The 57,671-nt window shown below is 48.7% G+C and carries 48 protein-coding genes, 1 tRNA gene and 1 pseudogene (1 of these 50 cut by a window edge); 15 read left to right on the top strand and 35 right to left on the bottom strand.

What is annotated here, in order from left to right; all coding sequences use genetic code 11:
* Window positions 1-39: 39 nt before the first annotated feature.
* Window positions 40-1,197: a cysteine desulfurase family protein gene (locus WJT86_RS07790; RefSeq protein ID WP_346336977.1), complete on the bottom strand. Its 1,158-nt coding sequence runs from the start codon at window positions 1,195-1,197 to the stop codon at window positions 40-42.
* Window positions 1,198-1,470: 273 nt separating this feature from the next.
* Between WJT86_RS07790 and WJT86_RS07795 the strand changes: the two genes are divergently transcribed.
* Complete coding sequence (locus WJT86_RS07795; protein WP_346336978.1) at window positions 1,471-2,145, top strand: alpha/beta hydrolase; 675 nt, start codon at window positions 1,471-1,473, stop codon at window positions 2,143-2,145.
* Between the two features lie 51 nt (window positions 2,146-2,196).
* Here the strand turns inward: WJT86_RS07795 and WJT86_RS07800 are convergent, their stop codons facing one another.
* Complete coding sequence (locus WJT86_RS07800) at window positions 2,197-3,309, bottom strand: anhydro-N-acetylmuramic acid kinase (RefSeq protein ID WP_346336979.1); 1,113 nt, start codon at window positions 3,307-3,309, stop codon at window positions 2,197-2,199.
* Window positions 3,310-3,501: 192 nt separating this feature from the next.
* On the opposite strand from WJT86_RS07800, the gene tyrS reads away from it, so the two are divergent.
* Window positions 3,502-4,764: a tyrosine--tRNA ligase gene (gene tyrS / locus WJT86_RS07805; RefSeq protein WP_346336980.1), complete on the top strand. Its 1,263-nt coding sequence runs from the start codon at window positions 3,502-3,504 to the stop codon at window positions 4,762-4,764.
* A 40-nt stretch (window positions 4,765-4,804) separates the two neighbouring features.
* Here tyrS and WJT86_RS07810 read toward each other — a convergent pair whose 3' ends face one another.
* Entirely contained in the window at window positions 4,805-8,254 is a 3,450-nt protein-coding gene (locus WJT86_RS07810; protein WP_346336981.1) for a YhdP family protein, read from the bottom strand.
* A 153-nt stretch (window positions 8,255-8,407) separates the two neighbouring features.
* On the opposite strand from WJT86_RS07810, the gene bcp reads away from it, so the two are divergent.
* Window positions 8,408-8,872 carry a thioredoxin-dependent thiol peroxidase gene (bcp, locus tag WJT86_RS07815; protein WP_346336982.1) on the top strand — a complete coding sequence of 155 codons (465 nt, stop codon included), beginning with the start codon at window positions 8,408-8,410 and terminating at the stop codon, window positions 8,870-8,872.
* Between the two features lie 50 nt (window positions 8,873-8,922).
* On the opposite strand, the gene prfB is transcribed toward bcp, so the two are convergent.
* The 3 genes from prfB to WJT86_RS07830 all read right to left on the bottom strand — a co-directional run bounded on the left by prfB (window position 8,923) and on the right by WJT86_RS07830 (window position 13,942).
* Window positions 8,923-10,051 (bottom strand): peptide chain release factor 2 gene (gene prfB / locus WJT86_RS07820; protein WP_346336983.1). Its coding sequence is split into 2 segments (ribosomal slippage): window positions 8,923-9,981 and window positions 9,983-10,051, totalling 1,128 coding nucleotides; the frame shifts between segments, so codons are not numbered across the junction.
* 135 nt (window positions 10,052-10,186) lie between these two features.
* Window positions 10,187-12,634 (bottom strand): penicillin-binding protein 1A, encoded by a 2,448-nt coding sequence (locus WJT86_RS07825; RefSeq protein WP_346336984.1) that lies wholly within the window; start codon window positions 12,632-12,634, stop codon window positions 10,187-10,189.
* 183 nt (window positions 12,635-12,817) lie between these two features.
* On the bottom strand, window positions 12,818-13,942 hold the full coding sequence (locus tag WJT86_RS07830) for an N-acetylmuramoyl-L-alanine amidase (RefSeq protein WP_346336985.1): 1,125 nt from the start codon (window positions 13,940-13,942) through the stop codon (window positions 12,818-12,820).
* Window positions 13,943-14,696: 754 nt separating this feature from the next.
* Here WJT86_RS07830 and WJT86_RS07835 point away from each other — a divergent pair.
* Window positions 14,697-17,261, top strand: coding sequence for an Rne/Rng family ribonuclease (locus WJT86_RS07835; protein ID WP_346336986.1), 2,565 nt, complete (start codon window positions 14,697-14,699; stop codon window positions 17,259-17,261).
* A 68-nt stretch (window positions 17,262-17,329) separates the two neighbouring features.
* On the opposite strand, the gene WJT86_RS07840 is transcribed toward WJT86_RS07835, so the two are convergent.
* Window positions 17,330-18,511, bottom strand: a complete 1,182-nt coding sequence (locus WJT86_RS07840) for a pyridoxal phosphate-dependent aminotransferase (RefSeq protein ID WP_346336987.1) — start codon at window positions 18,509-18,511, stop codon at window positions 17,330-17,332.
* Window positions 18,512-18,798: 287 nt separating this feature from the next.
* On the opposite strand from WJT86_RS07840, the gene WJT86_RS07845 reads away from it, so the two are divergent.
* From WJT86_RS07845 to accC, 4 genes are all read left to right on the top strand, one after another.
* Entirely contained in the window at window positions 18,799-19,575 is a 777-nt protein-coding gene (locus WJT86_RS07845) for a DsbA family protein (protein WP_346336988.1), read from the top strand.
* Window positions 19,576-19,692: 117 nt separating this feature from the next.
* A complete protein-coding gene (gene aroQ, locus WJT86_RS07850; RefSeq protein WP_346336989.1) occupies window positions 19,693-20,148 on the top strand; it encodes a type II 3-dehydroquinate dehydratase in 456 nt (151 codons plus the stop codon).
* Between the two features lie 24 nt (window positions 20,149-20,172).
* Complete coding sequence (accB, locus tag WJT86_RS07855; RefSeq protein ID WP_346336990.1) at window positions 20,173-20,652, top strand: acetyl-CoA carboxylase biotin carboxyl carrier protein; 480 nt, start codon at window positions 20,173-20,175, stop codon at window positions 20,650-20,652.
* A gap of 16 nt (window positions 20,653-20,668) precedes the next feature.
* On the top strand, window positions 20,669-22,024 hold the full coding sequence (gene accC, locus WJT86_RS07860) for an acetyl-CoA carboxylase biotin carboxylase subunit (RefSeq protein ID WP_346336991.1): 1,356 nt from the start codon (window positions 20,669-20,671) through the stop codon (window positions 22,022-22,024).
* A 33-nt stretch (window positions 22,025-22,057) separates the two neighbouring features.
* On the opposite strand, the gene WJT86_RS07865 is transcribed toward accC, so the two are convergent.
* From WJT86_RS07865 to WJT86_RS07880, 4 genes are read right to left on the bottom strand one after another with little or no spacing between them, the layout of a single operon-like run.
* Window positions 22,058-22,999, bottom strand: coding sequence for a siderophore ABC transporter substrate-binding protein (locus WJT86_RS07865; protein WP_346336992.1), 942 nt, complete (start codon window positions 22,997-22,999; stop codon window positions 22,058-22,060).
* Window positions 23,000-23,012: 13 nt separating this feature from the next.
* Window positions 23,013-23,771, bottom strand: a complete 759-nt coding sequence (locus WJT86_RS07870) for an iron ABC transporter ATP-binding protein (RefSeq protein WP_346336993.1) — start codon at window positions 23,769-23,771, stop codon at window positions 23,013-23,015.
* Window positions 23,768-24,721: an iron chelate uptake ABC transporter family permease subunit gene (locus tag WJT86_RS07875; RefSeq protein WP_346336994.1), complete on the bottom strand. Its 954-nt coding sequence runs from the start codon at window positions 24,719-24,721 to the stop codon at window positions 23,768-23,770. Before WJT86_RS07875 ends, WJT86_RS07870 begins: the two co-directional genes overlap by 4 nt.
* Window positions 24,711-25,688 carry an ABC transporter permease gene (locus WJT86_RS07880; RefSeq protein WP_346336995.1) on the bottom strand — a complete coding sequence of 326 codons (978 nt, stop codon included), beginning with the start codon at window positions 25,686-25,688 and terminating at the stop codon, window positions 24,711-24,713. The genes WJT86_RS07875 and WJT86_RS07880 overlap by 11 nt, the downstream gene beginning before the upstream one ends.
* A gap of 197 nt (window positions 25,689-25,885) precedes the next feature.
* Here WJT86_RS07880 and aat point away from each other — a divergent pair, with 197 nt between their 5' ends.
* Entirely contained in the window at window positions 25,886-26,470 is a 585-nt protein-coding gene (aat, locus tag WJT86_RS07885; protein WP_407066924.1) for a leucyl/phenylalanyl-tRNA--protein transferase, read from the top strand.
* Window positions 26,471-26,492: 22 nt separating this feature from the next.
* On the opposite strand, the pseudogene WJT86_RS07890 reads toward aat, so the two are convergent.
* Window positions 26,493-26,840: pseudogene (locus tag WJT86_RS07890) on the bottom strand (DUF2155 domain-containing protein); the annotation flags it as partial.
* 285 nt (window positions 26,841-27,125) lie between these two features.
* Window positions 27,126-27,536 (bottom strand): NADH:ubiquinone oxidoreductase subunit NDUFA12, encoded by a 411-nt coding sequence (locus WJT86_RS07895; protein WP_346336997.1) that lies wholly within the window; start codon window positions 27,534-27,536, stop codon window positions 27,126-27,128.
* A 622-nt stretch (window positions 27,537-28,158) separates the two neighbouring features.
* Here WJT86_RS07895 and WJT86_RS07900 point away from each other — a divergent pair.
* From WJT86_RS07900 to xth, 3 genes are all read left to right on the top strand, one after another.
* Window positions 28,159-31,872: a vitamin B12-dependent ribonucleotide reductase gene (locus WJT86_RS07900; protein ID WP_346336998.1), complete on the top strand. Its 3,714-nt coding sequence runs from the start codon at window positions 28,159-28,161 to the stop codon at window positions 31,870-31,872.
* Between the two features lie 200 nt (window positions 31,873-32,072).
* On the top strand, window positions 32,073-33,179 hold the full coding sequence (locus WJT86_RS07905) for an alkene reductase (RefSeq protein WP_346336999.1): 1,107 nt from the start codon (window positions 32,073-32,075) through the stop codon (window positions 33,177-33,179).
* 66 nt (window positions 33,180-33,245) lie between these two features.
* On the top strand, window positions 33,246-34,028 hold the full coding sequence (gene xth, locus WJT86_RS07910) for an exodeoxyribonuclease III (protein WP_346337000.1): 783 nt from the start codon (window positions 33,246-33,248) through the stop codon (window positions 34,026-34,028).
* Window positions 34,029-34,072: 44 nt separating this feature from the next.
* Here xth and WJT86_RS07915 read toward each other — a convergent pair whose 3' ends face one another.
* The 3 genes from WJT86_RS07915 to lipB form a co-directional block, all read right to left on the bottom strand.
* Window positions 34,073-34,963, bottom strand: coding sequence for a tetratricopeptide repeat protein (locus WJT86_RS07915; RefSeq protein WP_346337001.1), 891 nt, complete (start codon window positions 34,961-34,963; stop codon window positions 34,073-34,075).
* A gap of 271 nt (window positions 34,964-35,234) precedes the next feature.
* Window positions 35,235-35,543: a hypothetical protein gene (locus WJT86_RS07920; RefSeq protein WP_346337002.1), complete on the bottom strand. Its 309-nt coding sequence runs from the start codon at window positions 35,541-35,543 to the stop codon at window positions 35,235-35,237.
* 58 nt (window positions 35,544-35,601) lie between these two features.
* Window positions 35,602-36,309: a lipoyl(octanoyl) transferase LipB gene (gene lipB, locus WJT86_RS07925; RefSeq protein ID WP_346337003.1), complete on the bottom strand. Its 708-nt coding sequence runs from the start codon at window positions 36,307-36,309 to the stop codon at window positions 35,602-35,604.
* A 319-nt stretch (window positions 36,310-36,628) separates the two neighbouring features.
* Here lipB and WJT86_RS07930 point away from each other — a divergent pair.
* The 3 genes from WJT86_RS07930 (at window position 36,629) to WJT86_RS07940 (ending at window position 38,676) form a co-directional block, all read left to right on the top strand.
* A tRNA-Leu gene (locus WJT86_RS07930) sits at window positions 36,629-36,713 on the top strand.
* Between the two features lie 366 nt (window positions 36,714-37,079).
* Entirely contained in the window at window positions 37,080-37,853 is a 774-nt protein-coding gene (locus WJT86_RS07935) for a glycoside hydrolase family 25 protein (protein WP_346337004.1), read from the top strand.
* Window positions 37,854-37,878: 25 nt separating this feature from the next.
* Complete coding sequence (locus WJT86_RS07940; protein WP_346337005.1) at window positions 37,879-38,676, top strand: YdcF family protein; 798 nt, start codon at window positions 37,879-37,881, stop codon at window positions 38,674-38,676.
* 31 nt (window positions 38,677-38,707) lie between these two features.
* Here the strand turns inward: WJT86_RS07940 and WJT86_RS07945 are convergent, their stop codons facing one another.
* From WJT86_RS07945 to rpsK, 19 genes are all read right to left on the bottom strand, one after another.
* Window positions 38,708-39,412 (bottom strand): ABC transporter ATP-binding protein, encoded by a 705-nt coding sequence (locus tag WJT86_RS07945; RefSeq protein WP_346337006.1) that lies wholly within the window; start codon window positions 39,410-39,412, stop codon window positions 38,708-38,710.
* Between the two features lie 3 nt (window positions 39,413-39,415).
* The gene (gene livG / locus WJT86_RS07950) at window positions 39,416-40,186 is read right to left on the bottom strand and encodes a high-affinity branched-chain amino acid ABC transporter ATP-binding protein LivG (protein ID WP_346337007.1); all 771 of its coding nucleotides are present in this window, start codon (window positions 40,184-40,186) and stop codon (window positions 39,416-39,418) included.
* Window positions 40,183-41,451: a high-affinity branched-chain amino acid ABC transporter permease LivM gene (gene livM / locus WJT86_RS07955; RefSeq protein WP_346337008.1), complete on the bottom strand. Its 1,269-nt coding sequence runs from the start codon at window positions 41,449-41,451 to the stop codon at window positions 40,183-40,185. The genes livG and livM overlap by 4 nt, the downstream gene beginning before the upstream one ends.
* Window positions 41,451-42,377 (bottom strand): high-affinity branched-chain amino acid ABC transporter permease LivH, encoded by a 927-nt coding sequence (livH, locus tag WJT86_RS07960; RefSeq protein ID WP_346337009.1) that lies wholly within the window; start codon window positions 42,375-42,377, stop codon window positions 41,451-41,453. The genes livM and livH overlap by 1 nt, the downstream gene beginning before the upstream one ends.
* 179 nt (window positions 42,378-42,556) lie before the next feature.
* Window positions 42,557-43,684: a high-affinity branched-chain amino acid ABC transporter substrate-binding protein gene (locus WJT86_RS07965; protein WP_346337010.1), complete on the bottom strand. Its 1,128-nt coding sequence runs from the start codon at window positions 43,682-43,684 to the stop codon at window positions 42,557-42,559.
* Window positions 43,685-43,864: 180 nt separating this feature from the next.
* Window positions 43,865-44,575, bottom strand: a complete 711-nt coding sequence (locus WJT86_RS07970; protein ID WP_346337011.1) for a DUF599 domain-containing protein — start codon at window positions 44,573-44,575, stop codon at window positions 43,865-43,867.
* A gap of 114 nt (window positions 44,576-44,689) precedes the next feature.
* Window positions 44,690-46,696, bottom strand: coding sequence for an acetyl/propionyl/methylcrotonyl-CoA carboxylase subunit alpha (locus WJT86_RS07975; protein ID WP_346337012.1), 2,007 nt, complete (start codon window positions 46,694-46,696; stop codon window positions 44,690-44,692).
* Between the two features lie 156 nt (window positions 46,697-46,852).
* Entirely contained in the window at window positions 46,853-47,275 is a 423-nt protein-coding gene (locus WJT86_RS07980; protein WP_346337013.1) for a hypothetical protein, read from the bottom strand.
* Between the two features lie 191 nt (window positions 47,276-47,466).
* Window positions 47,467-48,999, bottom strand: a complete 1,533-nt coding sequence (locus WJT86_RS07985; protein WP_346337014.1) for an acyl-CoA carboxylase subunit beta — start codon at window positions 48,997-48,999, stop codon at window positions 47,467-47,469.
* A gap of 164 nt (window positions 49,000-49,163) precedes the next feature.
* Entirely contained in the window at window positions 49,164-49,946 is a 783-nt protein-coding gene (locus WJT86_RS07990; RefSeq protein ID WP_346337015.1) for an ATP12 family chaperone protein, read from the bottom strand.
* Window positions 49,947-49,954: 8 nt separating this feature from the next.
* Complete coding sequence (locus WJT86_RS07995; RefSeq protein ID WP_346337016.1) at window positions 49,955-50,629, bottom strand: HAD-IA family hydrolase; 675 nt, start codon at window positions 50,627-50,629, stop codon at window positions 49,955-49,957.
* Window positions 50,630-50,635: 6 nt separating this feature from the next.
* Entirely contained in the window at window positions 50,636-51,013 is a 378-nt protein-coding gene (locus tag WJT86_RS08000) for a hypothetical protein (protein WP_346337017.1), read from the bottom strand.
* Window positions 51,014-51,133: 120 nt separating this feature from the next.
* Window positions 51,134-52,381 carry an RluA family pseudouridine synthase gene (locus WJT86_RS08005; protein ID WP_346337018.1) on the bottom strand — a complete coding sequence of 416 codons (1,248 nt, stop codon included), beginning with the start codon at window positions 52,379-52,381 and terminating at the stop codon, window positions 51,134-51,136.
* Window positions 52,382-52,441: 60 nt separating this feature from the next.
* Window positions 52,442-53,755 (bottom strand): replication-associated recombination protein A, encoded by a 1,314-nt coding sequence (locus tag WJT86_RS08010; protein WP_346337019.1) that lies wholly within the window; start codon window positions 53,753-53,755, stop codon window positions 52,442-52,444.
* 78 nt (window positions 53,756-53,833) lie between these two features.
* Entirely contained in the window at window positions 53,834-55,249 is a 1,416-nt protein-coding gene (locus WJT86_RS08015) for a DegQ family serine endoprotease (protein ID WP_407066925.1), read from the bottom strand.
* A 153-nt stretch (window positions 55,250-55,402) separates the two neighbouring features.
* Complete coding sequence (locus WJT86_RS08020) at window positions 55,403-55,798, bottom strand: VOC family protein (RefSeq protein ID WP_346337020.1); 396 nt, start codon at window positions 55,796-55,798, stop codon at window positions 55,403-55,405.
* 136 nt (window positions 55,799-55,934) lie between these two features.
* Window positions 55,935-56,360, bottom strand: coding sequence for a 50S ribosomal protein L17 (gene rplQ, locus WJT86_RS08025; protein ID WP_346337021.1), 426 nt, complete (start codon window positions 56,358-56,360; stop codon window positions 55,935-55,937).
* Between the two features lie 38 nt (window positions 56,361-56,398).
* Entirely contained in the window at window positions 56,399-57,430 is a 1,032-nt protein-coding gene (locus WJT86_RS08030; RefSeq protein ID WP_346337072.1) for a DNA-directed RNA polymerase subunit alpha, read from the bottom strand.
* 74 nt (window positions 57,431-57,504) lie between these two features.
* A protein-coding gene (rpsK, locus tag WJT86_RS08035) for a 30S ribosomal protein S11 (RefSeq protein WP_346337022.1) crosses the window boundary here: on the bottom strand, window positions 57,505-57,671 show its 3' portion. 223 nt of this gene lie beyond the right edge of the window; the window shows 167 of its 390 coding nt (coding positions 224-390); its start codon lies beyond the right edge, outside the window; its stop codon occupies window positions 57,505-57,507.

Raw genomic sequence — 57,671 nt, forward strand, 5'->3', positions numbered from 1 at the left:
GATTTAAGCTATGGCGTCACTCCTCAGCATACGCTGAGCCTATCGCCCCGTATATAGGCTTTTGAGTACCTTTTCGAAGGCTTGCAAAAAAGAAATGCAATCCTCCTCCGAACTACTCCAGCCCAAACTAACACGAATAGCTCCCTCAGAAAGAGAGCGATCCATTCCCATGGCATCAAGAACATGGGATCTCTTGACCTTGCCTGATGAACAGGCAGAGCCTGAAGACACAGCAATACCCGCCAGATCAAAGGCAATAAGTAGTGTCTCTGCACGCTGATTCGGCAGAGCGATACTTAATGTATTGCAAAGTCTATCAACTGGTTGACCAATGATAACGGTATCTGGCGCCAATTCCAGAATACCTTTCTCGAGTTGAGAGCGAAGACTTAACAGTCGTGTCTGCTCATCAGATAATGTATCCAGAGCTTCCTGCGCAGCGGCGCCGAAACCGGCAATTGCCGCAATATTCTCGGTTCCGGAGCGAATTCCACGCTCTTGCCCACCACCGCGGATCAGGGCACCACCAAGATCAGTTGCGGCAGAGCGCAGTACAATAGCACCAACACCTTTAGGGCCACCGATTTTATGGGCTGATAATGTCAGGACATCAGCTTCAAGTTCTGCAAGATCAATCAGCATACGCCCGGCAGCCTGAACGGCATCAACATGCAGAATGCCGCCATGCTCATGAACTGTACGTGCAATTTCCTGTACAGGTTGAATAACACCCGTTTCATTATTTGCCATATGGATTGAGACAATGGCCCGCCCATCAATATTTTTCAGCAAATCTGATAAAGCGGATTTGACAACGATACCATTTTCATCGACAGGCAGAATCTTCACATTCTCAGCGGCAAACCTGTGTCCCTGAAGAACTGACGGGTGTTCTGTCGCACCCAGAATAAGACATGAAGCAGGGTGCTCCTTTGATGAAAGGCGCAAGGTTGGTGAGAGAGCGGCATTATTCGCCTCTGTTCCACCACTTGTGAAATAGACATTCCGTGCACGGCCTCCAACCAGATTGGCAACCTGCTCACGTGCCTTCTCCAGCACAGCACGGGCGGTACGGCCTTCTGTGTGAACCGAAGATGCATTCCCGGGCAATGACATAGCGTGAATCATCGCATCAATAGCCACTGGCCTGATGAGAGATGTCGCATTATGATCGAGATAGATACGCCGATCTGCCATTTAACTCTTAAATTCCTTAACCTTAAGCATAAAGTGCACGAAAACCTTGCATTTGCCCCCCGCAACTGTGCTAAAGCTATTTCAGCACCGTAGCAAGATCAGAAGCATTTATAGTAAATGCCACTGAAGGCACTGTTAGAATTATTCTAAAAACGCTCAATGATCAAGCAAAAGGTGAAGAAAAAATTCTGAAGAGTCCTGATACTCGCCACTTATTTCTGTTCTGAGACCAACCAGTCTTGAGCATTAAACGTTAAATGAGGTTTGTCGTACATGCCTGAGGTTATCTTTACCGGGCCAGCCGGCCGCATTGAAGGCCGCTATCAACCTGCTAAGCAAAAGGGTGCACCTATTGCAATTATCCTGCATCCGCACCCACAATTCGGCGGCACGATGAACAACCAGATTGTTTACAATCTGTTTTATGATTTCGTCAGCCGTGGTTTCTCTGTCCTTCGCTTCAACTTCCGCGGTGTTGGCAGAAGTCAGGGAACATTTGATCACGGCCAAGGCGAACTTTCAGATGCTGCAGCAGCTCTAGACTGGGCCCAGACAGTCAACCCGGATGCCCGGGCCTGCTGGATTGCCGGCGTTTCATTCGGTTCATGGATTGGTATGCAGCTTCTGATGCGTCGCCCGGAAGTTGAAGGCTTCATCTCAATTGCTGCCATGGCAAACCGCTATGACTTCTCCTTCCTTGCTCCCTGCCCGTCTTCTGGCCTGTTCGTTCATGGCTCGGAAGATCGCGTTGCACCTGTGAAAGATGTCATCAGTGTTATTGAAAAAGTCAAAACCCAAAAGGGTGTCATCATCGAACATGCTGTTGTCGAAGGTGCCAACCACTTCTTCGATGGAAAAGTGGATGAACTGATCTCAACCGTCGACACTTATCTCGATACGCGCCTCGGCCCGCTCAAAATCATGGAAAAACCAGATTTCGAAGATTGAGACGAATAATCATATTGAAAAACCGGCCAGATAGGCCGGTTTTTTATTTCATCATGCAGCTAAAGGCTTTGCAACAATCCCGCCAGTCATAGGCATCGGCACACCCGTTGTCGTGGGAAAGCTTAAAGGTAAGTTCCGCAGGCTACGGGCTGCCAGAAAGGCAAACGCCTGTGCTTCCATGAAGGTTGAAGACCAGCCGAACTCATCGGCAATCTTAACGTCTATTCCGGAAAGTTCAGCCAGCTGGCGCCGAATTTCAAGGTTCTGCGCACCACCACCACTTATAATCCAGCATGTTGGCCGGAAGTTTGCATAATCAAGAGCACGAAGAATAGAACGCACCGTGAAAGCTGTCAGGGTTGCAGCTCCATCAGCCAGCGGCAGATGCTCAACGATGTCATAGGTAAACCAGTTCCGATCAAGTGACTTTGGCGGCTTTTGCATAAAGAACGGATGAGACAAGAGTTTTTCCATCAGCTCTTCATCAATAGCGCCACAAGCTGCCAGGTTACCATCAACATCAAATGCCAGACCGGCCTTTTCATTAACCCAGTCATCGATCAGCGCATTACCCGGGCCGGTATCAAAAGAAGATACCTCACCCTGCGCATCAATCAGGGTAATATTGGCAACACCACCGATATTGACGATGGCAACCGGCTTTTCGAGATCAGATGCCTCAACCAGAGCGCGATGAAAGACCGGAACAAGGGGAGCCCCCTGACCTCCTGCGGCAACATCCTGCGCCCTGAAGTCATAGACAACCGGCATGGCAAGTGCGGTTGCAAGAGCCGCACCATTACCAATCTGAACGGTGAGCTGATTCTCAGGACGATGCAGAACAGTCTGTCCATGAAAGCCAATTGCATCAATATCAGAAGCTTTAAGGTTATGAGCAGTCATGAAAGCACGAACAGCTCTTTCATGACTTTGTGTAACAACAGCCTCAGCATCAGCCAGAACTCCCGGCCGATCATCACGGGTAGAGATTCTTTCAGCATCCTTTAAGGCAGATCTCAAAACATCACGCTCAGATCCGTCATAAGCGTAAAAGGCAGATGGGCCGAAATAAGTAATTTTCTCACCATCTGTCTGAATGAGCGCAACATCAATTCCATCCAGTGATGTTCCAGACATAAGCCCTATTGTTGTCAAGGCGCCCATTTTTACGTTTCTCCGTGCACTTTTCTGCTAAAGATGTTACACGGTTAGCAGATACTTCGATAATTTTTCATAAAGCATCTTTCGCTGATAACATGTGCAAGACGCCTATGGAACTGGTCTGAAGCTACACTCCCGGGCAGAAGTTGCCTAATTCTAATAATTATCAAACCTAGAAAGCCAGAGCAGAGAGCTATGAGTTCGCCAAAATCAGATTTTCTCCGAACCTTAACGGAACGTGGTTTCATCCATCAGACATCAGATCTGGAGGGAATAGACGCTGCCGCCAAGGAAGGGCGTCTGACGACCTATGTCGGTTATGACTGCACAGGACCATCGCTTCATATTGGCCACCTGCTCTCCATCATGATGCTGCACTGGCTTCAGAAAACAGAGGCGGGCAAACCTGTTGCCCTGATGGGTGGCGGTACAACACGTATTGGTGACCCTTCAGGCCGCGATACAACGCGCCAGATTCTGACACCGGAAAAGATCGAAGAAAACAAATCCACCATCAGAATTGCATTTGATCGGTTCATCAATTTTGGCCCCGGAAAATTCGATGCTGAAATGGCTGACAATGCTGATTGGCTACCAAAGCTCAATTATATTGATTTTCTTCGTGACATCGGTCGTCACTTCTCAGTCAACCGCATGCTCAGCTTTGACAGCGTGAAGCTGCGCCTTGACCGTGATCAGGAACTCTCCTTCCTTGAATTCAACTATATGCTTCTGCAGGCATACGACTTCGTTGAACTGAACCGCCGCTATGGCTGCATCATGCAGATGGGCGGTTCTGACCAATGGGGCAATATCATCAATGGTATTGATCTTGGCCGTCGGCTTGGTACACCACAGCTTTATGCGTTGACCTGCCCGCTTATGACAACAGCATCAGGGGCCAAGATGGGCAAGACAGCCTCTGGCGCAGTCTGGCTTAATGCAGACCTTCTATCCCCTTATGATTACTGGCAGTTCTGGCGCAATACGGAAGATGCCGACGTTTCCCGCTTCCTGAAACTCTTCACTTTCCTGCCTATGGATGAGATTGAACGCCTCTCCAAACTCGAAGGTGCAGAAATTAATGATGCCAAGAAGATTCTGGCAACAGAAGCTGCCGCTATTCTCCATGGCCGAGAAGCTGCTGAACTTGCGGCAGAAACAGCCCGTAAAACGTTCGAGCAAGGCGCTTTGGCAGAAACACTTCCAACAGTTGAAATCTCTACAGCACTCATTGAGGCTGGCCTTGGTGTTCTGACAGCTTTCGGTCCTGAATATGCCAAACTCGTTCCCTCAACCAGTGAGGCTCGTCGCCAGATCAAGAGTGGCGGCCTGCGTGTCAATGATCAGGTTGTCACCGATGAACGCGGCGTACTGCGCCAAAGTGATCTGACAAGCGAAGGCGTTATAAAACTTTCCTTCGGGAAAAAACGCCACGTCCTGTTACGGCCTGTTTAAGGCAAACACGAAAAAGCCCCGAGAAACCGGGGCTTTTTTATTATCTGTCAGGAGCAACCGGAGCGTTCTGTCCACCTGTACCAAATAGCTTTCTAAAAATTCCAGGAGCAACAGCTGAGAGTGGATTGACTGCGACAGCCGGTGATCCAATATTACCAGTCAGGCGGAAATTGACACCAAACAGGCCACCATATTGTCCGCCTCCCAAAATTGTTCCCAGAATTGGCACCTGCGCAAAAGCATTATTCAGTCCGTAAGCCGGGACGAATGTACCCGCAACATCCAGTTGATTACGGGCAAAGTCCATATAACCATCAAGAGTAAAGCCAATCTGCATTCCCCAGATAGCGCCATCCTTGAAGTCAATCCTGTTGTTGTTCTTTACAAAATCTACACGAGCTTTCGTAAAGGCCACATCATTTATGTCAATGCGGCGAGAGCCTGTTCCCTGGGTCTGGCTTGGAACGATACGCTTTAGAGCGGGTTCGTTTCGGATGGAGAAATTTCGCACCATCACAAAACCGTTCTGGCTACCATTACCCATTGCCATTTCAACTAGCAGATCACCATTATAGATACGTCGATAAACATCAAAGTAACGCAGGAATGAACCTGCATTTGCTGATTGTACCGTGATACTGGGCGAACCGTTACTGGTCGTTGTCTGGCCTGTTACCACAGCCGAGCCGATTTTCCCTGTCATCTGTAATTGTCTGAGAGAGCCGGAGCGAACACCGGCTTTGATATTAGCTCGTGTTATCGCTTCATCATTAAAGCCTGTCAGAATATTGAGCATAAGATCAAGATCGAGATTCAAGCCGTTGTTATTTCTGGAATCATTCGCCTGTCCCCGTTGAGAACTATTAGAGGAACTTCCTGTCAGCGCCTTTATAACAGGCCGTGCATCACCAAGATTACCACGGATAACGGTCTTGAAGACATTGTCAGCCTTGCTGACTTTTACCTGCATGTCATCGCCTTGCGATAACTGAAAACGGGAAAGGTCAGCGCGAATGAAATTCCCATCATCATCCAAGGTTGCTTTTCCCGAGAAACGAATCCCAGCATCCAACTGCATATCGTTGATGTCTGTTCCGTCATCTTTCTCTACGGCGAAAAGTGATAATTTACCGGCTCGCCCAGATGGCTTTACCCAGCCGGGAATCAGATTATTAATGGCGATTTTCGTTAAATCAGCCTCTACACGATAGTTATTATGCTCACCTGCGCCCAAGTCCAGAGTAACTTTTACTGGCATGATACCAGTCATTTGAGAACCAAAGTCCAGACCTTTACGGGCACGGGCTGCATCATCCAGCGAGAAGTTTAAAACGCCTGTACCTTTGCCAACAGCAGGCTGATTAACGACAATTGTAGCCGGATAACCAGCCAGCATACCGGCCCCCTTCATCGCAAGGGTTCCAGTATCATAACTTACATCAAAATCTGCCTTCTCAAGCCTGTCTTCACCCAGGGCTTTCTCGAGGGTCATATTCGTAATTTTACCTGAAACCTTAATCGGCAATTCGGCAAACTTGGGAATATCATTGATTGCCAACCCAATTTCGAGCGCCAGATTGACATTCCCCTTAATATCTTCAGGTTTTACGTCCCAAGTAAATGCTTCCTGAGTTTTTGGAAGCTTAAGGAATGCCGTTAAGGCATCTGCTCCAGATTCAACTTGTGCTTTTACAATGCCAACCGTTGATTTATTCCAGAAATTAATGAGATCAAACGAGACTGTCGGGACCTTGATGACACGGTTCCCGGGGAAATCAATGACAGCATTTGTCCCCTGAACATACGCGTTCTCGCCCGTTACCTTAACCTTCACATTTGCTTTTTTGAGATGAGGCAATCCTTCTGTTGGCAGGAAAGTTCCATCTCTCACGTCAAAATCCACGAAAAGTGAATCGTCCGGAATGGAGCCACCATTCATGGCGCCCTTAACAACATCACCCGCTAGACTGATATGTATTGTGCCCTTATCAGCAATACCACCAAGTAAGCTCTTCAGCAGATAACGTCGCGGTCCAGAGGCTGTGATTTCAGGCCATAATCGCATAACAGAGCGCATCTGTGTGTTATTCAGCGCAATATCGACAGCAATTGCTTTCGGGTCCGTTGCATTACCATAGGTACCTTTGATCTGGACATCGAGATCAGGCCCTTTGAAGTACAACCGATCAAGGGTGATCACCCCATTACCCGTTGCTTCCGCTTCCATCGTATCAACCTGAAACGGTTTATCACTTGGCGTCACACCACTGAGGACAGAATCTTTTGCCTGAAGCTTCACACGCCAGGGTTGGTTCGCCCGGATATCAGCAGCACCGGTAATATGGAAATCTGTATCTCCAGCCTTGAAATCAAATTTATTGATTGCCATCTGGCGGATTGCTTCATTCCAGCTGACTTCCACTAACGAATTATCGACATATAAAGGCGTCGCATCCTTGTCGTGTACGTCAATCCGCCCTTCACCGGTTCTGAATGTACCTTCCAGCTTATTGAGGATACCATTTACGAGTGTGACATCCGCCTTCCCTGACATATTCAGTGTCGTTGATGCAGGTAAAGAGGAAAGCCCTGAAAGGAACAGGAGATCCTGCACCGGAGCATTCTCAAGATTAAGGGATAACTGATAGCCGCGGTCGATGCGCATGGCATACCCCCAAAGCTTCCAGTTCCCTCGCACACTGTTCATACTTGCTTCAAATGTCCGGCCTTTATTAACAGTCCGCTCAAATTTTGCATCTACACGGGAGAACCTTGCCCGGACAAGTTTTCGGTTATCAATCAGTGTCAGACGCAGGTTTGTAAACTCTGCCCGCTTTAACAGGCCAAGGGGGCCATCAGTACCGGCTACAATATTAATGAATGCCTCAACCCCTTGAGAAACCATTGATTGCCCATGGGCCTCACCATAGGTCGCAGCATTTGTTTTTTGCTCAGAAGCAACAGTATTTATTTCAGTCTGTGTCGGTGTCGCATCTTTGGAAATGCCAATTTCACCCTGCTCAACAGGGATGAAAGTAATTGAGCCGTCATTATTAATGGCTCCCACAACCTGCAAATCCAGAAATTCAATAATCTTAGGAGTTAAGCGCCCGAACAAAAGTGAAAATGTATCAACGCTGATAATCGTATTCGGGGCTCGTAACTGTACCTTACCCTCTCCGTTTCGAATCTCCAGACCACGGATGCGAAGAGCAAATGATCCGTGATCCAGTTCAAGCGCAGAATCATTCAATGTGACCTGCCAGTCTGATTCGAAATAATTCGACATACTGGAGATAACCTGAGAAGACAGCCCTGGGAATGATAATGGTCCGTTTTGTAACCGTAGATACAAACCGCCCAAGGCAGCAGACGCCAGCACAACCAGAGCAACCAGAACACCCAAAAACCAAATGAAAAAACGGTTTTTGCGCTTCCCGTGCGGTGCTATCTTATCCGCACTTTCGATTTTATTTTCACTGTCAGTCATTCAGAATCGTCTGCTCTCGTTTACGGCTATCTAGCTACGGTTTTCACAAATATGTGTTACAAAAGCGGCGCGTCTATCTCTTTTACGATATCTTATAGGGATAGTATTCTTAAGTTGCCTGACAAACCGGCCTAATCGAAGAGGAAATTCGCCATGTCACTATCCGTGGGTAGCCCTGCACCAGATTTTGATTTGCCTGCCTCAACAGGAAAATCATTAAGTCTCAAAGACTTTCATGGCAAAAAGCTCGTCATATACTTTTATCCAAAGGACGATACGAGTGGCTGTACCCTTGAAGCGCAGGACTTCCAAAAACTGTTGAATGATTTTCACAGCGCAGGAATTACGGTCATTGGTGTATCTCCCGACAGCATGAAAAAACACGATAAGTTCTGCGATAAAAACAACCTGACATTCCCTCTTCTCTCTGATGAGGAAAAGGTCATGTTAAATGCCTATGGCGTCTGGGTTGAGAAAAGTATGTATGGTCGCAAATACATGGGTGTCGAGCGTACAACCGTATTAATCGACCCGAATGGCAAGATCGCGCAAATATGGCCTAAAGTTAAGGTCACAGGCCACGCAGAAGAAGTGCTCGCAGCAGCAAAGGCACTTTAATAAAAAAAGCCGGCAAACGCCGGCTTTCTTTTTATGAATAACCATTGATATCAATCGATATCCTCAACCTCTTCCCCGCCACCATAAACACGTTGGGCAAGAGAGGCCTCCATGAATTCATCAAGTTTACCATCAAGCACATCAGATGGTGCGGTAGACTGAACTCCTGTCCGCAGGTCTTTGACCAGCTGATATGGCTGCAGAACATAAGACCGAATCTGATGTCCCCACCCGATATCTGTTTTAGAGGCAGTATCTGCATTCGCCTTTTCTTCGCGAATTTGCAGCTCACGCTCATAAAGACGAGACCGGAGCATTGCCCATGCGGTGGCACGATTCTTGTGCTGGGAGCGTTCCTGCTGACAGGAAACTACGATCCCTGTTGGAATATGCGTAATACGAACGGCAGAATCTGTCGTATTAACGTGCTGCCCGCCGGCACCTGAGGCCCGGAAGGTATCAATACGGCAATCGGATTCCTTCACTTCAATATTGATATTGTCATCAATGACCGGGTAAACCCAGATTGAAGCAAAACTGGTATGACGGCGCGCATTGGAATCATAAGGTGAAATACGGACAAGACGGTGAACGCCCGCTTCCGTCTTCAGCCAGCCATAAGCATTATGCCCTTTGATCTGAATCGTGGCACTCTTGATGCCAGCTTCTTCACCATCGGAAATTTCAAGCAGGTCAACTTTGAAGCCGCGACGCTCTGCCCAACGCATATACATACGCTGCAGCATAGAAGCCCAGTCCTGACTTTCTGTACCACCTGCCCCGGAATGAACTTCCAGAAAGGTATCGTTTGAATCAGCTTCGCCAGAGAGCAATGTCTCAACCTGACGGCGAGCAGCCTCGGCCTCAAGAGCACGAATAGCCTCTTCGCCCTCTTTGATCGTATCCTGATCATCTTCCATCTCCCCTAATTCAATAAGGGTGACGGCATCATCAATTTCACGCTCGATACGTGAGATGGACTGGATTTGATCTTCCAGCGTGGTCCGCTCGCGCATAATCTTCTGCGCAGCATCTGCATCATTCCAGAAGTCAGGATTCTCAGCCTGAGCATTCAGCTCAGCAAGGCGTTTCTGGGCTACATCCCAGTCAAAGATGCCTCCTCAGCAGCCCAACAGACTGCTTTGCGGCATCTAACAAATGTTCAATCTCTGCGCGCATGACTACTTACATCAAAATAAAAAGATAAAGACTATCTACAGACCACACCGTGGCAAGTAAACAGCCAAGACAAAAATGTTTATGGGTGAGAACAAAATAGCCCTCACCCATACATTCAATCAAAGTTTCTGTTTGCTACCAGCCACCAAACAAGCCGCGACTACGGGGGGCTTCCTGTGGTGGAGGTTCAGCTGCACCGCCACCATCATCGTAGTAGCCACCATCACTGTCATTTTCCATCGTCGGGAAATAATCAGGTGGTGTTGTGCCTGGCTTGAAGGCTTCTGTAACGATACCCCGTCCACTTTCACCCTGACCGGCTCGTAAACCTGTTGCACCAACCACACGTATCAGCTTGATACCTGCAGGCACACGGAATGGTGTTGCCGGCTTATCCTTCAGGGCCATTGCCATGAAATCACGGAATACAGGTGCCGCATATTGACCGGCTGTTGCCGAATTCCCCAGAGAACGTGGACGATCATATCCAAGGAAGACGCCAACAGTCAGATCCGGAGAAAAGCCCATGAACCAGACGTCTTTAGCATCGTTAGTCGTCCCTGTTTTACCAGCAAGCGGCTTACCAACGGAGCGGACAATCTGAGCCGTACCACGATTGACCACACCTTCAAGGATGGATGTGATCTGGTAGGCAGACAATGGATCAAGAACCTGCTCACGGTTATCAATCAATGTGGGCTCATCCTGCCCATCCCACTTTGCCACATCACACTCAGGACATTTGCGCTCATCATGGGAGTAAATGGTCTTGCCCGTACGATCCTGAACACGATCAATCAGTGTTGGCTTAATACGACGGCCACCATTATTTAGAATAGAGTAAGCGGTTGTCATACGCAGAACGGTTGTTTCACCTGCACCAAGTGACATCGACAGCACGGGCAGCAGATCATCATAGATACCGAGACGACGGGCATAATCAACGACAAGGGGCATGCCAAGGAAGCTGGCCAGACGCACTGTCATCTGGTTCTTGGAATACTCGATACCGTAGCGTAAGGGTTTCGGCCCTGTACCACTTCGCTTACCATAGTTGGTTGGAGACCAGACGCCGACACCCGGCATATTAATTGTGATAGGACCGTCAAGAATAGCCGTTGATGGTGTGTAGCCATTATCAAGCGCAGTTGCATAAACGATAGGCTTGAATGAGGACCCAACCTGGCGCAAAGCCTGCGTCGCACGGTTAAACTCACTCTGGTCATAAGAGAACCCGCCAACCATTGCGAGGACACGACCGGTATAAGGATCCATAGCAACGAGCGCACCAGAAATGGCAGGAACCTGACGAAGACGATACTGACCGGCCTTCCCTGTCAACGGTTCAACATAGACAACATCACCAGCTTTCAGGGCAGCGGCAACACCTTTGCGTGTCCACTTAACGCCTTCAGCAGTAATGACACCTGTAATACGTTCAGCCTCTACTCGATTGCCTGCGATCTTTCTTGGACGCAAACCAATCTTGGCCTGATTACCAGAAACCTCAGTCACAACAGCAAGACGCCATGGATTGATATCGCCTAATGCTGGCAGCTCAGCCAGCTGAGCGCCCCATTCACCAGCGCTTAAATCAAGCTTTGTCTCAGTTCCGCGCCATCCTCTTGCCTCGTCAAACCGGACAAGACCGTCAACCAGAGCCTTTCGGGCCATGGCCTGCATCTTGGGATCAAGCGTTGTTCTGACAGAAAGGCCACCCTCATAGAGCTTGTCTTCGCCATAACGCTCAGAGATATCGCGACGAACTTCTTCGGCAAAATAACCGGCACTGATGCTGTTTGGAGAAACTCTTCTGGCAACAATTTCCAAAGGTTCTTTTTTAGCGGTTGCAGCTGTCTGCTGGTCAATATAGCCATTTTCCAACATACGTTCGATAACCCAGTTACGGCGTTCGATCGCAACCTTCTTGTGCAGAACCGGATGATAATTATTCGGAGCCTTTGGCAGAGCGGCCAGATAAGCGGCCTGCGCAACAGTCAGCTCATTAACGGATTTACCGAAGTAATTGAGAGCGGCCGCAGCAACACCATAACTTCTGTTACCCAGAAAAATCTCGTTCAGATAAAGCTCAAGAATATGATCTTTGTTGAAAGTTGATTCTATTCTGAGGGCAATCAAAGCTTCACGGATTTTACGCTCATAGGAGCGTTCATTCCCAAGAAGGAAGTTTTTGGCGACCTGCTGGGTGATTGTTGAGGCACCCTGCTCACGCGCACTGCCTGAAGCGTTTTTCACCAGAGCACGGATCACACCCTCAGGATCAACACCCATATGCTTGTAGAAGTTCTTGTCCTCTGCCGACAGGAAGCTGTGAACCAGCAGTTTCGGCATCGACTGGATTGGCAGATAAAGCCGCCGCTCCTTGGCATATTCGGCCAGGATGGAACCGTCTGAGGCATGGAAGCGCGTCATAACAGGCGGCTCATAATCCGCAAGCTGCTGGTGATCCGGTAGCCCTTCAGAATATTTGAAATAGAAGAAGACAGCAGCAGCCGCACCCAACACAAACAGGACGGCAGCAATACTGAAGAAAATACCGAAAAAACGAAGGATAAAGCGCATCCGCAATAGTTCCGCAAAAAATATCTGGCAGCAGCTAAAATTCTAGCTCACGAAGAGATAGTCAACCACCTGCTTTGGTCAAACAGAAATAAGGCGCTTCTTCAAGGTATAACACCCAAAAAAATGAAATATTTATCTGTTGCACACGCTTTCCTATACCTCTGTGTTCAAATCAGGGCAATTTTAGTTTGCAGGTCGCATCTGAAAATATTGATCTATTGCCTTCACCAACGCTTCTGCCGAATTCTGCCGCCATTCTTCAGATTGTAACAAAGCGATATCCTCAGAACTCGACATATACCCTAATTCAATCAATGCAGAAGGCACATCAGGTGCCCGCAAAACACGAAACCCAGCCATGCGATGCGGGTTCTTATTTACGGGCATAACTTTTTCCAGATGATTCACCAGAATACCAGCCAGACGGCTCGAGAAACTGCGCGTTTCTCTCAGTGTCAGCTCCTGCAATATTCCTGCGACCTCTTCTGGTGCCTGTGCAACTTCAATCCCACCAACAGCATCAGCTTCGTTTTCTTTTTCAGCAAGACGGGCCGATTCAGCATCTGTCGCCTTTTCAGAACCAGTATAGATTGTGAAACCACGAACCTGCGCGGCAGAAATTGTATCAGCATGAATTGAGATAAATAAGTCAGCCCGTGCAGCCCGCGCCATATTCATACGTTCATCCAGAGCGACAAACACATCCGTATCACGTGTTAATGCAACACGATATTTCCCTTGCTCTTCAAGCAGATCACGCAGAGTCTTCGCAAATGCGAACACAATATCTTTCTCATTGATGTCACCCGCACGGGCACCAGAATCAATCCCGCCGTGTCCCGGGTCAATCAAAACCAGCGGCCGATTATCATTATTGGTCATGGTCGGAGAACGGGTAGCAGATGGCGTACTTGCATTCGCAATGGCATCATTAATCGCGGCTTTATGGAAAATGTCCTGATCAACGCGGACAATTTCAAACGTTATTTTTGTCCGCCCATCTTCCAGTTTTTCAGAACTCGTTTTGGTAACAGCAGCCGGGCGGGACAGTTCCAGAATAATCCGTGAACGTCCGGGCGCAAAAAGACCATATCGAAGTGCCGAGATAAGCCCCGACTTTCTCGGCTCCTTTTTCTCATTCATGTGGAAAGAAATTTCAGGGAGTTCGATAACGATACGATTTGGGCGTTCTATGACGAAAGTCTTACTTTCGACCTCTGATGTTATGGAGACAGAAAAAAATGTCTTGGTGCTGCCTTCTGAAGAAATCTGCATTTCATCAATCACATTTGCAGAAGATTCTGACAATGCAGATACAGACAACCCCAATAAACAGGAGAAAACACCTAAAACTAAAGCCACACAATGGAATGTTTTATGGAAAAACGACACTTTTTTACTTCCAATATGCATATTAAGTCCAAACCGAAAACTTGTTCTGCCCCGATGAAATCAATAAGAATTTTGTTAAAGATCTTACCTCAAAAACCCTGACTGTCTTTAACATGCCTCTTCTAAAGCAGCCAATCTGTCGGTCAATATCACATATAACACTTGCCAAAGGGTAGCATTGCTCTGTAATGACATAAGTAATGTCTGGATGTCCGCATCTGCGGCTGCTGTGATGAGAGATACGGTTGTATGGATCGATCTTGAAAACCACGCCCGACCGCCGGTGCCGAAAGGTACACAGGTTCCAAGACAGGCAAGTGTTTCGGCGAGAAATCGCCATGTTTTTCAACGATGACTGATCCGTCAGATCATCGGTTTCGCGAAAGGGCGAACGTGAGAATGGTTGCATTAACGAGGTCTGAAATGACTGTCGTGCCAGCTCCATCCGCTGTGAAAACGCGCAGTTTTGCGCGTCGCGCCCTTTTTATTCCGGCTTCCAAGCTGGTCCACGCCCAAATGATGCGCAGCCATATGCGGCGCGCACAGGCGATCGGTACCAATTCGAACGCAATGATGTCTCTTTCCCACATGATGGATGAGGGACCCGACTCGCGCCCTGCGCGAACAATGCCTACAATTGAGCTACAGATCGCCATGTTGAGAGTTCACCATGGCAAACAAGATGCTTATAGATTCGTCCCACCCGGAAGAAACACGGGTTGTGGTCGTACGTGGTCAAAAAGTTGAAGAATTTGACTTTGAATCTGCCAGCCGTAAGCAATTACGCGGCAATATATATCTAGCCAAAGTCACACGCGTTGAGCCTTCCCTGCAGGCTGCCTTCGTTGAATATGGCGGAAACCGTCACGGCTTCCTCGCATTCAGCGAAATTCATCCTGACTATTATCAAATTCCGGTTGCAGACCGTCAGGCTCTGATTGAAGAAGACGCCCGCGCTAACCGCGAAGTTGAAAAAGAAGAAGAGCACAAGGCAAAAACCAAGAACGCCCGTGCCAAACAGGCTTCTTCTAATGAAACCGTCAGTGAAGATGCAGCATCAGCCGAGACTGATTCTGATGATGAGCACGAAGAAGTTATTGAGCAGCTCGGTGGCGACGCACTTGAAGAAGTGCCGGACCGCCCACGTCACGCTCGCCGCCAGTATAAAATTCAGGAAGTTATCAAGCGTCGGCAGATTCTTCTGATTCAGGTCGTTAAGGAAGAGCGTGGCAACAAGGGTGCTGCCCTGACCACCTATCTGTCTCTTGCAGGCCGTTATTCGGTTCTGATGCCAAACACCGGTCGTGGTGGTGGTATCTCCCGCAAAATTACCAATGCACAGGATCGCAAGCGCCTGAAAGAAATCGCTCATGAACTGGACGTTCCGGAAGGAATGGGCATTATTCTGCGTACCGCCGGTGCCTCCCGTACACGCGTTGAAATCAAGCGCGATTACGAATACCTCATGCGTATGTGGGAAAGCGTCCGTGAACTAACCATGAGCTCAACGGCTCCTAGCCTTGTTTATGAAGAAGGTTCACTGGTTAAGCGCGCTATCCGCGACCTCTATAATAAAGACATTGATGAAGTTCTTGTCTCCGGTGACGAAGGTTATCGTGAAGCCAAAGACTTCATGCGTATGCTGATGCCAAGCCATGCCAAGGCCGTCAAACAGTATAAGGATCCACTCCCGCTGTTCGCACGCTACGGCATCGAAGCTCAGCTTGATGCAATGTTCTCAAACCACGTCACCCTCAAATCCGGTGGCTATCTGGTTATCAATCCAACGGAAGCCCTTGTTTCAATTGACGTAAACTCCGGGCGTTCAACGCGCGAGCACAATATTGAAGACACGGCTCTGAGGACAAACCTTGAAGCTGCGGAAGAAATCGCCCGTCAGCTGCGTCTGCGCGATCTTGCCGGTCTGATTGTCATCGACTTCATCGATATGGAGGAGAAGCGCAACAACAAGGCCGTCGAAAAGAAGCTTAATGAATGTCTGAAAAATGATCGTGCCCGTATTCAGGTTGGCCGTATCTCACTGTTCGGTCTGCTTGAAATGTCGCGCCAGCGCATTCGGACAGGTGTTCTTGAAAGTTCTTCACTGCTTTGCCCACATTGCGCAGGAACAGGCTTTATCCGTGCAACACCTTCTGTTGCACTGAATATGCTGCGTTCTATCGAAGAAAACCTGATTAAGAGCTCCTCACACAATATTATTGTAAAAACACGCTCTGAAATCGCTTTCTATGTCTTGAACCATAAACGCACTCATCTTGGTGAGCTTGAATCCCGCTTCGGTGTTGAGATTGAAATCAGCCTTGATGAAACCCAGTTTGGTTCAACCAACTTCACAATCGAACGTGGCAGTGTCGCAACCAACCCGGCTCCACGCCCAGCAATTTCCTCAAACTTCAAGGCTGAGGAAATTGTAGAGGACATCGAAGAAGAAGTTGAAATTGAGGTTGAAGCTGAAGAAGCAGAAACCGAGAACCATCACGACAACAATGGTGATGAAAACGGAGAAAACGGCCGCCGTCGTCGTAGAAGAAGAAGACGCAGTCGCGGCCGTAATGGCAATGGTTTTGGTGAACGCAGTGAACACCAGACTGAACATGCTTCTGATGAAACATCTGAGGGCGAAGCTATTGTTGAAGCCGGCTCCTCAGAAGAACAATCTGAGAATGGCTCCTCTGAACAGCGTGAAGGTCGCCCTCCCCGTCACCATCGTGGCAGACGAGGTCGTCGGGACTTTCGTCCCAGGCAACACTCCGACGCAGCAGGAGACACCTCAGAATCAGCAAACGGAACAGCAGCCTCTGAAGAAGTTGTTCCAGTTCGTGAAGCGCCTATTCAGGTAGAAACAGCAGCTGAAGAGCTGCCAAAGAAAACCCGCGGCAGAGCTCGCAAGTCTGCAAAGACTGAAGAAGTTGCGGTTTCTGAAGAAGTTGTTTCTGAAGAAAAGCCTAAGGCACGTACTCGTCGCAAAGCCAAAGAAGCTGACGCAGATACAGGCGCAGCTGAAAAGGCTCCGAAAAAGACAACACGCAGAACGGCAGCTTCTAAATCCGCCAAGTCTTCAGATTCTGAAGCTAATGGAAAAGTCGCTGAGGCCCCAGCTCCGGCAAAGGAAGAGCCAAAGGCCCAACGGGTTTATGCAGAACCAGTATCTATTGCACTGACAGAGCCAGACCCAAATCGTCCAAAGCGTGCGGGTTGGTGGTCTCGCAAATAAAAATGGGCAGGTAATCCTGCCCATCACAAACTGATCAATTAATTGCCGCCTCTGTCAGGCGGCAATTTTTATTTCAGCCAAGTACCAAGCCGACTGACAGCCTCACGGCAGTCTTTAGCTGAACCTGCAAAAGACAACCGGATATGATGCTTGCCATCGAATGGATCGAAATCCAGACCCGGTGTAATCGCAACACCAGCCTCATTCAGAACCTTTCGACAAAAAGCCAATGAGTCATCGGTTAAATGTGCAACATTGGCATAAATATAGAATGCCCCATTCACAGGATGCATATCGGAAATCCCAATCTTGGGGAGTTCTTCCAGAAGCATTGAGCGGTTGGCAGCATAGCCAAGCTTAATCTTCTCAAGATCATCTTTGGCATTAAAAGCTGCCATTGCAGCAACCTGAGAAAGATATGGCGCTGAAATATAGAGATTTTGAGCCAGTGTTTCGACAGCACGAACCAATTGTTTCGGCACAACGATCCAGCCAATACGCCAGCCTGTCATACAATAATATTTAGAGAACGAATTAATAACGACAGCATTTTCGTTGTATTTCAATGCTGTTTCAGGCTCAACACCATAAGTCAGGCCATGATAAATTTCATCTGAGATCAGCCAGACACCATTTTTCTTACAGAAGTCAGCGATATCAGACAGACCACTGCCATTGACCATCGTTCCAGATGGATTGGCCGGGCTCATAATTAACACACCCTGTAATGGTTTTTCAGCATGTGCTTTTTCAAGGGCCTCTGCCGTCAGCACCCAGCCATCTTCCCTATTCAGCTTAATAAAGACAGGCTCAATATCCAATGCTTCCAATATGGAACGATAAGCAGGATAACCCGGGGCTGTAATGGCCACCCGGTCTCCCGGGTTAAACATGGCAAGAAAAGCCAAAACAAAACCGGCCGAAGAGCCCGTTGTTGTTACGATGCTTTCAGCTGTAACCGGTACAGCGTATTGCTCCGTATAATGCTTGGCAATGCGCTCCCGAAGCGGCGCAATACCGAGCGCTTCTGTATAACCTATGCGCCCAAGATCAATAGCTGCTTTTGCAGCTTCACGTGCAGGTTTCGGAGCAGGAGCAGATGGCTGTCCAACCTCCATGTGAATGACGCTGTGACCTTTTCTTTCTCTGAGGGCCGCCGCCGCCAAAACGTCCATTGCCAAAAATGGGAGTACGCGTTCAATGCGTTTTGCTATTTCTGGCACAATCACTTTGGTTTCGGCTTGTTTCATCTTAATACTCCGGCACTCTCATTTCTGCGAAAGAAAATATATTTACGGCATACAGCCTATTACATGACAAAGAAATGCCCTCAAAAGTAGACAAGAGAATATTTTTTGAGACATTCCCACTAGATTAGCCTTTTTCCCATATGCCTTTTACCAATAATTATCTGAAACTTGAGAGAATCATCTGATACACGATACAAGAAACCTGATTTGAAATTTCCGGCCTTATTGCCCCAATTTCAACGCAGTGATCAGGCAGCGTCCGCCGCAGGATGATTAAGGATTAAAGAATGATACGCCCATTTAGCCGTCTCACCTGTGCTGCTGCACTGCTTGGCCTGACAGCCCTCACTCCCATAAGCTCCCTGCATGCGGCAAATTTCAATGACAGCCAGCGTCAGGAAATTGGTGAGATTGTTCGGGATTATCTGATGAAGAACCCTGAAGTTCTGCAGGACGTCATCGCAGAGCTTGAGAAGAAGCAGCAGGAAGCCTCAACCAAGGCTCAAGCCTCTGCACTCAAGGAATCACACGACACCATCTACAATTCTGAACACGGTAGTGTTGTCGGCAATCCTTCTGGTGATGTCACTGTTGTTGAATTTTTCGATTACAACTGTGGGTATTGCAAGCGTGCCGTTGCCGATCTCGCGGAAATGATGAAAGCCGACCCAAAGCTTAAGGTTGTCCTGAAAGATCTGCCAGTCCTTGGTCAGGAATCAGTCGAAGCTGCACAGGTCGCTTTAGCTGTTAAGCAGCAACTGACAGGCGATAAGCTCTTCAAGTATCACCTTGATCTGATGCATTCCAAAGGCCGGGTCGGAAAGCAGCAGGCCCTTGATCTTGCTCAGAATATGGGCGTTGACATGGCCCGCCTGCAAAAGGATATGGCCTCCCCTGAAATCAAGGCAGCCTTGCAGGAAAACTTCACACTTGGCGATAAACTCGGCCTAACCGGAACACCGGCATTTATCATTGCGGATACGGTAATTCCGGGCGCAGTTGGTCGGATGCCGCTTGAGCAGATGGTTTCTAATGCGCGTAAATGCGGAAAAGCGTCCTGCTAAACACTTAGAGACCGTCCACAGGGTACTTTTTTGCTTTTCCAAAGGCGATGTTTTGGCTATGACGGTCTGATGTGCTTTTGCGTGTGACGCAAATGACGGAGAGAGTTGCAACCTGCCATGATATGTATTCATGTTTTAAATGGCCCCAATCTGAACCTTCTCGGTTTTCGGGAACCACATATCTATGGAAAAACAACACTTGCCGATATTGAGCGTATGCTGAAAGAGAAAGCTCAGGCTGAGAAAGTCGATATTGTATTTCGCCAGACCAATCATGAAGGCGAATTGGTCGACTGGATACAGCAGGCTGGGCGTGACGGCGCCGGGATCATTCTGAATGCCGCAGCCTACGGGCATACCTCAATTGCATTAAAAGATGCGATTTCCGGCTCAAGTGCAAAAGTTATCGATGTTCACTTATCGAATGTCTATGCCCGGGAAGAGTTCCGGCACAAATCCATGATTGCCCCTGTATGCGTAGGTTCAATCTGTGGCTTTGGCGCAAACAGTTACCTTCTCGGCTTTGATGCCATTCTCGGTGTAATGCGCGCAAATTCTGCGCCTCAACCATAATCCCTCAGAAAAGAGGTTCATCCTATGACAAAGAATAATCCAATTGACCCGGAATTTCTTCGTGAGATCGCCAATCTGATCGGCGAAACCAATCTCAGCGAAATCGAAGTTTCCAAGGGCGACCTTCATATTCGTGTTGCACGTACACTGGTTGCTGCAGTTCCTCAGACACTTGGCGCACCTATCGGTCTGCCAATGGCTCCTGAAACACCCGGTGTTGCTCATGGTGCTCCGGCTGCCGCTGACAAGGCTGCAAAGCCTGCCAATCATCCTGGTGCAGTTAACTCACCTATGGTTGGTACGGCCTATCGCCGTCCTTCTCCAGATTCCAGCCCATTCATTGAAGTTGGTGCACGCGTTGCCGAAGGCGACAAAATCCTGCTGGTTGAAGCCATGAAGACATTCAATGAAATTTTGGCCCCTCGTTCTGGTACCGTAACAGCCATTTTTGTTGAAGACGGTCAGCCTGTAGAATTTGGCGAACCACTTTTGACGATCGAGTAACAGAACGGACGAGCCGATGTTCGACAAGATCCTGATTGCCAACCGGGGTGAAATTGCCCTGCGTATCCTTCGTGCCTGTAAGGAGCTTGGCGTTGCAACTGTTGCAGTTCACTCCACAGCAGATGCGGACGCCATGCACGTTCGCCTTGCTGACGAGAGTGTTTGTATTGGCCCACCGCCCTCCCGTGACAGTTATCTGAATATCCCTGCCCTGATCGCAGCCTGCGAAATCAGTGGTGCGGATGCCATCCATCCTGGCTACGGCTTCCTGTCAGAAAGCGCCCGTTTTGCTGAAGTTCTGGCAGACCATAAGATTACCTTCATTGGTCCAAAAGCTGAACACATCCACACCATGGGTGACAAGATTGAAGCAAAGCGCACAGCCAAGCGTCTTGGTATTCCTTGTGTTCCCGGCTCTGATGGTGCCGTACATGATGAAGCAGAAGCAAAGCGCATCGCAGCCGAAATCGGCTACCCCGTTCTGATCAAGGCATCAGCAGGTGGCGGTGGACGCGGTATGAAAGTGGCCCGCAGCGAAGAAGATATCTCGCATGCATTGCTGACAGCGAAGACTGAAGCTAAAGCAGCTTTCAATGATGACGCGGTCTACATTGAGAAATATCTCGAAAAGCCACGTCACATCGAAGTTCAGATTATCGGTGACGGCAAAGGTAACGCCATTCACCTGGGTGAGCGTGACTGTTCCTTGCAGCGTCGTCACCAGAAGGTCTGGGAAGAAGCAACTTCTCCGGCCCTGAATGAATCCGAGCGTGCAAAGATCGGCGCGATTGTTGCCAAGGCCATGCAGGAGCTCAAATACGCTGGCGTTGGAACGATTGAATTCCTTTATGAAAACGGCGAGTTCTATTTCATTGAAATGAACACACGTATTCAGGTAGAACACCCTGTAACGGAAATGATTACAGGCCTTGATCTGATCAATGAACAGATTCGTGTCGCCGCTGGTGCACCGCTTTCAATCCGTCAGGATGAAGTCCGCTTTGAAGGCCACGCTATTGAGTGCCGTATCAATGCTGAGCATCCGGTTACCTTCCGTCCGTCTCCGGGCAAGATCAGCTACTACTACCCACCGGGTGGTCTTGGCGTTCGTGTCGATTCCGCAGTCTATCAGGGCTATACAATTCCGCCTCACTACGACTCACTGGTCGGTAAGCTGATTGTTCACGGCAGAACCCGTAACGAATGTCTGATGCGCCTGCGCCGGACTTTGGACGAGTTTGTCATCGACGGTATTGAGACAACATTGCCTCTGTTCCGCATTCTGGTCCGGAACCCGGATGTACAGAATGGTGCTTATGATATTCACTGGCTTGAGAACTTCCTCAAGACCGGCGGTCTGGAAAAGCAGTAAAATAAAAAGGGCACCATCTGGTGCCCTTTTTATTTATTCAACGGCCTTTTTGACTTCTGCAACCATCATTTTCAAAGATTGCAATCCACCGCTGGAAAGATACCATGTTCCCGGATCAAGGGCGATAATCTTGCCATTCTTCGCAGCATTCGTTCCATTTACCAGCTCGTTATTCAGAATACGCAATCCATCTGTCTTGCCACTGACAGCAACAGAGCGGTCGACAACAAAAATAATGTCCGGATTTTTCTCAGCAATATATTCGTAGTTCACGACCTGACCGTGCAGGCTTGTTGTGATATTCGGATCAGCCTGTTTGAGGCCCAGAACGTCATAGATAATTCCAAAGCGTGAGCCTGAACCATAAACGCTGATCTTCCCGTCATTCGTCAGGAGAACCAAGGCAGCCATATTCTTAGCTGTCGCAAGATCATGAACGACTTTTATCTCGCTTGAGATGCCTTGTAGAGCCGTCTCTACGGCTGCCTCTGCCTTAAAAATCTTACCCAGATTACGATTATTCTGCGTAACACCCGGCATATAATCTGTTGGATAGCTATCAACAAACCAGACAGGAGCAATGGAAGACAGATCCTTATAGAAATCCTGCTGACGGCCTGAAATGATGATCAGATCAGGTTTGAAACCATAAATGGTCTCCAGATTGAAATCCTTCAACCCGCCAATATCGACATACTCATCGCCTTTATATTTACTCATGTAATCAGGCAGGCCCTGCTTGGGCAGCGCAAACTTCAAATCCTTCTGAACAGCCCCAGACGCTATAAGTTCATCAAGAGAGTTCAGCATCCCGTAATCCATGATGACAACACGTTTCGGGATATCTTTCAGGGTCACGGTGCCCAGTTTATGGGTGATTGTGACACTCTCCTGTGCGGCTGCCTGATAAATGCCCCCTGCCAATATGGCAAAGAGACAAAGGACTGTAGCTAAAAAGCCTTTTATCGTGCGCATGAGTATCCCTATTCTATTCGTAGTAAACACAAAGCGGTTTGCCGTTATAATCTTCAACGACAATATCCATATCGTAGATATCTTTCAGAACATCCGGCTTAATGATCTCACTGACAGGTCCGGAATGTCTGAGTTTTCCATCTTTCAGGGCCACAATGAAATCAGCATAAAATGAAACAAAATTGATATCATGAATAACCACGATAACCGTCTTGCCCTTCTCATGAACAAGTCGGCGCAGCAGTGACATAATCTGGGCCGAGCGGCGCATATCCAGATTATTCAGCGGCTCATCCAGTAAAATGTACTTGGTATTTTGAGCAATCGCCATTGCGATATAGGCCATCTGCTGCTGACCACCACTCAACTCATCAATGAAACGTCCCTTCAGGTCATGCAATCCCGTATATGACAATGCCTCATCAATGATCTCCTGATCAGCTTCATCAAGTTTGCCTTGCGAATGCGGAAAGCGGCCAAACCGAACAAGATCCTCAACCGTGATTCTGAGGTTGAAATGCGTTGACTGCCCGAGGATCGCCAAATGCTTGGCAAGCTCGCGGGTATTCCATTGAGCGAGTGATACACCATCAATGCAGACCTCACCTTCATTCGCGGCAATCAGGCGGCTGACAAGTGAAAGGATCGTACTTTTTCCGGCACCATTACTGCCAATAAACGCCGTTATCTTCCCGGTTGGAAGCGCAATGGAGACATCCTCAACAACGGTCTTCTCTCCATAGCTCTTGGTTATATTGCGTATCTCAATCATGCATTCTTTGCCTTAAGCAGAAGATAGAGGAAGTACAGACCTCCAACGAAGTTAATGATGACGCTCAACGGTGTCCGGAACATCAAAATTCTTTCTGTCAGCAGCATTCCAAGAAGCAGCACGGTAACTGCCACCAGAATAGCCCCAAATGCCAGAATATGGTGCCGGTATGTCTTGAAAAGCGCACGCGCCAGACTGACCACCAGAATTCCCAGAAATGTTATGGGTCCGACAAGTACCGTCGCAACAGAAGTCATAACCGCAATAGAAATCAGTGAGCGCAGAACAAGCCCGCGGTAATTCACGCCCAGATTAATGGCATGCGTGCGCCCTAAACTCAGAACATCAAGTGCCCGGAAATCCCGTACAGTCATTATGAGTAATGCAACAATGATGGGGGCTGCAATCCAGAGCAGGTCAAGATTGATCCTATTGAATGTTGCGAACATCCGTCCTTCAAGTACGGAATATTCATTTGGGTCAATAATTACCTGCATGAAGTCCGCAAGCCCGCTGAACACGGTGCCAAAGACAAAGCCAACCAGAACCAGAAAATAAATATTCTGATCATCCCTCCGGAACATCAGCAGGAAAAGAAGGGTTGAAGCGCCAACCATAAGCAGCAATGTCATCAGAAAGCCCGGCACATCACTAATCATCACAAGATGGCCGCTTCCCAGTGCAAAAACGACGATTGTCTGGAGAAACAGATAAAGACTATCCAGCCCCATGATACTGGGCGTCAGAATATGATTTGTTGTTATTGTCTGAAAGACAACAGATGACAGAGCAATGGCTGTCCCAACCAGAATGATGGCACTGACAATCTTTATCCGCCGCGGAAAACTAAAGCCCCAGCTTTCCCATGAAAGCCCGACAAATACATAGGCTAGCAGCAAAGCCACGTAGGCCAGAGAAAGGACTGCAAATATCTTTGTGTTACGAGGCAAGGCTTTTTCTCCTGAACAGGAGATAGAGGAACAGCCCCCCACCTACGACGCTGAAGATAATTCCGATTGGAATTTCATACGGATAGATTATCAGCCGACCCAGAATATCACAGACCAGAACCAATACGGCACCCAGCCAGGCCGTATCGAACAATGTATTCTTGAGAGAATCTCCTTGATAGATACGCACCAGATTTGGCACCACGAGTCCAAGAAACGGGATATTTCCAACCCCTACAATTGTAACTGAAGAGATGACAGCAACAATCAATAAACCAACACGCACAACCCCGGCATGATTCAGGCCCAATCCGGTACTCATAGTCTTGCCCATACCAACAATGGTAAAACGATCAGCATAGAGATAGCAGAGGATCATAAATGGAACACTGATGTGCAAGAGCTCATAACTATCTTTGATAACGAGTGAGAAATTACCCTGTAACCATGAAGCCATGTTCTGCATAACATCATTGCCATAAGCAAAGAACAGTGTAATGGCATTCACGACCCCACCGAGCATCATACCAGCCAAAGGCACAAAGATAATATTGCGTGACTGAATGCGTTCAACAATTGCAAGGAATAAGGCCGTACCGAAAAGCGAAACCAGAAAGGCTGCTGCAACACGCAAGAACGGCGGAATATCCGGGAAAACCAGAATAGCCATCATCACACCGAGACGGCACCACTCCATTGTTCCCGCTGTTGTTGGAGAAACAAACCGGTTTCGCGTAATGCTCTGCATAATGATACCGGCAATTGCTAAACTGCTTCCGGTAATCACAATGCTGATCAAACGCGGAACACGACTGATCAGCAGAATGCGTATCTGTTCGGGGTCAAGCTTGAGTACACCAAGAAGAGCGACTTCTGTTACGCCAATAAACAGTGATATAAGGGCCAACACAATCAAAAATGCCCATTGTATCTGGCGCAACCATTTCACTTGAATATGATTGTACATACCAGATACTGCCTTTCTCCACCGAAAGAAGGAAAGAAATGGACAAGGCAAAAGCCCTATGATGTAGATCAATGTGTGTTAGCCCAGCGGCCCTGCTATGACAACGGAATAACCTGAAAAAAATCCATATGAATCTACCACTTCCGGATATAACCCCAGAAATTCTGCTAAGAGCTTATCAGGCTGGAATCTTTCCAATGTCTGACGCCGCTGATGATCCCTCATTATTTTGGGTTGAGCCAAAAAAACGAGGCATCATTCCCCTTGATGACTTCCATCTTTCAAAGCGCCTTGCAAAGACATTGCGCACCACTCCATTTGAAATCAGAATAGATTCCGATTTTCAGGGTGTTATCGAAGGATGCTCAACAACAAGAAGAGATGGTGACGGCACCTGGATCAACGCGCGCATCAAAGAACTCTATGGAGAGCTCTTTAACTTAGGCTTCTGCCACACGGTTGAAGTCTACAATGAGGGAAATATGGTTGGAGGCCTCTACGGGATCAGCCTCGCCTCAGCATTTTTTGGTGAGAGCATGTTTCACCGTGCAACGGATGCATCAAAAATTGCTCTTTGTTATCTGGTCGCCACTCTTAAGAGCAATGGTTTCACCCTATTGGACACCCAGTTCCAGACGGATCACCTTGCGCAATTCGGAACGATTGAGATCAGCCAGAAGAGCTACCTGAAACGTCTACATCAGGCATTATCAATTGCGGCCCACTGGCCAACGGAGCAAAAACTCTCCGGACAGGATGTCGTTGAAATACTGCGAAGCTAACCCTGCCTTATCTGGCAGGCGTTTCTTTAATGATATCTTTGCCGCCCTTGCATTCGAGCAGCCATACGTCAAAGACTGGATGCTCGACACCATGAAGACCTGGGCTTGAAGCAAACATCCACCCTGAAAAGATACCTTTAATTTCGTTATCAAGTGTAACTTCGTCTACTTCAACGAAAGCTGTCGTATTAGGTGTTTCTGTTGCTGGGCGGCTGTAACAGACCCGTGGTGTTATCTGAAGCGCACCAAAACGCACTGTCTCATCAATATTAACTTCGAAGGAGATAATACGTCCTGTTATCTTGTCCAGACCGGAAAAGACGGCAATCGGGTTCTTGATTTTATCAGCGTGTGCTGGAGCAATCAACATACCAAGACATAAACCGTTTACTGCCAGCAGAGCTGCAAGCTTTTTCAGGCTTAAGATTGTACGAATCGCTTTAGAAAACCGGAACACGAATAAATCCATCTGAAATCATATTTCCAAAGACTGCTTCTTTCAGCAGCTCAGATACTTACCAAATGTGGCGTTAACACGGGAGCGGATTTCATCAAAGTTTAATTTTAAACTTTCGGCACTTTCCCACGCCCTTACAGTGCAGATACCTTTATACCAATAAAAAAGGGGAAGTTCCCTTCCCCTCAATCTTTAAACTTATTGTGGCGGTGCCCAGGGAGCGTATCCTGCTGCAGGTGCAGCTGGAGATGGCTCAGCCAGTTGAGACCCTTTAGGGCGATATGCCTCCGCAGTACCTGTCATATTAGGCTTATGGGGCATTTCCCATTCACGCGGAGTATACTCTTCCTCGGAAGGTGGAACATCCTCTGTGTGTGTCAACCAAGAGCGCCATGCTGGCGGAACCTTACTGGCCTCAACAACGCCATTATAGATCACCCAGCGCCGCTCCGGACCAACTGACGGATCCAGAACTGGGCCCTGAGCCCGATAGTAGCGATTCCCGAATTCGTCGGTTCCGACAAACTGCCCCTTACGCCAAGTGAAGAATCGTGTGCCAAGTGTCTGGCCATTCCACCAGGTAAAGAACTGCAAGAAAAAGTTTTTCATATTTCATGCGCCTATAGCTAAGTTGCCGGAATATGGCGCTCAATGGAGATGAAGTCCAGTATTTTTCTAAGCTTCAAATACGGAGCGCAGCATTCTTTCGGCTACCTTATAGCTCAAATTCGATTCGAGAGTAGGCACAAGTTACAAAAACAGGCCTTTTTACGGCATAACAATAGATATTATCAAAAAATCATTTTAAATTCATGACGTTAAGTAATCATGCAATTTTTGCATATGTGCCATGCTATTTTTAATGACACCCCTACTTTCGTTTGTTAACCTGTCATTAACAAATATCCACAACACTGCCCATACCACAACATATATGGTGCGACGCGCAATCGTGATACTAATTCTTGACGAAGCAGGCCATAAGGGAATAGGTTCAAATCAACTTGCTGATCAACTGATCTTGGCCAGTCGTTTTGTCTCCCATGTATGCGTTTAAAATGTGCCGTTGTCTGGCGCGTTAGGGGAAGCATGCATCAAGTATCTTGGGGTGGGAGTGAATTGCAGTCGTTCGGATACGGGAGACTGCGCCAGATAATTTTTAGAGGTTACAGCTGCTCATGCACAAATGCATGAGCTGATGTAACTTTCCGTTTTTGAGGACTTCAGTACTATGCGGATAGATCGCCGTTATACAACAGAGGGAACATCTCCCTACTCCGCAATGAATTTTCGTTCGGCAACAAGCGAAATTCGCAATCCCGACGGATCAACCGTTTTCAAGCTCGACAACATCGAAGTTCCAGAAAGCTGGAGCCAGGTTGCTTGCGACGTTCTTGCCCAGAAATACTTTCGTAAGGCTGGCGTCCCTGCACGCCTGAAGAAAGTTGAAGAGAACGATGTTCCTTCATGGTTGTGGCGCTCGGTCGCTGATCAGGCTGCCCTTGAAGAGCTGCCAGAGAATGAGCGTTATGGTTCAGAAATTTCCTCAAAGCAGGTTTTTGACCGCTTAGCCGGATGCTGGACATACTGGGGCTGGAAAGGTGGATACTTCTCCAGCGAAGCAGATGCTCAGGCTTTCTATGATGAACTGCGTTATATGCTCGCCAATCAGATGGTTGCGCCGAACTCCCCTCAGTGGTTCAACACAGGTCTGCATTGGGCATATGGCATTGACGGTCCAAGTCAGGGCCATTTCTACGTCGACTATAAGACCGGCAAGCTTGTAAAATCGAAGTCCTCTTATGAGCACCCACAGCCGCACGCCTGCTTTATTCAGTCTGTTGCCGATGATCTCGTCAATGAAGGCGGCATTATGGATCTCTGGATTCGTGAAGCCCGCCTCTTCAAATATGGCTCAGGTACAGGTTCCAACTTCTCTGACCTGCGTGGCATTGGTGAGAAGCTTGCTGGTGGTGGCCGTTCCTCCGGCCTCATGAGCTTTCTGAAAATTGGTGACCGCGCAGCGGGTGCCATCAAGTCTGGTGGTACAACACGCCGTGCAGCTAAAATGGTTGTTGTCGATATCAATCACCCAGATATTGAAGAATACATCGGCTGGAAGGTTAAAGAAGAGCAGAAGGTTGCGGCCCTTGTTACCGGCTCCAAGGTTGCCAGCAAGCATCTTAAAGCCATCATGAAGGCCTGCACAAACTGTGAAGGCGAAGGTGATTCCTGCTTCAATCCAGAGAAGAACCCAGCTCTCAAGCGCGAAATTAAAGCAGCCCGCAAGGCTTTCGTTCCGGACAACTATGTCCAGCGTGTTATCCAGTTTGCCCGTCAGGGTTACACGGACATCGAATTCCCTGTTTACGATACAGACTGGGATTCTGAAGCTTACCTCACTGTTGCTGGTCAGAACTCCAACAACTCCGTCAGCATTACGGACGACTTCCTCCGTGCCGTCGATGCGGACGCCGATTGGAACCTGATCCGCCGTACAGATGGTGGAGTTGCCAAAACTCTTAAAGCCCGTGATCTGTGGGATAGCATCGGCTATGCTGCCTGGGCTTCTGCTGACCCAGGTCTGCACTTCAACACAACAATGAACGACTGGCACACCTGCCCTGCTGGTGGTCGCATCCGTGCATCCAACCCATGCTCGGAATATATGTTCCTTGATGATACAGCCTGTAACCTGGCTTCTGCCAACCTGCTGACATTCTTTGATCGTGAAACCAGAAAGTTCGACTCTGCAAGCTTTGAGCATGCATGCCGTCTCTGGACAATCGTTCTTGAAATCTCGGTTCTGATGGCTCAGTTCCCATCCAAGCAGATTGCAGAACTCTCTTATGAATACCGTACTCTTGGTCTGGGCTATGCCAACATCGGCGGCCTCCTGATGACCATGGGTCTGCCTTATGATTCTGCCGAAGGTCGCGCCATTGGCGGTGCCATCACGGCAATCATGACAGGTATTGCATATGCAACATCTGCGGAAATGGCTAAAGAACTCGGCCCATTCCCACAGTATGGCAAAAATGCCCAGCACATGCTCCGCGTCATTCGCAACCATCGCAATGCTGCTCATGGCAATGCCGATGGTTATGAGAAGCTGTTCATTAATCCGGTTCCGCTTGATCACAAGTCCTGTCAGGATCAGGATCTCATCCAGCATGCTATGGCCGCTTGGGATAAGGCTCTCGACCTTGGTAAGCAGCATGGTTACCGCAACGCCCAGACAACCGTTATTGCACCAACAGGTACAATCGGTCTGGTCATGGACTGCGACACCACGGGTATTGAGCCTGACTTCGCTCTGGTGAAGTTCAAGAAACTGGCCGGTGGTGGTTACTTTAAGATTATCAACCGTGCTGTTCCGGATGCCTTACGCGCTTTGGGCTATGGCGAAGCTGAAATCGCTGAAATCGAAGCCTATGCCGTTGGTCACGGTTCACTCCGTCAGGCTCCTGCCATCAATCACACCACTCTGGCTGCCAAGGGCTTCACAGAAGAGAAGCTCGAAGCCATCGAACAGGGCCTGAAATCTGCATTCGATATCAAGTTCGTTTTCAACAAATGGACAATCGGTGAAGACTTCCTGACCCAGACACTCAAGGTTCCGGCAGATAAGCTCAATGATCCTTCTTTCGAGCTGCTTCCATTCCTTGGTTTCTCGAAGGCTGACATTGAATCTGCTAACGTCCATGTCTGTGGTGCGATGACCCTTGAAGGCGCGCCTCACCTCAAGACAGAGCATTACGCTGTCTTCGATTGCGCCAACCCATGCGGCCGCATCGGCAAGCGCTATCTGTCGGTTGAAAGCCACATCCACATGATGGCTGCTGCCCAGCCATTCATTTCCGGTGCTATCTCCAAGACAATCAACATGCCAAACGAGGCAACCGTTGAAGATTGTAAGAGCGCCTACATGCTGTCATGGAAACTCGCCCTGAAGGCTAACGCCCTCTATCGCGACGGTTCCAAGCTGTCCCAGCCTCTGAACTCCGCCCTCATCAGCGATGATGAAGACGAAGCTGATGAAGCAATCGAGCAGCTCATTGCTCAGCCATCTGCTGCAAAAGCTGCCAATATTGCCGAAAAGATCGTTGAACGGATCGTTGAACGTGTTGAGCATATTCGTGAACGCGAAAAGATGCCGGCCCGCCGTAAGGGTTACACCCAGAAGGCAAGCGTTGGCGGCCACAAGGTCTACCTGCGTACAGGCGAATATGATGATGGCCGTCTCGGTGAAATCTTCATCGATATGCATAAGGAAGGCGCTGCTTTCCGTGCAATGATGAACAACTTCGCAATTGCAGTCTCTCTCGGCCTGCAGTACGGCGTGCCATTGGAAGAATATGTAGAAGCCTTTACCTTCACACGCTTCGAGCCAGCTGGTTTTGTTCAGGGCAACGAACGTATCAAGAATGCGACATCCATTCTTGACTACATCTTCCGTGAACTTGCAGTGTCGTACATCGGACGTAATGATCTGGCTCATGTTGATCCATCAGATATCGGTCACGATGCGATGGGCAGTGGTGAACAGCAGTCCAAGGCTCCGGAGCCTGCCGTTCAGATGATTTCCCGTGGCTTTACACGCGGAAAGACAGATCATCGGTTCCTGCTGGTTGCAGACAATGCAATGACAGCCAGAAACTTCACCTCTTCCGGCTCTTCCCTGCATTCGGTTGGTGCCGTTGCTCTGAAAGAAGAAGACAGCCAAGAAGAGAACAAGGAAGTTGACGCTGTGATTGAAAAGCTTGGTTTTACAGCTCCTGCTGAATCACCAACCAACATCCGCTCAGTGGATGATCGTCGTGCAGAAGCCCGCATGAAGGGTTATGTCGGCGAGGCTTGCCCGGAATGTGCAAACTTCACACTGGTTCGTAACGGCACCTGCCTGAAGTGCGATACCTGCGGTTCTACAACCGGTTGTTCATAAGTCATTACTTATTAAGACAGAAACGCCGCTCACTGAGCGGCGTTTTTTATGATCTATGCTATGAAAAATTTCTGAATATGTTCAAAACAGGTGCGCGACTACACGCACCGTTGTGCTCTACCCTGCACAATGCAATGCTGAAAATCTATATGAGAGGTCTCGAAAATTGACCTCCAACCAAAGTGAGCAGGAGATATCTAATGGCCGTTGATGCAAAGGTATTGTTTGAACCATTCAAGATGGGTGCAATTGACGTCAAAAACCGTATTGCAATGGCCCCTCTGACAAGAAACAGAGCAACCCCTGGCACAGACGCTCCAAATGAGCTCACCGTTGAATATTACCGCCAGCGTGCAACGGCTGGCTTGATTGTGACCGAAGGCGCGCAGATTTCCCAGCAAGGTCAGGGATATATCTGGACCCCCGGTATCTATACACCTGAACAGGTTAAGGGCTGGAGCAAGGTAACAGATGCTGTTCACCGTGAAGGCGGTAAAATTGTCATCCAGCTTTGGCATGTCGGTCGTGTTTCCCATACATCCCTGCAGCCGAATGGTGCGGCTCCTGTTGCCCCATCTGCCGTTCGGGCAGAAGCAAAAACTTATATTGAAGGCGGTTTTTCTGCAACCTCTGAGCCTACAGCTCTGACAATTGAACAGATTGGCGCAATTCTACAGGATTACCGTCAGGCGACACGCAATGCGCGCGAAGCCGGATTTGATGGCATTGAAATCCATGGCGCGAATGGCTATCTGATTGACCAGTTCCTGAAACCAAGCACCAATAAACGCACAGACAGCTATGGTGGCGATATTGAAGGCCGTACACACTTTGCACTTGATGTTGTTGACGTCATGACTTCTGAGTGGGATGCTGGCCACATTGGTATTCGCCTTTCACCTGTCAGCCCTGCCAATGGTATCAGTGATCCAGATCCACAGCCTGTGTTCAACCATCTGGTCTCAGAACTGAGTGAACGTAATCTGGCCTTTATCCACGTCGTTGAAGGTGCAACCGGTGGACCACGTGATATCGCACCATTCGACTATGATGCGTTAAGAAGCCGTTTCTCAGGCGCATATATTGCGAATAACAATTACAATCGGGCCATGGCAATTGATGCCATTGCTTCAAAGCGTGCTGATATGGTTGCCTTTGGCCGCGCGTTTATTGCCAACCCAGATCTGGTTGAGCGTCTGCGTATTGACGCCCCTCTGAATGAACTTCATCGCGAAACACTTTATGGTGGTGGCGCAGAAGGTTATACAGATTACCCGACTCTTGCCCAAACGGCTGAGAAAGTCTGATTTAATGAAAACTCTGAAGAGAAGGCCATCCCTTCTCTTCAGGTCATACGAGTAATGGATAGCGGTATGAAAATCGTCAGCTGGAACGTCAACTCAATCAGGCAGCGCCTTGAGCACCTCATCAATTTTCTGGATAAGGAAAAACCTGATGTTGTCTGCCTGCAGGAGTTGAAGTGCCAGGATGATGGCTTCCCCCGCCTTGAAATTGAAGGTGCCGGATACAACGTTGCTTTTCATGGACAGAAGGCATTTAACGGCGTTGCCATTCTCTCACGCCATCCAATCAATGATATCCGTAAAGGCTTACCCGGCGACGAAACAGACGAACAGTCCCGTTATATAGAAGCCGTCATTACACCGGTTGACCAGCAGGCTTTTCGTGTTGCCTCAATCTATCTACCCAATGGAAACCCGCTTGGAACACCTAAGTTTGACTACAAACTTGCATGGATGAAGCGGCTTAAAGACCACGTCCAGTCCCTTCTTCCCTATGAAGAGCCACTCGTACTTGCAGGCGATTACAACATCATTCCGGAAGAGAAAGATGCTGCCAATCCGCAAGAGTGGGTTAATGATGCCCTCTTCCAGCCAGAAAGCCGTGCAGCCTTCCGGGCAATTTTGAATCTCGGACTAACTGAAGCCCTCAGAGCCTGTTATGCCAATGATAAGCTCTATACTTTCTGGGATTATCAGGCTGGTGCATGGCAGCGAAATAACGGTATCCGCATCGACCATCTGCTGCTTTCACCTCAAGCAGCCGACAAGCTTCAGGATGTTGTCATCTATAAAGAAACCAGAGACTGGGAAAAGCCATCGGATCACGTACCGATTATTGGAATTTTTTCTTAATTATTTAAAATCAATACCTTACGTTTGTTTCTTAAAGATAAATATTAATGATTGGTGCGGTAAGTATCCGCTTTTTCCAAGGCAGCCTGCTGCTCACTCGCAGATGCTCCACTAAGAGCCCGCTCATAAAGATCAACAATCCATTGATCACGAACGGGATCAGCTTCTGAGTATGCCACTGAAAGCCACATCAGCCCCTTAACCCGCTCTTTCGGAACACCTGTGCCATTTACCAGAAGGTGCCCGAGCAGGGCCTGGGAAGGATAATGCCCCTTCTCAGCAGCAAGATTTAGCCAACGCGCAGCCTGCCGTGGATCACGACTGCAACCGTTGCCATCAATATAAAGACGGGCAAGGCTATATTGCGCATTAGGATCAGAAAAATATGAAGCTGCATAATGGAACATATCGTATGCCCGCGCCGGATTACTCTCGACATACGTTCCCTTGATGCCATCCAGAAAATAAGTCCCTAAGGCAACAAAAGCGCTTGAAACAACGGCTGCATTGGCAGAGCCCGGGTTCTCTTCAGCATTTTCATCTGCAAGCTTGGAGAAATATTCAAAAGCCTTCAGATCATCACGCGGAACGCCATCGCCATCCGCATACATGCGCCCAAGCTTCCAAAGCGCGAGGGAATGTCCCTGCGTCGCAGCATATTGCAATGCCTGAGCTGCACCAGCCTTATCACCGGAATTATAGTCACGAACCCCTGCCCGAACGGCTTCCTTAACAGAGGAGAAAACGGGCAAATCTTTTGCGGTGTTTCCCTGACGCTGAACTTCAAGCGCATGGGACGGGGCTGAATAAAGAAAGGTTGCTGCAAGAAAAACCGCAGCCGCATTAAAGAGAAACTTGCTTTCAGGAGGCAGAATCGAGGCGGGCTGGCTGATTGCCACCGCTTTCGTTTTTCCACCTGATACCCGAACTCTCATTTAATACGTCTCTCGTTTCCAGATCGCTACCGTGGTTTCTCACGATGAACCGTTTTGTGCAATGGTTCGATAGCGGTAAAAGCAAATATGGTAAAATTCCAATATCACCTCTTATGACACAGCTTTATGGCATGAAAAGGACAGGAAATATCTGACTTCTGTTTGTGGCGGGATCGCGGCACAGTACATGAGATAGACGATAGAAATAAAAATAGGCGGCACTGTGTTGTAGTGCCGCCACACTTAGATTCGCTCAAGTAAGATTATTTTCTTACCAGCCATCATTTCCATTGTGATTACAAGAGTAAGCATAGGCACGTGCATGACCCCAGTCATGACCTTCACGCTTCAACAGAAGCATGTTGCCACCCATCGTATAGACCTTTTCACGCATCGGTGCGGTCAGCCCCCAGAGATCACCCGGGGTTGTCGCAAATGGGCCATTTATTTCGCCAAGTAGTGCACAGGCCTTCACGCTTGCCTCTGTATCGACAACTTTGACCGTATTCACCCCAGATGGATAATACGAGCAGCCTGCAACTAAAAGAGCAGCCAGTGCGACAGAACAGATCTTTATCATTTTCATAGCCTATACATTTCAAAGCCTCTCAGAGAGAGGCAGGATTGCTAAAGAAGTATCACAGCTTCACCGTATCTCCGAAGATGCCTGTAAAAGTTTTACACATCATGGAGTCAACTTCTGGCATTGAAATGGGGATTCCAAGATCAACCAGACTGGTCACTCCATGTTGCTGCACTCCACAAGGCACAATTCCGGCATAATGGCTCAGATCCGGCTCAACATTCAGGCTGATGCCATGATACGAAACCCAGTGCTTCACACGAATGCCAATGGCTGCGATTTTGTCTTCAGCTGAAATACCCTTTTCAGGGCGTTTAACCCATACCCCTACCCGATCCTCACGCCGCTCACCACGAATATTGAATTCAGCAAGCGTTGCAATAATCCAGCTTTCAAGAGCTGCAACATAGCGGCGCAAATCCGGTAAACGCTTTCTCAGATCAAGCATGACATAAGCCACACGCTGGCCCGGCCCATGATAGGTATATTGTCCACCACGCCCTGAATCGAAAACAGGAAAGCGCTTTGCATCAATCAGGTCTTTTTCATTGGCAGATGTACCGGCGGTATAAAGAGGAGGATGTTCAACCAGCCAGATGCGTTCCCTCTCCCGGCCCGCTGCAATCTCGCCGACAAGCCGCTCCATCTCTGCAACTGCGTCCGGATAAGCAACAAGCCCTTCAGAGATCACCCATTCAACGGGAGCCATATCATGCGACGGAAACTGGGTTGGGACACCATCCAGCTCATCAAGAACACGCATTGATCTTCTAACCTCCCAGCCGAACTTCTCAACTGAATCGACAGATAGCGCTGAATACATCCAGCACAAGATTATTATCTGATTAGTAGCGCATATCCATAAGAAGAACAGCTATTTGATCACATAAAAACCCACATTCTCTAAAAACAAAGAAAAATCAAAATTAACCAATAAAAATCAAATGGTTAAACAGTAAAAAACATAAAAAAAGCAAAAGAAAATGAAATATTCCAATATTCCTTTGCGAACGGGCTTGTCGACTGCGAGGCAATCTGTTACACGCTCCTCTCGGTCGGAGAAATTCGGCTGTTTTCTACCTGCGGCCATGGCGGAATTGGTAGACGCGCTAGCTTGAGGTGCTAGTTGGGAGACCAGTGGAGGTTCGAGTCCTCTTGGCCGCACCATTCCTTCTCGAAGGAATAATGACGAAGCTGCTGTTCTCAGCAGCTTTTTTATTTTCTGCTCTTCATTTCAAATAAACATCCTCGATCATTTAAAATGATTTCAGCTCCCTTGGGATGCCTGAGCTTACCAAGCAATAGCTTGGCTCACCTGATCAACAGCTCTCAACGCAACAATAAAGTTATAGACAGAACAAAAATCCATTCAGGATAAATTAACCCTGTTTATCAGACAAAAATTAACCCTTCTGACGCATTAGTGATCATAGGTCTATGTAACCATGAATTGAGCATATGCAGTCTAACGCTTTTATATTTTCTAAGAAACGCTCTACGGCACCGTTTCTGTCTTTCAGGAAAACTGTGTGCATGGCGCTTGCCGCAGGTATCAGCTTGTTCGCAGGAGCCTGTGACAATTCTATGAAGGGTGACGCTCGTCCCCATGCAGGCGTTGCCAGAGCCCATCGTCTGCCAATTCATGGTATTGATGTTTCTAAATGGCAAGGCACAATCGACTGGTCCGCGGTTAAGGCTGCCGGTACGAAGTTTGCCTATATCAAATCCACAGAAGGTGGCGACCACATCGACAGCAAGTTCTATGAAAACTGGAACAATGCTGCCCGGGCTGGTGTTCCACGTGGCGCATACCACTTCGTCTTCTGGTGCCGCCCAGCTGAAGAACAGGCAGAATGGTTCCGCCGGAATGTTCCCGCAGACCCAAATGCCCTCCCCCCGGTTCTGGATGCTGAATGGAATGGTTTCTCCAAGAATTGTCCCAAGAAGCTCCCTCGTGAGCAGGCTCTTCAGATGATGCAGACCATTTTGAAGGCTATGGAAGAGCATACCGGCAAGCGGCCAATCATCTACACCGACATCACATTCCATGAAGATGTTCTCGAAGGTGCTTTCAACGACTATCCATATTGGATTCGCAGCACCGCTGCCGAACCTCACACACGTTATAAGAGCCGCCGCTATACATTCTGGCAGTTCACGACAACAGGTCGCGTCCCGGGTATCAAGGGCGATGTGGACAGAAATGCCTTTTACGGCAGTGAAGATGAATGGAAAACCTTTATGGCAACCCATTGCGAGCCGCGAGATATCAATAGGCTGCAACGTGTTGGCCTCTGCGTGAAGTAACAATTCACCTCAGACTGAAGGTTATATGTTTTACTATCTTTCGAAGATTGTCTGGTTTTTCGCCACACCATCAAATCTGTTGCCGAGCATCGCACTGCTCGGCATCATTATTATTGCATTCACACGCTTTCGGAAAACGGGCCTTACATTTGCAAGTGCCGGTATCCTCCTGACATTCATCTGTGGCCTACTGCCTGTTCCCAACTGGGTCATGCTACCCCTCGAACAGCGCTTCCCTACCCATCAACCAACAGATGCTTCAATTGACGGTATCATTGTTCTGGGTGGTAGCGTTGCCGGTGACGAAACCATGATGCGCCAGCAGCTGAATGTGAATGAGGCCGGAGAGCGTGTGATTGCCATGGGTGATCTGGCTCGCAGATATCCTAATGCCCGTATTATCTTCTCCGGTGGTGGCGGCAATATGGTCTATAAAGGTGTACCAGAAGCCAAAGCTGTTGAAGCTTACTCTGAAACCCTTGGTATTCCGGCATCCCGCATCGAATTCGAAGGCAAATCCAGAACAACGCGCGAAAATGCTATCTACACACGGGAAATGGTTACACCCAAGCAAGGTGAGCGCTGGCTTCTTGTGACATCAGCCTGGCATATGCCACGCTCTGTCGGCTGCTTCCGTAAGGCCGGCTTTAATGTCATTGCCTACCCGGTCGATTTCAGAACGCGCGGACCACAAGACAGCCGCCGATTATCAGCCTTTGTTTCAGGCGGCTTAAGACGCCTTGATACTGGTGCAAAAGAGTGGATGGGCCTGATAGCCTATTACTTCATGGGGTACACAACAGAGCTTCTGCCCAAGCCATAAAATAAAAACCGCAGTTTCTGCGGTTTTTTTATTAAAGCTCACCAAGATAGGCTTTTCTAACGGCATCATTCTTGAGGAGATTGGCACCTGTATCTTCCAGCACCACACTACCATTCTCAAGGACATAGCCGCGGTCCGCGACCTGCAATGCCTTATGGGCATTCTGCTCAACCAGAAAGACCGTAACACCTCTGTCACGGATCTGACGAATAATGTCGAATATCTGATTGATAATCATAGGTGCCAAGCCAAGTGTTGGCTCATCAAGTAGCAATAGTCGTGGCTTACTCATCAAAGCACGGCCGATTGCCAGCATCTGCTGCTCACCACCGGACATGGTTGCACCGCGTTGCTCAAAACGTTCTTTCAGGCGTGGGAACAGATTGAAGACAAACTCCATCCGCTCTTCAATCTCTGCGTTTCCTGCAAAGAAAGCTCCCATGCGCAAGTTCTCGTAAACTGTGAGTTCCGGGAAAATACGACGCCCTTCCGGTGAGATGGCAATACCCTGCTGCATGCGCAGATGAGTTGGAATCGTATTGATATCCTTGCCCTCAAACAAAACCTGCCCGCTGGTTGCCCGTGGTGTCCCACAGATTGTCATGAGCAGGGTTGTCTTGCCTGCACCATTCGCACCAATAAGCGTAACGATCTCGCCTTCTTTAACTTCAACAGAAACACCATGCAGCGCTTCAACCGCACCGTAGTGTGTATGTACCTGTTCGAGCTTGAGCATATCTCAGTCCTCCCCCAGGTAGGCTTTGATAACGCGTTCATCCTGCTGGATGCGCTTTGGTGTATCGGTTGCAATTGGCCGACCATATTCCATCACCAGAATACGATCAGAGACATCCATGACCAGACGCATATCATGCTCAATGAGAAGCACAGCAACGTGATTTTCACGACGCAGGCGATCAATAAGATGCTGCAGCTCCAGTTTCTCCTGCGGATTAAGGCCAGCAGCAGGCTCATCCAGTAAAAGCAGCCGCGGCTCTGTAATCATGCAACGGGCAATCTCAACACGACGCTGATGCCCATAAGCCAGTGTACCTGCCTCGCGGTTGGCAAACTCGCCCAGACCAAGCTGTTCGAGCCAGAACATTGCACGGTCAAGGGCCTCACGCTCATACCGACGATAACGCGGCAAGGAGAACAAACCAGACAAGAAGTTATTATTGACCTGCCGATGCTGGGCAACCAACAGGTTCTCAAGCACCGTCATACTCTTGAACAGGCGTATATTCTGGAATGTCCGGACAATACCACGACGGGCAACCTGATGGCTTGGGAGACCCGTAATAGACTCACCCGCAAATGAGACGTGGCCTGATGTCGGCTTATAAAAACCAGAAACACAGTTAAACACCGTCGTCTTGCCAGCACCATTCGGACCAATAATCGCAAAAATTTCCTGCGGATGAACCATAAAGGAAATGCCATCGACAGCTACGAGACCGCCGAATTCCATCCGAAGATCGGATACGTGGAGTACGTCTTTCGGACTCATGCTTTAACCTTCACCTGACGACGACCAACCGGCAGGAGGCCCTGTGGACGCCAGATCATCATAATAACGAGAATTGCCCCGAAATAGAGCATCCGATATTCAGCAAAACCTGTGCCAGTCGTTACAAGAACGGCAATCAGAATACCACCGACGATAACCCCAAGCAGTGAGCCCATACCACCGACAACCACGGCAACAAGAATGAGAACAGATTCAAGAAATGTAAAAGCCTCAGGGCTGACAGAGCCCTGCTTGGCAGCAAACAGCGCACCAGCAACACCGGCGAAACCAGCACCTAATGTAAAGGCTATCAGCTTAAGAGCGGTTGGATTAAGCCCTAAAGAGCGGCAGGCGATCTCGTCTTCTCTCATTGCTTCAAGCGCGCGCCCAATAGGCATACGTGACACCCTTATGGCGACGAGAACAGCGCAGACGGCAAAGAATATGCCTAGGATATAGAGGTAATATTGCATGTGAATGGTCTGGAACTTCCAGCCCATAATCTGATGGAACGTCTGAACACCTTCCTGAGACGGACGCAATGCCATCTCATAACCAAACACAGATGGCTTAGAGACGCCATTCAGACCGCCCGGCCCTCCAAGGAAGTCAATATTCCGGGCAACAAGGCGGATAATCTCGCCGAAACCAAGCGTCACAATTGCCAGATAGTCACCCCGCAGACGCAGAACCGGGAACCCGAGAACCAGACCAGTAATCGCAGCGAGTACAACCGCAATCGGCAAGCTCTGCCAGAAACCGAGGCCATAATGAATATTCAGAACAGCATAGGTGTAACCGCCAATGGCATAGAAACCGGCATAACCAAGGTTCAGCAGCCCGGCAAAACCAACGACAATATTCAGCCCCAACGCCAGAATGACATAAATCATTGCGAGCTGGCCTATTGAGATTTGCGCACGATCACCGAATGCCAGAACAGCAAAAGCCCCAAGAAGAAGCAGACATAAAGCCAACTGCTGATGGCGCGGTGTCAGCTCGGGCGTCGTAAACCTGGGCAATCCAGACAGGCCCTTCGACAGGAACGGGCGAATAAGCTGGAAACAGAAAACCGCAGCAGCGCCGTAAAGCAGGAAGCTCCACTCATAAGACAGAGACAAAGCGGTTTCTGGCGGACGTGGCGGCTCAATATGCAATGCGAAGATCGGCATTAACATGAGAACTGTTAGAATGGCAGCAATCAGGGCATGCTTGATGCTGTCAGCAAAGATATTGCCTTGCCCCGCGTTCTGATAATGAGACATCAGACTTTCTCCATGCTGGATTTGCCGAGAAGGCCTGTTGGCAGGAAGAGCAGAACGAGGATCAAAAGGCCGAAGGATATCACATCCTTATATTCGGAGCTCCAGTACCCCTGGGCAAATGTCTCAACAAGGCCGAGAACAAAACCACCCAGCATCGCACCAGGAATTGAACCGATACCGCCAAGAACGGCAGCCGTAAACGCTTTCATACCAATGATGAACCCGATGAACGGATTAATCTTGCCCGTGGATTGCCCAACCAGAACACCACCAACGGCAGCCAGCACCGCACCGAGCATGAAGGTAAAAGAAATAACCCTGTTGGTATCAATGCCAAGCAGATTAGCCATCGACATATCCTGAGAACATGCCCGACATGCCTGCCCCAACCTGGAATGCTTGATGAACATCGTCAAAGCAACCATCAGGATAACAGTGACAGCAATGATCAGCATGCGTGAATATGAGAACGTGACGTCAAACTGCCCACCAAGGCTGAATGACCACGTACCACTCAGGATATCAGGCACCGCCAGATCATAGGCACCCTGCCCCAACGCAACGTAATTCTGTAAGAATACAGAAACGCCAAGGGCAGAGATCAGAGGCACCAGACGCGGTGCACCACGAAGTGGCTTATAGGCAACCTGCTCAACCGCATAACCATACAAACCGGTTACAGCAGCTGAAATCAGAAGCGCTGAGCCGAGAATGACGGGAACAGGTAAACCACTGGCTGCACCAAAAGCAGTAAGAACAACAAGCCCGACATAGGCACCGATCATATAGATCTCACCGTGAGCAAAGTTGATCATTCCGACAATGCCGTAGACCATCGTGTAACCAATGGCGATCAGAGCATAAATCGCTCCAATACTCAGACCATTAATCAGCTGCTGAAAAAATTGAGAAAGAAAATCTGTCATCGTACCCCATCTGACACATCACGGTCGTAACAGGCAAGACTATTAGGCTCAAACTATGGGGAGAAGCATCATTAAAATACAGGCCAATATGGCCTAATGCCCCATCCAAATAACTCAATAAAATTCAAGAAAAGCGTTGGCAGCAATATACCGCCAACGCTTCTTGTATTAGTCAGGACTTAAGGAGCAGGAACGCGTGAACCGTCCTTCTTTGTTTCATAGATAACGAACTTAAAGTTGGTCAGATCGCCCTTCTTATCGAATCCAATCTTACCAATTGGCGTATTGAAGGTGTTGCCATGAATGTATTCAGCAACTTCAACAGAATCCTCTGACTTTGCGCCTTTGATTGCATCAGCAATAACGACAACCGCACTGTAAGCTGGCAGCTGGAAGGTACCGGAAGCATCACGGTTCTTTGTCTTGAACTGCTCAACAATCTTGGCATTTTCAGGATCAGCCGAGAAGTCGGCAGGCAATGTCATCAGTGTGCCTTCAACAGCCGCACCCGCAATAGACGCAAGAGCACTATTGGCAATACCTTCTGGCCCCATAAACGTTACATTGAGCCCCTGCTCACGAGCCTGACGCTCAAGCAGGCCAAGTTCCGGGTGATAACCACCAAAATAAACGAAATCGACGCCACTTGATTTCAGCTTGGTAATCAAAGCTGAATAATCACTTTCGCCAGCATTCAGGCCTTCGAACAGAACAACCGGAACCTTTGCCTCATCCAGTTTGGCTTTCACAACGGAAGCAAGTCCCTGACCATAAGACTGTTTGTCATGGACAATCGCGATATTCTTCCACTTGCCTTTAGAGACAATGTACTCAGCCGCAATTGGGGCCTGCTGGTCATCACGACCAATACTGCGGAAAATGCTGTGACGCAGCTTAGCCTCTGTCAGCACCGGAGCAGTGGATGATGGGGTAATCATAACAATTCCCTCACCATCATAGATGTCAGCGGCAGGAATTGTTGAACCCGAGCAAACATGGCCAACAACAAACTTGATGCCATCACTGACAATTTTATTAGCAACTGTCACAGCCTGCTTTGGCTCGCAGGCATCATCATAGAGCACAGCCTCAAGTTTCTTGCCATTAACACCACCAGCGGCATTAATTGCTTCAATAGCAGTAATATAGCCTTCCTGAACCATATCACCATATTGCTTAACAGAGCCTGTCATCGGACCAGCAAAGGCAATCTTGATGGTTTCTTCGGCCATGGCAGAACCCGACATGCCGAGAACAAATGCGGCAGACATTGCCAGAGCAAACTTCTTTGCTTTCAAAATCTTCATAGTGTTTCCCCGTTAAAACGCAAAAGCGTAGAGAATTCAGACAGCCCGAGACATTAAGGCTAAATTCGTTTGGAATTACAGCCTGCTAGACCTCAAGTGTCAAGCCATCAGACATTAATCTAAAGGTGGGTGTGAACTATTTTCATCTGCTGCATAAATCTGAGAGTTTAAAAAGAAGAGTTATTGTTTTTTTATGCGGTGGTGAACTGCAGCCTGCACTTCAGAGGCAAACTGCCGACGCCACATAACAAAGATGACAGCAACAGTTGCAAGCATCAGGGCATATGCGCTGATAAACCAGCTTAAGTAAGCCAGAGCAAAGAAAAAGGCGCGTTGTCCGCGGTTGAAATGTCGCCCACCGACCGTATTCATACGGGCAGCCCTCTCGGCTGCTTCATAGGCCGCCTCCTTATCTTCATCCGTTGATTGTCCAAAACGGATAACAGGAACAGCTCCAACCAAAATCGCGGCATAATTAAAAATGCGATATGCCCATGAAAATTTGAAAAAGGTGTAGATGAAAATAACTGTCAGGCCAAAAACCCGAACCTCCCAGCCCAGACGGTTCATTTCCTCACCAAAGGGAAAACTGCTCATGACACCCAGGACTTCATCAGTTGAGCGAAACAATGTCAGTGACGCACCGATTGCCAGCAATGAAGTTGAAGCAAAAAATGCAGCACCGTTCTGAAGAGTGGCCATGATCGTCGTGTCAACAACACGATTATCCCGAACAACCAGCTGCTGCATCCATGTCTGCCGATAGCCATCCATAGTCTGGTTGAGGCTTTTCCGGGCGGTATTACGCTCGAGAATGATGTTATATCCGAACCAGGAAGCAAAGAAGATGATCAGAGCAAGAACATCAACATGCGTAAGACCAAGAATCATCGCTCACCCTCTGAATTTTTCTAATTACTAACAAATCATCAGAGAATTAGCATCTATTTGCAGAAATAAAAAAGCCGGAGAAAATCTCTGGCTTCTCTGGAAAATCATTATTGATCAGGCTGTAAACTCGAGGATTTCAGCATCCACAGCCAAGCTATCTCCCTCACGGGCAAATATTTTGGCTATAGTTCCATCTCTTTCAGAACGGAGGATATTTTCCATTTTCATTGCTTCAACAATGCACAATGGATCACCCTGTTTGACCTCAACACCTTCTGTGACAAACACACTCTTGACGAGGCCAGGCATCGGGCAAACAACCTGCTTGCTACTGGTATTATCCTGTCGTTCAGGCATAAAGCGCATCAGCTTCGCGGCAGAGGCGCGATAAATGACAATATCAGCACTACAACCACCATGCATCACGCGAGAGCCATTCAGAACGGGGCGTATCTGAGCAAACACAACATCGCGGTCAATATGCCCTGCCCAGACAGGATTACCCGGTTGCCATGCTGAAATGACACGGACAGGTTCTCCGTCAATAGAGATCAGCAGAGTTTGCTGGCGCTCCTCAACTTTTACAGAATAGCTCTGCTTTCCGAGAATAGCGACGCGATTCTGCTCAACTTTCAGAGCCCCAGCCGGGCGAATGCTCTTTGAGACCTCACGCTTACGTTGATTGTGAACATGCTCGGCAGCAACGGCAATAGCAATGAACTGGCGAGCCATATCCCCTTCAGGAAGTGCCGGCTTATATCCCTCCGGGAATTCTTCTGCCAGCAGATTGGTCGAGAGTTCCCCAGATAGCCAACGAGGATGGTTCATCAATGCTGCAAGGAAGGCAATATTTGGCCGAACCCCTTCAATAGCAAGTGAATCAAGAGCTTGTCGCTGTGCCTGAATCGCTTCAAGCCGAGTTGGCGCATGGGTGATCAGTTTGGCAATCATCGGATCATAATAGACCGAGATTTCACCACCCTCTTCCACACCACTATCTGTTCTGACTGTGACACCATCAGCATTCACATCGCTTTCTGGTTCACGGTAGATAGTCAAGCGCCCGGTTGAAGGCAGGAAGTTGCGTGTTGGATCTTCCGCATAAATCCGGCTCTCAATAGCCCAGCCTTTAAAGTGAATGTCACTTTGCGCATAACTGAGCTTCTCGCCGTAAGCGATACGGATCATCTGTTCGACAAGATCAACACCGGTAATCATTTCTGTAACCGGATGCTCAACCTGCAAACGTGTATTCATTTCCAGAAAATAGAATGACTTATCCTGCCCGGCAACAAACTCAACCGTACCGGCAGAATCGTAATCAACGGCTTTTGCCAGAGCAATGGCCTGATCAGCCATCTTCTGACGCGTTTCCTCATCAAGCAGAACACTCGGGGCCTCTTCGATGACCTTCTGGTTACGGCGCTGAATAGAGCACTCTCTTTCACCCAGATGGATAATATTGCCGTGCTTATCACCGAGAATTTGTATTTCGATATGACGTGGGTTCGTAATGTATTTTTCAACGAAGATACGGTCATCAGCAAATGAATTAGCAGCCTCAGAACGGGCAAGCTTAAAGTTCTCTGCCATTTCCTCAGGGCCGTTTACAATACGTATCCCCTTACCGCCACCGCCAGCAGAAGCTTTGATCATGACTGGATAGCCAATTTCCTCAGCAATGGTAATTGCGTGTTGCGGGCTCTCTATGACACCCATAAAACCAGGAACTGTCGAGACACCTGCTGCTGCTGCCAAGCGTTTTGACTCGATCTTGTCGCCCAGCGCAGAAATTGCTCTCGCACTTGGGCCAATAAATGTAATACCTGCCTGTTTTAAAAGTTCAGGAAATTCGGCTCGCTCAGACAAAAACCCATAACCCGGGTGAACAGCCTCGGCTCCAGTCTCCTTACAGGCCTCAATAATTCTATCCATATTCAGATATGATAAGGCAGATGGAGCTGGCCCAATCATGACAAACTCATCGGCCATTTCAACGTGCATAGCATCACGATCAGCCTCAGAGCATACCGCTACAGTTTTGATCCCCATTTTGCGTGCCGTCTTAATAATTCGGCATGCTATTTCACCACGGTTCGCGATTAATATTTTTTTGAACATAGGCCATTCCGTCTGTTGTTGTGCAGGCAGAAAGCAGCACTGCCTCCCAAGCAGTACTGCGTCCCAGTAACATCAATCTTGTAGCAAGATCGAAGCGCTGCGAACAGATCATTCCGGCCATTTTAGCCGAAAGAACAGCAAGCCATAAGTATATGATTATGCAGCTGTACGGACGTCCAATGCGTGCAAATCAGAGGTAAATCCCTTAGCAAACCGACGCAAGTATTCATCGACACAATGCGTTTCGGAAACAATAGCTGCTGCAATTCGAAAAGCACGCTCTGTCGGGACACCAATATCAAGGGAAGAGATCAGCCAACTGACGTAATCATGGGAGAGCATACCACCCGTGGAAACGGTCTGGCGTAAAGTAAATGAAAGCAATGCCTTAACCAGAAAATCGCCCCAGGCCTCAGGAACATGAACCAAACGATCGAGCGCAATCAGCGCATCGGCCTCTGAACGATTTGAAATTCCTTCACGACAGATTTCCTCACGTAGCAAAGCTACGTCTGCATCATCGATATTCCCCTTATCGATCATACGGTCAATGAAAATGCGTAAAGAACTGCCAATCATTTAAACTCTCCGGTCCCCTTCTCGTACCTGACACCATCTCACCACCGACAGAAAACTAAAAGGTTAACGCCAGAGAGCTTCATTGCAGTGCGGTTAACCGACCCTCACTTTCTTTGGTTTCCAAATTATTATCAGCATGAAAAAAGCGGCACCCTGAAGGTGCCGCTTTCCTTGAAGTAAAATAACTACCCTTACAAAGGCAGGTTATCATGCTTGCGCCAAGGCTTTTCAATCTGTTTGGAGCGCAACATCGCCAAGGCGCGTGAAATACGACAACGCGTTGAATGAGGCTTGATCACATCATCAATATAACCCCGCTCAGCCGCAACGAATGGCGACATAAAGCGTTCTTCATATTCGGCTGTGCGTTCGCTGATCTTTTGAGGATCATCAAGGTCAGAGCGGAAGATAATCTCAACGGCACCTTTTGCACCCATTACCGCAATCTGCGCAGATGGCCAAGCATAGTTGATATCACCGCCAATATGCTTTGATGCCATAACATCATAAGCACCACCAAAAGCCTTACGCGTAATGATTGTCACCAGCGGAACCGTTGCCTCGGAGTACGCAAACAACAGCTTAGCGCCATGCTTGATCAAACCACCGTATTCCTGTGCCGTTCCGGGAAGAAAGCCGGGAACATCAACAAATGTGATAATCGGAATATTAAAACCATCACAAAAACGCACGAACCGGGCAGCTTTTCGTGACGCATCGGCATCCAGAACACCAGCCAGCACCATTGGCTGATTAGCCACAATACCAACAGTCCGTCCTTCAATACGTGCGAAACCCGTTACAATGTTTTTGGCAAAGCTTTCCTGAATTTCAAAGAAATCCCCCTCATCAACAACCTTAAGGATCAGCTCCTTAATATCGTAAGGCATATTGGGATTCTCAGGAATGAGCGTATCCAGCGACATATCCATACGGTTTGGATCATCATAGCTCGGCCATTCTGGTGTGCCGTCAATATTGTTCTGTGGCAGGAAGTCCATGAAACGACGCATCTGCAACAACATTTCAATATCGTTGTCATAGGCACCATCAGCTACAGATGACTTGGAAGTATGAACTTTTGCCCCTCCAAGCTCTTCAGCCGTGACAGTTTCATTCGTTACTGTCTTGACCACATCAGGGCCGGTCACAAACATGTATGAGCGATCACGAACCATAAAGATGAAGTCAGTCATAGCTGGCGAATAAACGTCACCACCGGCACATGGGCCCATGATCAGGGATATCTGCGGAATAACACCGGATGCCAGAACGTTACGGCGGAAAACCTCACCATAACCACCCAGCGCTGCCACACCCTCCTGAATCCGGGCACCACCCGCATCAAACAGGCCAATGATAGGAGCTCGCATCCGCAGCGCCATGTCCTGAATTTTCATAATCTTCTGGGCATGTGTCTCAGAAAGCGAGCCACCAAAAACCGTAAAGTCTTTTGCAAAAATATAGATTGTACGCCCGTTGATTGTACCCCACCCCGTAACAACACCGTCACCCGGGATACGGCTACCGTCCATACCGAAATCAGAAGAGCGATGTTCGACAAACATATCAAACTCTTCAAATGTACCGGGATCAAGAAGAACCTCAATACGTTCTCTTGCCGTCAACTTGCCTCGGGAATGTTGGGCATCAATACGCTTTTGTCCACCACCCATGCGCGCAGATTCACGACGCAATTCCGCTTTTTCGAGGATATTCTTCATACGCTAGTCTCCACAAAGCCTGTTTTAAAGCTTTTCGTCAAATGCCGCGGGTCCTGACAAGACCATGGGTATATGGCTAACATCAGCGATACCCAGCGTATATCTGACCATAGTGGTAAATAGCGCTATTAAAAGCTAACCTAAATTATTAAGAAATAAGCATATCAAACTGATAAAGATTGAATAATTCTGGATGCAGCTAAAAAATCGCGTTCTCTAGACTTTCGACGAGTATGGGCCTCTGTATCAATGCCCCATACCTGTTCCTGGTAAAGCTCATCAATATGAGCAGCCTCCCATGCGGCTTCACTCGACAAGTGATTTCTGGCGTGTGCAAGGCTGATCAGAACAGACCCTGTCAGGGTTGTCATCACGTGTAATGCTGCCAGTGCCAATACAGACTCAAAGCCCCGAACCTCGTCACGAATAATATTCAGAGATACTTCTGGTTGCTCAACATGCATAACGCCTTCAGCCAGCAGGAAGCTCGCTCCTGATTTTTGCTGATGCCACTCCAGAACAGGATTCCATGCGGCCTGCTGCATCTCAACGAGACGCGCTGGCCCGTCTGACCGATACAGAACCAGATCTGAGCCTGCATAACGTACCATATCAGCAATAACTTCTTCTGGCCGATTAGCGACACCATCAAGAGTTGAATTCACGATACGTGTAAATGGCATCGTATCAGGATTGATTTCCTTCCCCTGAGACTGCCACTCCTGAGCAATAAGCTCTGCCAACTCCCGATTGGAAACCTGCAAGACATTACGCGCTGGCGTACGGGCTACTCTGCCATCAAGCTTGAGAACATACTCACTCCCCTCCAGAATAGCCTCAGCACGTTCATAAAAGCGTTTTGGAAGTGGATTGCTACTGGCTGCCCGGCGAACAACCTCGTTTAAATCTCGCTCTTCAGGTTCGTCCATAAAAGGAAACTGGCTCATATGTGCCCCTATTTACTCATCTGACCAGTAGCGATGAAACCATCAATGACCTGCCCTAAATCATGGCATGTATCAACGATAACCTGCGCACCTGTTTCAATCAGCTCAGAGGTCGGATGATACCCCCATGAAACACCAATAGTATTAACCCCAGCATTACATCCCATTTCAATGTCGTACGTTGTATCACCAATCATAACAACATCTGACGGGCTTGCCCCTGTTTCCTGCATCGCTTGCAAAATCATATCCGGATTAGGTTTTGACGGCGCACTGTCAGCTGTTTGAATTGTTGCAAAGAAATTCTGCCAGCCGTTTTTCTCTAAAATGTGGTTGACCCCACGACGGGCCTTACCTGTTGCCAAACCAATCATGACATCATCACGGCTTGATAACCGCTCAACCAGCTCCTTAGCCCCCTCAAAAAATGGGGACACAATCTCTTGGCTTGATCGATAGCCTATGATGGCATTCTTATAGCCTTCAACCATTTCAGAAATTGGGCCATCGCAGCCAACCAATGCTTCCATCGCGGCAGGCAATGACAGCCCCACAATTGAGAGGGCCTTTTCACGGGTTGGAGGCTCAATACCAACACTTTCATAAGCCTTAGTAATGGATGCAACAATAATATTCTGGCTGTCGATGAGCGTACCATCGACATCAAACAGGACAAGTTTCATAAGTTCTTATTTTCCGACTGGTGTATTAGTTGGCTGTGTGGGCTGCGGCTGAACAGACGGCTGCGGCATATTCTGACCCTGCTGATGCTTAGGAGGCGCAAACCCAAGTTCACAACGCCGAATGAACGCACGTCGCTCAACCCCTTTTAAGCCACGTTTAACAGCACGGGATTTGCAGATTTTATAGCTACGATCGTACTTCGACTTCTTGCCGGTTGTGACCGGAGCAGGCTGAGACACCGCCTTAGAAGGTTGAATCTGTGCTTTTGGGGATGACGTAGGAACCTGAACAGGCTGTGTCTGCGCAATCGCTCCCAAGGGAACGAACATACAGGCAGAGAACACAATACCGGATATAACAGGTAACATTTGGCGCGGTTTCATCATGCGTCCCTAATGTTTCACTCAGATTGTAATATATAAGGCAGACACAAGATAAAGAAAACTGTCAAAAGATTGGAAACTAAACCATCTTTCGAAGTTCAGATCATCCCAGCCTCCGGTTTACTCTTCTGGTGCATCAATAATCGGGTCATAACGCGTAGCATCAAGCCCCAAAAGATTGAAAGTCTGCTGCATGTGCGGTGGCAATGGTGCGCTGACATCAATTGCCTTCCCCGTCCGCGGGTGCGGAATAACAATACGGCGTGCCAGAAGGTGTAACTTATTCTGGATACCGCCCGGAAGCTCCCAGTTCTCAATATTGAAATACTTGGGATCACCGATAATCGGATGTCCAATATGGGCTGTATGGGCGCGAAGCTGGTGCGTACGCCCAGTAACAGGCTTGAGAGAGACCCACGCAAGTTTCTGTCCGACGTTATCAATAACAGCATAGTACGTCAGTGCATGGCTTGCACCATCATCACCGTGACGGGCCACCCGCATACGCGCATCGCCATTATCTGCAACTTCTTCACGAGCCAGATAAGTTGATATCCGCCCCTGAGAAACACGCGGCACACCCGCAATAATTGCCCAGTAAATTTTGCGAGCAGAACGCGACCGGAATGATTTTGCCAGAACCTGCGCTGCATAGCGGGTTTTAGCAATCACCAGACAGCCAGCCGTATCTTTATCAAGACGATGAACAAGACGCGGCTTCTCACCACTCTTGTCCCGCATAGATTCGAGAAGGCCGTCGACATGGCGGCGCATACCGGAGCCGCCCTGAACAGCAAGCCCCATTGGCTTATTGATGATCAGAACGTCTTTATCTTCATAAAGTGTGATGGACTCAAGAAATTCCCGATCACTTTGTTCGCGTGCAGCATTACGTGCAACGGGTTTTGGAGCCTCAAACTTCAAAGGAGGCACCCTGACCTGTTGTCCGGCAGCAAGACGATCATTGGCCTTAAAGCGCTTCATATCAACACGCAGCTCACCCTTACGGACAATACGCTGGATATGAGCAAAGGATAACTGCGGAAAACGGGCTGTCAGAAAACGATCCAGACGCATATCAGCCTCATCGGACGTGACAGTAAGCATCTGCACACCACTGACAAGTGTTTCCTGAGCAGCAGCTTTGATCTCAGCTTTTGTAAAAGCAGGCTTTTCTGCAGCAGGTCTTCCCTGACGCTCTGCTTGTGTACTACGGTTCGTTGCCGAACTCCGCTTGACATCCGCCTTCAGCCCAGACGAACGCGCACCAGAAGCACTTGCTCTAGTGTCTCGCGATTTCAGACTGCGAGAGCTTTTTGTAGGAGCTCCCTTTCCTACCCGTACCGGGCCTTTACGAACCTGTTTCATTTGGCTTGTTTATCACTGTTATGTACCGGATTGAAGGCGTCAAAACCGGGAATATTGCATTTAACGCTTCTTTTTGCGCTCAGCCCGCAGTTTTTCCCACCAACTAAGCCGTTTTATTATCTCACGTTCAAAGCCACGCTCAACCGGCGTATACAGATGCTGGCGCCCAAGTTTTTCTGGCCAGTAATCCTGCCCTGAAAAAGCATCTGGCTCATCATGGTCATAGCGGTAGCCATCACCATACCCAATCTCTTTCATCATTTTAGTGGGTGCATTCAAGATCGTCATTGGAGGCATCAGCGATCCCTTTTCCTTGGCAAGACGCTTGGCCTGAGCAAATGCCGTATAGATCGCATTGGATTTTGGTGCTGTTGCCAGATAGACAGCCGTTTGTGCCAAGGCCAGCTCTCCTTCTGGAGAACCGAGGAATTCAAAAGCGTCTTTAGCAGCATTGGCAACGACAAGAGCCTGAGGATCAGCCAAGCCTATATCTTCCACTGCCATACGGACCAGACGCCGCGCAATGAACAGCGGATTTTCGCCGCCATCAAGCATACGCGCCAGATAGTAAAGGGCCGCATCGGGGTCAGAGCCACGAATTGTCTTATGAAGGGCTGAAATCAGGTTATAATGCCCCTCCTGCCCTTTATCATAAATGGGGGCACGCCGCTGAATGATCTCCTGCAGCTTATGGGCATCAAAAATCTCATCAGGCTTTGCAGAGCGCCAGATTTCCTCAGCCAGCGTCAGTGATGCACGCCCATCACCATCTGCCATGCGCACCAGCATATCCCGTGCTTCATCATCAAGCGGTAGCGGCTTCCCGGTTACCTCTTCGGCACGGCGCAATAACTGATGTATGGCGTCTTCGTTCAGCGAATGAAAAACAAGAACACGTGCACGGGATAAAAGAGCAGCATTCAATTCAAATGACGGGTTCTCAGTCGTCGCACCAACCAGCGTGATTGTGCCATCTTCCATAACCGGTAAGAAGGCATCAAGTTGCGCCCTATTAAAGCGGTGTATTTCGTCAACAAACAGCAGGGTACCACGCCCACCCATGCGGCGGGCACGAGCAGTCTCAAACACCTTTTTAAGATCAGCAACACCAGAGAAAATAGCTGAGATCTGTTCAAATGCGAGATCGGTCTGGTCAGCCAGCAATCGCGCAACCGTTGTCTTTCCCGTGCCCGGGGGGCCCCAGAAAATCAGGGAGCCAAGCGATTTGCTTTCAATCAAACGTGTCAGAACACCATCCGGACCGACAAGGTGATCCTGCCCAACAACTTCGCCCAATGTTGACGGACGCAAGCGATCCGCCAAAGGACGGGGGACATTCTTATCCAGGCCTGATGTTTCAAAAAGATTACTCATAAGCTCAAGATAAAGCATTTATCACAATATAGGCAGTGAAAAATGCTTATTCCCCATCCTGTTAGCAGAATGACCTCCTTAGCGGAGAACGGTCACAAATTCACGGCCATTACGATTGACAACAATCTCCCACAAACGAGCCTCCTGAGATGTCGCTTGCTTGAGATCCTGAGTTGTTTTCATAGGCGTCCGGTTTATCGCGACAATGATATCGCCCTTCTGGAAACCAACACGATTTGCCGTGCTATTATCATCCGTCTCCAGAACCACGACACCGACTGCACTCGTATCCATATCCAGCTCGTCAGCGACAGCAGGTGACAGATTAGCAACAGTTGCACCCTGGAATGGAGAACGTCCTGTGATATTGATGGTATCACGGGCTGGAATTTCAGGCGGCGGCAGAAGCTTTACACTTTTCTCAAGCTGATCTTTCCCTCTCTGGAGGGTTAACTTGATATCGCCACCAGTACCTTTAAGGGCAAAGCGATAGCCAAAAGCTTCCATATCATCGATATTATGACCATCAACAGCCAGAATGACATCCCCACGCTTGAGACCTGCTTTCTCAGCTGGTCCACCAGGATTGAGATTAACAATCAGAGCTCCCATCGGACGATCAAGACCAATAGCCTCGGCCATCTCGGCCGAAACGGCCTGAAGCTTGGCTCCAAACCATGGACGGACAACAGCCTTGCCACCATTTTTGGCAGTCTGAACAACTGCCTTCACCATGCTGGTGGGAATAGCAAAACCGATACCGATTGAGCCACCAGAACGGGAATAGATCGCTGTATTGATACCAACCAGCTCACCCTTCATATTAATCAGGCCACCGCCGGAGTTTCCCGGATTAATGGCAGCATCTGTCTGAATAAAGAACTGGTAATCTGATACGCCAACCTGAGTTCTCGCCAAAGCAGACACGATCCCTTGCGTCACCGTCTGACCAACCCCAAACGGGTTGCCAATAGCGAGCACAAGATCACCGACCTCGAGATTCTCGGAATCCCCTAATTCAATAGCATGCAGGTTCTTGGCATCTTTCAAGCGAAGAATAGCCAGATCAGCACGTGGATCACGGAGGATAATTTCTGCATCAAACTCACGACGATCTGCCAGTGCGACCTTAACCGTCGTCATTCCTTCAATAACATGGTTATTGGTTACAACCAGACCATTGGCATCAACAATAACACCAGACCCCAGCGAACGCTGAACACGCTCCTGTGGCATCCCCGGCCCTCTATCACCAAAGAAACGACGGAAAAAATCATCCATGGGCATCGGGCGCGTTTTCTCAACACGTGTCCCGTAAACGTTTACGACGGCTGGTGACACCTGACGTACAACCGGAGCATAAGAAAGCTGAACCTGCACCTTGCTCTCAGGAACTGTTTTTTCCTGCGCTTTAGCTGGCAGTAATGCCATCAGGCCCATAAGCAGGCCGGCGCCAATCAATCCGGCAAAACGAGAGAAAGAAAATGAAGGCATGAAACTGTGCTCCGTATCCAGTTGCACTTGGAAAGAATATCTCTGGAAATAATAGCTTCCCACAACGAGTAAAAGCCCTGACAGAAAATAAAAAGGGTTAGCCCCAGAAAGCCTCTTCTGGGCGCCAACCCACTTCTCTACCTAATTATGTCGTTACTCAGGCAAATGACAGCAGCAACACAGCTTATTTCCATCCGGATCACGGACATAAGCCCCATAATAATTCGGGTGATAATGCGGCCTTAAACCGGGCGCCCCCTCGTCAACACCGCCATGGGCCATGGCAGCAGCATAAAAAACATCAACGGTTTTACGATTCTTGGCATTAAAGCCAATGGTGACACCATTACCAAAAGTAGCTGCCTCCTGATTATACGGCTTACCAAACCAGAAACGTGGCTGTTCATTATCCAACCCATACCCTGCCCATCCGTCTTCTGGCAGTGAAAAGGTACGTTTCAGTTCAAGCGCCTTCATCACCTCATCATAGAACTGGCAGCTTTTCTCAAAGTCCTTAGACCCAACTGTTACATGACTATACATTTTCATATTCCCTTAGTTTTCCAGATAGAAATCCTCTGGACCAAAAACGATCGTTCTCTATTTGTTCTACAAAAGGAAGAAAAATGCAAATAAAAAAGGCGACCTAAAGGTCGCCTTTCTAAAAGATATCAGGAGAAGCAGATTACGCAGCTGCGTTATCGACAACTTCTTCCTTCTGGGAAGGACCGGAATCCTGACCCTTTGCATCGACATCGCGGTCAACGAACTCAATGACTGCAAGCGGTGCATTATCGCCATAACGGAAGCCTGCCTTCATGATGCGGCAGTAACCACCATTGCGCTCTTTGTAGCGCGGGCCAAGGACATCAAACAGCTTGCGGACCATAGCCATGTCACGCAGTTCTGCAATAGCCTGACGACGGGCATGCAGATCACCACGCTTACCGAGTGTGATCAGCTTTTCGACGACAGGACGAAGATCCTTTGCCTTAGGCAGAGTTGTTGTAATCTGCTCATGTTTAATAAGAGCAGCGCACATGTTAGCGAACATCGCCTTGCGGTGTTCTGCTGTGCGGTTGAAGCGGCGGCCTCTGAAACCGTGACGCATGGTTATATTCCTCTTTATTTAGGCGGCCATGCGGCCGATCAATAATGCTCTTCGAAGCGCTTTGCCAGATCTTCGATGTTCTCTGGCGGCCAGCCAGGTACATCCATACCCAGATGGAGGCCCATGGAGGCCAGCACTTCTTTGATTTCGTTGAGCGACTTGCGGCCGAAGTTCGGAGTACGCAGCATTTCTGCTTCCGACTTCTGGATGAGGTCGCCGATGTAGACGATGTTGTCGTTCTTCAGGCAGTTTGCCGAGCGGACAGAAAGTTCCAGCTCGTCCACCTTCTTGAGGAGCGCAGGGTTGAATGGCAGCTGCGGCGCAGCAGCAACAGCCTCTTCCTTGCGTGGCTCTTCAAAGTTGACGAAGACAGACAGCTGATCCTGAAGAATGCGCGCAGCATAAGCCAGTGCATCTTCCGGAGAGATGGAACCATTGGTTTCAATGGTCATCGTCAGCTTATCGTAGTCGAGGTTCTGACCTTCACGTGTGCTTTCAACGCGGTAGGAAACCTGCTTAACCGGGCTGTAGAGGCTATCAACCGGGATAAGGCTGATTGGCGCATCTTCTGCACGGTTACGTTCGGCCGGGACATAGCCCTTACCTGTGTTGACCGTGAACTCCATACGGATCTCAGCACCCTCGTCGAGTGTGCACAGAACCAGTTCTGGGTTCAGAATCTCAACATCGCCAACAGCATTGATATCACCTGCTGTAACAACGCCGGGACCCGTCTTGCGCAATGTCATGCGCTTAGGACCCTCGCCCTGCATCTTAATGGCGATTGTCTTGATGTTAAGAATGATATCCGTCACGTCCTCACGAACGCCAGGGATAGATGAAAACTCGTGCAGAACGCCATCGATCTGTACTGATGTCACTGCTGCACCCTGCAGCGAAGACAGCAGTACGCGACGGAGCGCATTGCCGAGCGTTGTACCGAAACCACGTTCCAGCGGCCCAGCAACGACAGTTGCTACGCGTGCAGGATCGTCGCTCTGAGCTACGTCGAGCTTGTTCGGTTTAATCAGCTCTTGCCAATTCTTCTGGATCACAACCACACCTCTCAGGGTACCGGTTGAAAGGCTTGTTACCAAACCTTCAGGAAACACAAAGCGGAAGTTATCTTCCGCAGACGAACAAATTAGACGCGGCGACGCTTGCGTGGACGGCAACCGTTGTGCGGGATCGGAGTAACGTCACGGATGGAAGTTACTGTGAAACCAGCGGCCTGAAGAGCACGCAGTGCGGATTCACGTCCGGAACCTGGACCAGAAACCTCGACCTCAAGAGTACGCATGCCGTGCTCTG

The sequence above is a fragment of the Hohaiivirga grylli genome, from assembly GCF_039655745.1.
GTDB classification, from domain to species: domain Bacteria; phylum Pseudomonadota; class Alphaproteobacteria; order Rhizobiales; family Beijerinckiaceae; genus Hohaiivirga; species Hohaiivirga grylli.

Excerpts from the sequence above, each read along its gene's own strand:
- xth (WP_346337000.1), top strand. The coding sequence starts at position 33,246 with ATGAAAATCGTCAGCTGGAACGTCAACTCAATCAGGCAGCGCCTTGAG.
- WJT86_RS07990 (WP_346337015.1), bottom strand. The coding sequence starts at position 49,946 with ATGAGCCAGTTTCCTTTTATGGACGAACCTGAAGAGCGAGATTTAAAC.
- WJT86_RS07945 (WP_346337006.1), bottom strand. The coding sequence starts at position 39,412 with ATGCTCAAGCTCGAACAGGTACATACACACTACGGTGCGGTTGAAGCG.
- aat (WP_407066924.1), top strand. The coding sequence starts at position 25,886 with ATGTCTGACGCCGCTGATGATCCCTCATTATTTTGGGTTGAGCCAAAA.
- WJT86_RS08015 (WP_407066925.1), bottom strand. The coding sequence starts at position 55,249 with ATGCCTTCATTTTCTTTCTCTCGTTTTGCCGGATTGATTGGCGCCGGC.
- tyrS (WP_346336980.1), top strand. The coding sequence starts at position 3,502 with ATGAGTTCGCCAAAATCAGATTTTCTCCGAACCTTAACGGAACGTGGT.
- WJT86_RS07965 (WP_346337010.1), bottom strand. The coding sequence starts at position 43,684 with ATGAAGATTTTGAAAGCAAAGAAGTTTGCTCTGGCAATGTCTGCCGCA.
- WJT86_RS07995 (WP_346337016.1), bottom strand. The coding sequence starts at position 50,629 with ATGAAACTTGTCCTGTTTGATGTCGATGGTACGCTCATCGACAGCCAG.
- WJT86_RS07810 (WP_346336981.1), bottom strand. The coding sequence starts at position 8,254 with ATGACTGACAGTGAAAATAAAATCGAAAGTGCGGATAAGATAGCACCG.
- WJT86_RS07920 (WP_346337002.1), bottom strand. The coding sequence starts at position 35,543 with ATGATAAAGATCTGTTCTGTCGCACTGGCTGCTCTTTTAGTTGCAGGC.
- WJT86_RS07790 (WP_346336977.1), bottom strand. The coding sequence starts at position 1,197 with ATGGCAGATCGGCGTATCTATCTCGATCATAATGCGACATCTCTCATC.
- lipB (WP_346337003.1), bottom strand. The coding sequence starts at position 36,309 with ATGCGTGTTCTTGATGAGCTGGATGGTGTCCCAACCCAGTTTCCGTCG.
- accC (WP_346336991.1), top strand. The coding sequence starts at position 20,669 with ATGTTCGACAAGATCCTGATTGCCAACCGGGGTGAAATTGCCCTGCGT.
- rplQ (WP_346337021.1), bottom strand. The coding sequence starts at position 56,360 with ATGCGTCACGGTTTCAGAGGCCGCCGCTTCAACCGCACAGCAGAACAC.
- WJT86_RS08000 (WP_346337017.1), bottom strand. The coding sequence starts at position 51,013 with ATGAAACCGCGCCAAATGTTACCTGTTATATCCGGTATTGTGTTCTCT.
- livH (WP_346337009.1), bottom strand. The coding sequence starts at position 42,377 with ATGACAGATTTTCTTTCTCAATTTTTTCAGCAGCTGATTAATGGTCTG.
- WJT86_RS07880 (WP_346336995.1), bottom strand. The coding sequence starts at position 25,688 with ATGTACAATCATATTCAAGTGAAATGGTTGCGCCAGATACAATGGGCA.
- WJT86_RS07835 (WP_346336986.1), top strand. The coding sequence starts at position 14,697 with ATGGCAAACAAGATGCTTATAGATTCGTCCCACCCGGAAGAAACACGG.
- livG (WP_346337007.1), bottom strand. The coding sequence starts at position 40,186 with ATGAGTCCGAAAGACGTACTCCACGTATCCGATCTTCGGATGGAATTC.
- WJT86_RS07825 (WP_346336984.1), bottom strand. The coding sequence starts at position 12,634 with ATGCGCTTTATCCTTCGTTTTTTCGGTATTTTCTTCAGTATTGCTGCC.
- WJT86_RS07845 (WP_346336988.1), top strand. The coding sequence starts at position 18,799 with ATGATACGCCCATTTAGCCGTCTCACCTGTGCTGCTGCACTGCTTGGC.
- aroQ (WP_346336989.1), top strand. The coding sequence starts at position 19,693 with ATGATATGTATTCATGTTTTAAATGGCCCCAATCTGAACCTTCTCGGT.
- WJT86_RS08010 (WP_346337019.1), bottom strand. The coding sequence starts at position 53,755 with ATGAGTAATCTTTTTGAAACATCAGGCCTGGATAAGAATGTCCCCCGT.
- WJT86_RS08020 (WP_346337020.1), bottom strand. The coding sequence starts at position 55,798 with ATGAAAATGTATAGTCATGTAACAGTTGGGTCTAAGGACTTTGAGAAA.
- WJT86_RS07970 (WP_346337011.1), bottom strand. The coding sequence starts at position 44,575 with ATGATTCTTGGTCTTACGCATGTTGATGTTCTTGCTCTGATCATCTTC.
- WJT86_RS07915 (WP_346337001.1), bottom strand. The coding sequence starts at position 34,963 with ATGAGAGTTCGGGTATCAGGTGGAAAAACGAAAGCGGTGGCAATCAGC.
- bcp (WP_346336982.1), top strand. The coding sequence starts at position 8,408 with ATGTCACTATCCGTGGGTAGCCCTGCACCAGATTTTGATTTGCCTGCC.
- WJT86_RS07795 (WP_346336978.1), top strand. The coding sequence starts at position 1,471 with ATGCCTGAGGTTATCTTTACCGGGCCAGCCGGCCGCATTGAAGGCCGC.
- WJT86_RS07935 (WP_346337004.1), top strand. The coding sequence starts at position 37,080 with ATGGCGCTTGCCGCAGGTATCAGCTTGTTCGCAGGAGCCTGTGACAAT.
- WJT86_RS07940 (WP_346337005.1), top strand. The coding sequence starts at position 37,879 with ATGTTTTACTATCTTTCGAAGATTGTCTGGTTTTTCGCCACACCATCA.
- WJT86_RS07905 (WP_346336999.1), top strand. The coding sequence starts at position 32,073 with ATGGCCGTTGATGCAAAGGTATTGTTTGAACCATTCAAGATGGGTGCA.
- WJT86_RS07895 (WP_346336997.1), bottom strand. The coding sequence starts at position 27,536 with ATGAAAAACTTTTTCTTGCAGTTCTTTACCTGGTGGAATGGCCAGACA.
- accB (WP_346336990.1), top strand. The coding sequence starts at position 20,173 with ATGACAAAGAATAATCCAATTGACCCGGAATTTCTTCGTGAGATCGCC.
- livM (WP_346337008.1), bottom strand. The coding sequence starts at position 41,451 with ATGTCTCATTATCAGAACGCGGGGCAAGGCAATATCTTTGCTGACAGC.
- WJT86_RS07985 (WP_346337014.1), bottom strand. The coding sequence starts at position 48,999 with ATGAAGAATATCCTCGAAAAAGCGGAATTGCGTCGTGAATCTGCGCGC.
- WJT86_RS07980 (WP_346337013.1), bottom strand. The coding sequence starts at position 47,275 with ATGATTGGCAGTTCTTTACGCATTTTCATTGACCGTATGATCGATAAG.
- WJT86_RS07840 (WP_346336987.1), bottom strand. The coding sequence starts at position 18,511 with ATGAAACAAGCCGAAACCAAAGTGATTGTGCCAGAAATAGCAAAACGC.
- WJT86_RS07865 (WP_346336992.1), bottom strand. The coding sequence starts at position 22,999 with ATGCGCACGATAAAAGGCTTTTTAGCTACAGTCCTTTGTCTCTTTGCC.
- WJT86_RS07975 (WP_346337012.1), bottom strand. The coding sequence starts at position 46,696 with ATGTTCAAAAAAATATTAATCGCGAACCGTGGTGAAATAGCATGCCGA.
- WJT86_RS08005 (WP_346337018.1), bottom strand. The coding sequence starts at position 52,381 with ATGAAACAGGTTCGTAAAGGCCCGGTACGGGTAGGAAAGGGAGCTCCT.
- WJT86_RS07900 (WP_346336998.1), top strand. The coding sequence starts at position 28,159 with ATGCGGATAGATCGCCGTTATACAACAGAGGGAACATCTCCCTACTCC.
- WJT86_RS07800 (WP_346336979.1), bottom strand. The coding sequence starts at position 3,309 with ATGGGCGCCTTGACAACAATAGGGCTTATGTCTGGAACATCACTGGAT.
- WJT86_RS07870 (WP_346336993.1), bottom strand. The coding sequence starts at position 23,771 with ATGATTGAGATACGCAATATAACCAAGAGCTATGGAGAGAAGACCGTT.